The organism is Myceligenerans cantabricum (assembly GCF_054777735.1).
In genome coordinates this window covers 453,455-511,125 of record NZ_BAAHAJ010000004.1, presented here as the reverse complement: position 1 = coordinate 511,125, position 57,671 = coordinate 453,455, and the positions used below count along the sequence as shown (strand labels likewise).

Below are 57,671 nucleotides of genomic sequence, written 5' to 3'. Positions count from 1 at the left end.
CACCGCCTCCAGGCGGCGCCAGATCTCCGGGACGCTCTCGACCTCGATCCAGTGCAGCTGGATGTTCTGCCGGTCGGTGATGTCGGCGGAGTCGCGGCCGAAGTCCTTGCTGATCTGCGCGATCGTGCGCAGCTGGTGCGTGCTCAGCGCGCCGCCGTCGACGCGGACCCGCAGCATGAAGTAGCGGTCCTCGAGCTCGTGCGGCTCCAGCGTGGCCGTCTTGCCGCCGTCGATCCCTGGCTTGCGCTGCGTGTAGAGGCCCCACCACCGGAAGCGGCCGTGCAGGTCGTCGTCGGTGATGGCGTCGAAACCCTCACGGGAGTAGACCTGCTCGATGCGCTCGCGCACCTGGAGCGGAGCCGACTCCTGCTTGAACTCCTCGTTGTGGTTCAAGGGGGTCGTGCCGTCGATCTTCCACTGGCCGTGGGGGCGGGCCTTGCGGGCCGGGCGGGCGGTCGCGGGCTGTGCAGGCTGGTCGGTGGCTGCGGGCTCGGGGGCCGCGTCCGAGGTGTTCGGGCGCGCGGAGGCGTGCTCGGGTGCCTGAGTCATGAGATGTGATCCTCGTCCGTCGTTCGCTGGTCGGTCGGGGCGGCGTACGACGGCTGGGGATCAGCCGCCCTGAAGGGTGCGTCGATCGCCGGCGTACGCCCGAGGACACGGGCACATTCGCATGCCACGCATCGTCTCGGGGCGCATCGACCGGATCACGTCAACGACACTAACCACCCCGGGCGGTGTTGGTAATCCCCTTCTCACATCGTGGATGCCGATGCGAACTATCGACGGCGTCGATGTCTCGTGGCCATGCCCGGGGGCGCCGTCGTCGCGGGCGAGGGGGCGCCGTCACGGATCGTGATGCAGCGGCAACCGTCCCGGCCTCGGGCGACGTTCTCGCGGGGATAGGCTGCCGGGTATGGAGATCCTTTACGACGTCTTCGTGTTCGTGCACTTCGCGAGCTGGGCCCTCGTCTTCGGGGGGACCATCGCGTCCCTGCGCAGCACGTCGCTCTACAAGGCGGTGTCCCACGGCGCCTGGGGCGCGCTGGTGGCCGGCGTCATCATGGTCGGCATCGACGAGATGGCGGACCTCGGCCACACCGAGGGGCTGATGGCCAAGATCGGTGTCAAGCTCGTGATCGCGCTCGCGGTGGCGGTCGTCGCCCAGATCGCGGTGCGGAAGGGTGAGAACGTCTCCCAGGGCCTCAAGGGCGCTGTCCTGGGGCTGACGCTGGTGAACATCCTCGTCGCGGTGTTCTGGCACTGAGCTCTGGCGTCTGTCCCCGGCACTGATGCGGCGGGAGGCGCCCCGCGGCTGCCCTGCGCAGGGCAGCCGCGGGGCGCCTCCCGGGAGATCCGGCCGGCACTCCTACGTCAGCAGGTGGCCAGCAGCATCGGGGCCAGGAGCGTGCTCAGGTCGTACAGCGGGGTCTCGCTGCCGCTGAGGTCGCGGGCGGTGACGCCCGCGGTGACCTGGCGCTCGCCGTCCAGTGCGGACAGGTTGATGCTGACCGTGCCGAAGGCGCCGCCGTCGTGCCCGTACAGGTACTCGCCCTCGCGGCACGGGTCCGGCACCCGGTAGACGCCCAGCCCGTACTCGAGGGTGCCGTCGAACAGGGTGCCGCGCGGCGTGAGCATGTCCTCGGCGGTCTCCGGCGAGACCAGCCGGCCCGAGAACAGCGCCTCGTTCAGCCGGTTCAGGTCGCGCGTGGTGGTCGTGGCCGCGCCCGCCCCGGCGAACATGTCCGGGTCCCACTCGTCGAGCGACTCCCAGGCGTCGCCGCCGCCGTACGCCGCGCCCACCAGGAACGGGCCACGGACACCGGGCTTCGTCGCGTAGTCGGCGTGCCACATCCCGGCCGGCAGGAAGACCCGGAACTTCAGCAGCTTGTCGAGCGGCCACCCGGTCTGCTCCTCGAGCATGAGGCCGAGCAGGACGTAGCCGGCGTTGGAGTAGGTCCCGTCGGTACCGGGCTCGAACTCCCACGGGAGGGCGTCGATCATGGCCAGATGGTCGTCGATCGGGTACCGCTGCTCGAGCGCGTCCGCGAACTGCTCCCACGACGCAGGGTCGGTCATGCGGTCGACGATCATCTGCTGGACGTGCAGCGACGGCGCTCCGGAGCGATGGCTCATGAGCTGCTCGATGGTCACCGTGCGGCCGATCTCGGCCGGCAGCACGCCGGGCAGCACCTCCTCCACGGTGGTGTCGAGCGTCCACCTGCCGCGCTCGACCTCCTGCATCGCCAGCGTCGCCACCATCGTCTTGGTGTTGCTCGCCACGCGGAACCGGTCGTGGGTGGTGGCGGGGCGGTCCCCGCCGAGCTCGCGGAGCCCGGCGGCTCCCGCCCAGTCCAGCCCCGGTGCCTCGACCCGGGCCGTGGCGCCCAGGGCGCCGTCGGCGACCACGGCCTCCACCGCGTCGTCGAGCCCGTCCGAGACGTCGTCCGACGGCGGGCCGCCGGGCCAGGTGCTCCGGGTCTGCGGCCCGGCGTCACGGGCCTCCTGGATCCGCTGCGCGTCGGCGACCGCCTCGCGGATCTCGGCGACGAGCAGGGCGTCCGCGTCCGCGGGCCCCACCGGGTCCGCCGCCGTGCTCGTGGCTCCTGCTGTCCCCGTCGTCGCGTCCCCCGGGAACGGGGCCGACGACGCCGGGGCTGCCGCCGCGACGCCTGCGGCGGGGATCGCCACGGCGAGCAGTGCCCCCGCGAGGACTCGCGCGCTTCGTCGTGCGCGGAGCGTCTTTGCTGATCGGGTCATGTTTTTCTCCTTCGCTCGCGACCATCGTCACGGCGCGGGGCGGGGGGACGCATCCGCCCTTCGGAGGACATCGCCGGGGGAGATCCACGTGACCGGACTACGTCCTGGGGAGGAGAACGCCGGCGACGCGCGGCCGCACGCAGCACACCCTGCGGCCGATGGTGTCGGTGCAGGCTGCTCGCCTGGACGAGCACAACCGGCCCGAGCCGGACGTGCCCGCGACGACGTCCGAGTGCGACCCGGAGCGCACCTGGTACGCGCCCGAGAACGTCGCCCTGGCCCTGGCCCTGGCCCTGGCCCTGGCCCTCGCCCTCGTGGTCGTCTCGCCGGAGCCCGCTCACCGTGACCGCACGTCAAGCAGACCAGGTACGCGCAGGCCGGGATCCGCCACTACTGGCGCGTCCCCAGCCTGGTCGGCTGACCTGCCGCCACCGCGAGCAGGACCCGGCGAGGACCCGGGCCGTCGCTCAGGCGTGGCGGGTCAGGACCACGCGGGCCATCTCCGTGCGGTAGCGCTCCACACCGAAGCGCTCGGCAGCGTCCTTCCGGCCGGCCGCGGCGAGCGCGGCCGCGCGGTCCGGGTCGTCCAGCAGCTCCGCGACCGCGTCGGCCAGGGCGGCGGGGTCGCCGGGCGGGACGCTCAGCCCGGTCTCGCCGTCGCGCACGATCTCGGCCAGGCCCTGGGTGCGGCTCGCGACGAGCGGGCGCTGGGCGCGCAGCGCCTGGACGGCGACGTTCCCGAACGGCTCGACGCGCGAGGGCACGACGACGACGTCGGCCCGGGCGAACCACTCCCACGGGTCGGCGTACCCGGCGAAGTCGACGGCGCCGTCGAGGTCGGGCCGGGCCGCTCGCGCCCGGAGCTCCTCCTCGAACCACTCGTAGCCGGCGAAGACCGACCCGCACAGCGTCAGCCGGACGTCGCGCCCACCCTGCCGCAGCCGGGCGACCGCTTCGAGAGCCACGTCGGTGCCCTTGCGCGGAGACAGCCGCCCGACCAGGACGAGGCGCGCCGTGGCCGGGTCGTCCCCGGCGCCGGCTGCCGTGCCGGCCGCGCTGCGATCCGACGTCGGTCCCGGAGCCGGCCCCGGGGCAGCGTCGGGCACGGAGACCCCATCCGGCCCCGGGACGCCGTTGTAGACGATCCGTGTCCGCCGCCGGAGGAGCGGGACGGCGCCGACGACGACGTCGCGCGCCGTCGCGGAGTTCACCACCACGTCCCGGGCGAGCAGCAGGGGTGCGTGGAGACCGATGCGCACGGGGAGCGCGGCGTCCGCCTCGGCCTCGTGCACGTGGCACACGGGCGCGATCCCGGCCAAGCGGGAGATACCGAGCCACGCGGGAATCGTGACCGTGTTTACCACGACCACCTGTGGCCGGAGCCGACGGACGAGGCCTACCATGCGCGGGGCCGCACGCAGGGTGTGCAGGGCGAGCGCGGCGATCCCGCGTGGGGTCAGGTGGGCCTTGCGGAGCACGGGCATGTCGACGATCTCGACGTCGGCGCCCGCGTTGCGCAGCTCCCGCACGAGCGCCCCGTCCTCCGGAAGGGCGACGACGACCTGTGCTCCGGCCTCCCCGAGCGCCGTGGCGGTCTCGACGAGCTGGAGGTCGGACCCGTACAGCTCGGCGGACGCGTGGGTGAGCAGGACAGTCGTCATGGCTGAACTGTGCCACCCCGCACCGTTGTGTGCCGCTTGTCATGACGTATACGTCAGATCGGATCCGACACGCCAAAGATGAAACGCAGGATATCGGATGAAGTTGAGGGTGAACTTGCGATGAACGGCAGGCAAGGGCGCACTATCCGATTTACCGTGATGTATGGGCCCCGGCGATCGCTGGGGCCCGCACTTCGCCCGGGGAACCGTGACAGGCACCGATCACAGATGAATCTTAGGGGGGATCGCGCGTGACTCCAGAGGCCGTGATGACCAAGGCCCCAGCCGTTTCCGGCGGCAGCACTGCGCCCCACGACGAGACCGCACCCGGCACCACCTCCGCCAGACGCACCGCGGACAGCGCCCGGTCCGGCCCGGCGAGGTGGCAGTCGCGGTATCGCGGGCTGGTCAGGACGACCGACGTGCTCGTCCTGACCGGAGCGGCCGGGGTGGCGCTCACCGTGCAGGCCGTGCGCTCGGACGGCGGTGCCGACGCGCCGGCGATGCTCGTTCTTCTGCTGGCGGTGGTCGCCTGGCTGACTGCCCTCCGACTGACCAAGGCCTATGACTGGCACCTCTTCGGGGGTGGGCAGTCCGAGTACCGGCGTGTGCTCGACGCCACCTGGAAGACGGTCAGCGTCGTGGCGATCATCGCCTGGCTCGCGCCGCTCACGGAAGCCGGCGACATGCTGTTCGTGGCCTTCCCGCTGGGAGCCGTCGGCCTCCTCGCGGGGCGGTTCGCCTGGCGCCGCCGCATCCTTCGCCTGCGCGAGCGGCACGCGGCCTGCATGACCGAGGTCGTCGCCGTCGGTCATCCGGTCCAGGTGTCCCGGCTCGTCGAGACGGTGGCCGGCGACCCCGACCACGGGATCCGCGTGGTCGGCGCGTGCGTCCCCGCAGGAGAGGCCGGGATCGGCGAGACCATCGGCGGTGTGCCGGTGCTCGGCGTACCGGACGACGCCGGAGAGATCGCCGAGCGGGTCGGCGCGAGCGCCGTGGCCGTGAGCAGCTCCCACGAGATCACCGCCGACGTCATCCGCCGCCTGGGCTGGACCCTTGAGGAGCGCGGCATCGACCTGATGCTGACCGCCGAGCTCGCCGACGTCGACCTGCCGCGCATCAGCGTCTCACCGGCCTCGGGGATGTCGCTGCTGCATGTCGCCCTGCCGCGGTTCAGCGGACCCAAGTACGTCGTGAAGCAGGTGATGGACCGGTCGGTGGCACTGGTGCTGACCTTGCTGGCGGCACCGCTGATCGGGGTCCTCGCCCTGGCGGTCGTGCTCACGAGCCGTGGTTCGGCGTTCTACGTCTCCCACCGGGTGGGGCGCGGCGGTCGTGTCTTCCCCATGGTCAAGCTCCGCACCATGCGCCGGGGCGCCGACCGGCTCGTCCCGGCGCTGTCCGCGGTCGAAGACGGTGCGGGCCTGCTGTTCAAGCTGCGCGACGACCCACGCGTGACGCCGATCGGGCGGGTGCTGCGCCGGTACTCGCTCGACGAGCTGCCGCAGCTCTTCAACGTCCTCGCCGGGCACATGAGCCTCGTCGGTCCGCGTCCTCCGCTGCCCCACGAGGCTGCCGAGTACGAGGACCGGATGCGGCGTCGTCTGCTGGTCAAGCCAGGGATGACCGGCCTGTGGCAGGTCCGGGGCCGGTCCGACCTGTCCTGGGACGAGACCGTGCGCTTCGACGTGTACTACGCGGAGAACTGGACGCCGCAGCTCGACCTGCTCATCCTTGCCGACACCGTCCGCGCCGTGATCACTGCGAAGGGCGCTTACTGACCGTGGTCGGCGGCGCCGGCCGGCCACGGTTCGGACCGCCGCAGCCGCATCGGCGTGTGCGGGATGTCGTCCTCCAGGAAGTCGTCGCCGTCGGGCGCGAAGCCGAACGTGCCGTACCAGCCCGTGAGCGGGGACTGCGCGTCGAGCACCACGTCGTGGTCGTCGCCCGCCGCGTCGATGTGCGCCAGCGCGGCACGCATGACGTCGTCGGCGAGGCGCTTGCCACGGGCCGTGCGGTCCAGACAGACGCGGCCGATCCGCCAGAGGTCGCCGTCGTCCAGCACGCGTGCGGTGCCGAGGACACGGTGGCCGGCGGTGTCCGCAGGGCCGAGCAGCACCACGTGCACCGTCGTCGGCTCCAGGTCCCGGCCGTCCAGGTCCAGGTACGGGCAGTTCTGCTCGACGACGAACACGTCCTGGCGCAACCGCCAGAGGTCGTAGGCGACAGCGGGCGCCAGCTTGTCGAACGACGCGACGAGAATCTCCACCGCCCTATTGTCACCGCTTCCTAGACCAGGAAGAGACCGACGATCCAGGTGGTGGCCGCGGCCAGGGCGCCCAGAAGCTGGATGCCGATGGTCATGGCGCTGGCCTGCAGTGCCGCGATCGTCGCGCGCCAGGCGGCCGTCCGTTCCCGGCGCCGGATCAGCTCGACCACGAACACCGCGGCGGCGAAGAACAGGAACAGCCCCACCACGGGCACCACGAAGAACCCGACCACGCCGGCGATGCCGCCGATGACGATCGTCGACGTGGCCACCTCGGACCGCTTCATGTGGCCCCCGGCCACGACGTACTGCAGCACCTCGGCGATGACGAGAAGTGTCGCCGCGATCGCGAAGACGGTCCAGGCCACGGGGCCGCCCGTGAGGAACGCCCAGACCAGGATCGAGGCGCCGACCAGGATGCTGCCGGGCAGCACGGGCACGACGATCCCGATGACCCCCACGAAGATCGCGAGCCCGACGAGGCTCTCGGTGATGCCGTCGAAGTTGACGATCACAGTTCGCTACTTCCCGTCCATCGGAGTGTGTGACGGGCCCGAGCGTACCGGCGTGGTGTCCGGACCAGGAAAAAGGCCCGACTACGAGATCACGCGGGTAGGCACGACCGCGAGGTAGGGGCGAGTGCTCACGTAGGGGCGTGGGGAGCACCCCCTGGCGCCTACCTGAGCACTCGCCCCTACCTCACCGTCGTCCCCTACGCGTCGTCGTGGGCGGGCGGCGCCGCAGTGGGAGTGTCGTCCACCTGGAGCCGGACGCTTCGTGATGCCGCAGGGTCCGTCAGGCTTGCGCGCCGGTCGCGTGGTGCGGGCCGTCTGCCAACTACAACCTCGCGCCGGATTCACCCGCTTTTGTGATACGCCGCCCCGGCCCGAGTCTCTACTCTGGACATCATGTCCGTGGAACCTCTACGCATCGCGATGGTCGGCACCCGTGGCGTGCCCGCGCGCTACGGCGGCTTCGAGACCGCCGTGGAAGAAGTGGGATCGCGTCTCGCCGCGCGCGGTCATCGCGTGCGCGTCTACTGCCGGAGGCCCCCCGGGGACGTCGCAGAGGATCCGGCCGAGGATCCCGCCACCCATCTGGGCATGGAGCGCGTGGTGCTGCCCGCGATGCGCCGGCGCTCGCTCGAGACGCTGAGCCACACCGCCCTGTCGGTCGGGCACCTCGTCACTCGGCGGACCGACGTCGCGCTCATGTTCAACGCCGCCAACTCGCCCCTGCTCCCCGTCCTGCGCGCCGCCCGGATCCCGGTCGCCACCCACGTCGACGGGCTGGAGTGGCGCCGGGCCAAGTGGGGGCGCACCGGGCAGCGGTACTACCGGGCGGCCGAGACGGCGTCCGTGCGCATGTCCGACGCCCTGATCGCCGACGCGCAGGGCATCGCCGACTACTACCGCCACGAGTACGGCGTCGGCAGCAGCCTCATCGCCTACGGCGCGCCGGACCTCTCCGCGACGGGCAGCGACCGGCTCGCGGAGCTCGGGCTGGCCACGGACGGCTACCACCTCGTCGTGGCTCGCTTCGAACCGGAGAACCACGTGGACGTCGTCGTGGAGGGCTACGTGGCGAGCGCCGCCGAGCGCCCGCTCGTCGTCGTCGGCTCCGCCCCGTACGCGCACGAGTACACGCGGCGCATCCAGACCCTCGCCGACGGCGACCCGCGGGTGCGGCTGCTCGGCGGCGTGTGGGACCAGGAGCTGCTCGACCAGCTCTACGCCAACGCGCACACCTACCTGCACGGCCACTCGGTCGGCGGCACCAACCCGTCGCTGCTGCGGGCGATCGGCGGCGGCACCGACACCATCGCCTACGACGTGCCCTTCAACCGCGAGGTGCTGCGCGACGCCGGCCGGTACTTCCGGGACGCGGCCGACGTGTCGGAGCACGTGGTCCGGTCCGAGACCGACCCCGCGGACAGCGCGGCCCGCGGCGTGGACCTGTCCCTGCGGTCCAAGGACTACGACTGGGACGTTGTCACCGACGGCTACGAACAGCTCGCCCACGACCTCGCCGCGCGGCGCACGCCCGGCCCGCACCCGTTCGCCCGACGACGGAATGCACGGGCGGACGGGCGATGAACCCGACCAGGAGACCGAGCCGACCATGCGACTGAACAGCGCCTCCCTCCCCGCACCGGTCATCAGCGCCGGACGCGCGACGATCCGCGGCTACGGCGTGGCGACCGCCTGGCTGCGCGGAGGCCCCGACTTCCTGCTCGTCGGCGGCAAGCGCTGCGGCTCCACGTCGCTCTACTACGCGCTGCTGGAGCACCCGCGGGTCATGCCCCTGTTCCCCAGCGCGAAGCTGCTGCCCAAGGACAACCACACCAAGGGCGTGCACTACTTCGACACCCACCACGACCGGGGGAGCGCCTGGTACCGCTCACACTTCCCGGCATCAGTGCGGCGCAGCGGCGGAAGCATCGTGGGCGAGGGATCCCCGTACTACCTCTTCCACCCTCTGGCCGCCGCCCGCGCCGCCCGCGAGGTCCCGGACGCCCGGATCGTGGTGGTCCTGCGTGACCCGGTGCAGCGCGCGTTCTCGCACTACCGGGAACGACGCCGGGAGGGCGCCGAGCCGCTCGCGACCTTCGAGGAGGCGCTCGCGGCCGAGGCCGACCGGACCGCGGGCGAGGAGGAGCGGATCGTCGCGGAGCCGGGGTACCGGAGCTATGCGCACGAGCAGGAGTCGTACCGGGCGCAGGGGGAGTATGCGCCGCACCTGCGCCGCTGGCTGGAGCACTTCCCGGCCGAGCGGGTGCACGTGCTCGTCGCCGAGGAGTTCTACGCGGCCCCGCAGCGGGCCTGCGACGGCGTCGCGGAGTTCCTGGGCCTGGCCCCGGCGCCGCTGCCGGACACGGCGGCTCGCCCGTGGAACGCGGCCCCGAGCCTCGACCTGCGCCCCGCCTTGCGGGAGGAGCTCGCCCGCCACTACGCCCCCTTCAACGAGGACCTGAAGGCTCTCCTGAACCGTGACCTCCCGTGGTGATCCTCCGCTCAGCGGGTCGCGGCGTGGAGTACCTGGGTCAGCCGGTTCGTGAACGGGGCGTCGTGGTCGGCGGCGTCCGAGCGGGCGGTGACACGGTCCAGCCAGAAAGCGACGGTCTCCGTGCTGTCGCCGTCGTCCGGCTGTCTGCCCCGCAGGGCGGCGGTCGCGGGGAGGCGCCCAAAGGCGGCCATGTTCGTGGCGCGGTAGTAGACGAGGTCCGCGCCCGGCGGCGCCCAGGCGGCGTCCTCCCAGTCGATCAGCCACGGCAGGCCACGTCCGTTGCGACGCAGGTTCCAGGCAGTGAGGTCGCCGTGCATCGGCTGCCAGTGGGCGGGCATCCCGTCGGGCCGGTCGAGCACGGTCTCGAGGTGGCTCCGTACGTCGGCCAGCACCCGGTCGACCGGGGTGCGCCAGGCCGGCCCGGCCGGTCGCGGCGGCATGGCGGTCAGGAGCATCCAGTGCAGGTCGGCGGTCGTGCCCCGGTCGAGCACCTGGGGGACGCGGAACGACGACGCGCGCCCTTCGCCGAACGCCGACAGGGCGCGTTCCTCCCGGTCCAGCTCGTGCGGCGCGTCGCGCAGCTTGAGGAACCCGACCGGCGCGGAACCGCGCAGCAGGAGCGCCGCCAGCCCGGTGCGCGACGCTTGCGGGCGCAGGTAGACCGCGAGCTCGTCGAACGCGGGCAGGCGAGCCCGCAGGTCCGTCCAGACCTCCGCCCCGCCCGGCGGTTCCCAGGTGACCCGCTCGCCCGGCACTGCGCGCGGCCCGAGCGTCGCGGCCACACCCCAGAGCGCCCACTGGCTCGCTAGGGCGTACCACCGTGATCGCGTGATCAGTGAGATCCCGGCGGCTGTCCCCTGTCGTGACCCGGTGGGCACCAGCACGTTCCGCGTCCCCATGGCGGGGCGCAGGAGCGTGGTGCGGCCGGTCGTCGTCGTCCCCGTCATCGGCTGCGGTCCTTGACTGCGCGGAGCACGTCCAGCAGGAGCGCAGAGTCGCGCCGCAGCGCCGGGACGATCAGGCAGAGCCCCCACACGAGCAGACCGCTCGCGACCGCGAGCCCCAGCCCGGCGACGTCCGACGCCGTCGTCCCGGCGCCTGTGCGCGCCACCCCGTCGGTCGTCCATTCGGCGCCGCCGACGACCCGCACGGCGCACCACGCCGCGAGCCCGACCAGGACCGCCTGGGCCAGGATCCGCAGCCCGCCCAGCGCGAGCCGCCCGCCCGGGTACGCGGTGACGCGGGACAGCCACCAGAACGACAGCGGCCACTCCAGGAGGGCGGAGGCCGCGAAACCTGCCGCGATGCCGTTCACCCCCCAGAGGCTTCCGACCAGCACGCCCGCGACCTTCAGCACGGCGGTGACCATGGAGTAGGCCAGGAGCGCGCCGCTCAGGCCGCGGGCCAGGTACGTCCAGTACCCGACGTAGGCGAGCGTCTGGCAGCCGCCGGCCACGGCGAAGAACGCGAGGAGCGGGGCGGCGGACTCCCAGCCCGGCCCGAGGAAGACGCCCACCACGGCGTCGGACGCCCCGACGACGACGGCGAGCACCAGCACCACCGGCAGGGCCAGCACCTGCTGCCCGCGCAGCAGCATGCGGTCGAACCGCGCGGGGTCGTCCGAGAGCCGGGCGAGCACCGGCAGCGCGACCGTCGTCGAGGGCTGGCGCAGCTGGCTGAGCGGGCGCATGAGGAGCTGGTACGCCCGGTTGTACAGGCCCAGCGGGCCGGGCCCGAGCGAGAGGCCGATGACGAACGTCGCCAGGTTGTCGGCCCCGTAGCCGACCAGCTGGGAGCCGAGCAGCCCGCCGCCGAACCGGAAGAAGCCGCGCGTCCCGGCGCCCCGCCGCGGACGCCCGGGCAGCCAGCGGCCCGCGAGCCATACGCCGACGAGGGTCGCGCCCGTCGTCGCCACCTGCTGGACGACGACGGCCCGGTGGTCGTGCGTCGCGAGGCCGACACCGATCGCCGCGCCCAGCGCGACCACGGGCGCCGCGACCTCCACGACGGCGAGAGTGCGGAACCGCATGTCCCGGACGAGCCCTGCCTTGTGCTGTGTGGCCAGCCCGTTGATGAGGAACACGAACGCGAGCGCACGGCAGATCCCGACCAGGGCCGGCTCGTCGAAGAGCCCCGCGATGAGCGGTGCCGCCGCGAAGCAGGTGACGCACAGCGCGGCGCCGATCGCGACGTTCGTCCAGAAGAGGTTGTCGCGCTGCTGCCGGGTCAGGTCCGGCGCCCGCATCGCCGCCGAGGACAGCCCGGCATCACGCAGGATCTCCCCGACACCGACGACGGCGGCGACCATCGCGACCAGTCCGTACTCGGCCGGGGGCACCAGCCGGGCGAGCGCCGCCACCGCGGCGACCTGGAGCAGGATGCGGGCGCCCTGCGCGGCGGCCGTCACGGTGGCGCCGCGGGCCGCACGGTGCCCCAGGCCTGGCTGTGTCCCGGGTGTCGTCACGCCCTCGGCCACCGGCGGTGGGACTCGCGGAGGTCGCCGTCGCCGTACCGGGCGTACCCGTCGAACTCGTGGTCCTTGCGGGAGACCCCGGTGGCGATCAGGCCGAGGCAGGGTGCGCCGATCGCGTCGAGGGAGGCGAGGGCGTCCTGCAGCTGGGCACGGCGGACCTTCCGGGCCCGCGCGACGACGACGGCGCCCTGGGTGCGCCGTGCGAGCAGCGCGCCGTCGGTCACGGGGAGCAGCGGCGGGACGTCGAAGATGACGATGTCGTAGTCGGTGCGTGCCTGGCGGACGAGCCGCTCCATCGAGTCGGCCTCGATGAGCCGGCCGGGGTTGGGCGGCTGGCTCCCGGCGGTCACCACGTGGAAGCGTGGCGGCCCGGCAGGCTGGACCACGTCCCCGAGGTCGGCCCGGCCGATGAGGATCGTGGACAGCCCGGCGGCGCCCTCCAGGCCGAGCCGGTCGGCGAGCGAGGGGCGGCGCAGGTCGGCGTCGACGAGCAGGACCCGGGAGCCGCGCTCGGCGAGCGCGTGCGCCAGGCCGATCGCCGTCGTCGTCTTGCCCTCGTCCGGCACGGACGACGTGACGACGAACGACCGCACGGGCGCTCCGACGTCCAGGAACTGCAGGTTCGTGCGGACCCGGCGGTAGGACTCCGCGAGCAGCTGCGGGTCCTCGGCGCCCTTGCGGGACTGGGGCACGGTGCCGAGCACGGCCAGGTCGTCCCCGGCGGGCAGGTCCTTCGCCGTGCGGATCCGGGTGTCGAACAGGGCCAGCCCGACGGCGACCAGGAGGCCGACGGCGAGCCCGGCCGCCGCGCCCCCGGCCGTCAGGAGCCGGGTGTCGGGTGCGAACGCGTACTCGGGCGGCTGGGCCGTGGCGACGACCGTCAGCCGGACGGCGCTGGTCCCGTTCGCGTTCTTCGGCGACACCGCGGACACGGTCGTCGACAGGTGCCGGGCGACGGAGTTGGCCACGCGTGCCGCGAGCTGGGGGTCGTCCGCCTCGGCGGAGATCTCGATGATCGCGGTGTCGAGCGGCACCATGGCGGTGACCTGCTCGGACAGGTCGTCGGGCGTGTTGTCCAGCCGCAGCTCCTCGATCACCGGGTTGAGCACCGCGGGCATGGTGGCGAGGGACGCGTAGGAGGTCACGAGGTTCTGCGTGAAGTCCGCGCCCTGCATGAGCTCGGAGGCGGTGTCGCTGCGCTCCAGGCTCACGAACACGTTCGTGTTCGCCTTGTACTCGGGCGCGACGGTCTGTGCGTACCCGAGCCCGGCGAGGCCTCCGGCGACGACGGCGACGACGAGCACCACCCAGCGTTTGCGCAGTGCGGCGACGTAGTCAGCGAGCTCCATCCATCAAGCCTTTCCGATCGGTGGCGGCCGGTGCCCTGCGGCGGGCGGCCACGAGATGTCCCAGCCCGTCCGCGGTGCCGCGCAGTGCGGGCCACAGCGTACGCAGTGGGTGCCGTACGACGGCGCGCCGTCCACCGCGGAGCAGGACCTCCCGGGCGTGCGCGGGCGTGGCTCGTAGCCACCCGCCCCAGCGCTCCGGCGGCAGGTTGCGGGATGCGAACAGCAGCCGGTTGCGGGTGTTGTAGTAGTGGTAGAGCGCCGACTTGCCCCGGCCCGTGGTGCGTGCGTGACCGTCCTGCGTGCCACCGGCGTCGTGCACGCACGTGAGGTCGTCGCGGAGCGCGAGCCGCCCGCCGGCGCGTGTCCAGCGCACACTGAGCTCGACGTCCTCCCAGTACAGGAAGTACTTCTCGCCGAAGCCGCCGACGTCGAGCAGCCGCGCGGTCCGCGCCGCGAAGCAGGCACCGGAGACCCAGGGGACGTCGTCGGGCCCGGCGGGCGCTCCGCGCCGCGTGCGGCCGCTGCGCAGGTCGAGCACCGCCCCGGTGAACCAGTCCTTGCCCTGCGGGGTGCGGATCGCGGGGGCGACGAGCAGGCCGGGGTCGGCGGCGACGTCGGCCACGAGGGCGTCCGCGGCGGCGACGCCGATGGTGGCGTCCGGGTTGAGCACGAGGCCGATGTCGCACCCGGCCTCGTGCGCGGCGCGGAGGCCGGCGTCGGCGCCCCCGCCGAAGCCGAGGTTCCGGTCCGGGAGCACGAGCGTCCACCCCTCGGCCGCACCGGCGGCGACCACGCGGTCGCGCTCGGCCGCGGAGCTCCAGCAGTCGACCAGGACCCGGGTCCACCGGGTGTCGGCGAAGGGCCGCAGGGCGTCGGCGGCGAGATCTGCCGAGCCGTAGTTCACCACGACGACTGCAGGTGAGGGGGTGGTGGGCACCCGTGCATCCTGCCGGAACGCCACGATGAGAGCGAGTGGTAGAAGGGGTGAAATGTGCAGGAACAGCGAGAAGATTTACGCCATTTGCCAATAAGATTGTCCAGATGAACCGCAGCAGCCGCGCGACGGGGTCGCACACGAGAAATCGGACCGGGGTGACCAGAAAAGCAGCCGCTGCTTTCGTGGCGCCATTCTTGCTGGCCGCAGCGTTGTCGGCGTGCGGAACAGCGCAGGACGCGGAGGATTCCGCACTGCCCGTGGCCGAGAGCACCGCGCCTTCCTCGCCCGCGCCCGAGGGTTCCGGCGAGCCGGAGCCCGAGAAGCCCGCCGCGCCGAAGGACACGGGGAAGCAGGCCGACGACGCCGCGACGTCCGACCAGGCGGAGGGCATCGTTCCCGCGGGCCGCACCACCACCGACGTCGTTCCCCTGGACTCCGGGGCCGTCCCCGTCGACGACGACGCGCGCCACGGACTCGCCGTCGAGCTCTCCGCGATCGAGCCCACCGAGGCCGCCGCGTCCATGCCGGGGGAGATCGCGGGCTCGGCCGTCCGGGTCGAGGTATCGGTGAAGAACTCCGGTAAGGCAAACCACGATCTGAGTGCGAGCGTCGTGAACCTGTACTACGGTCCCGATCGCACCCCGGCGAGCTCGCTGTCCGGCTCCGGGGAGACGAACCTGCCGGATTCCGTACCGGCGGGTGGGACCGCGTCCGGGGCCTACGCCTTCGCCGTCCCGCAGGACCAGATGAACCGGGTGCTCGTCGAGATCGACGTCGACCCGACGTTGCACGTCGCACTGTTCGAGGGAGAGGTACGCCCATGAGATTTGCCCCCGCCGCGGTCGCCGCGCTCGCGGCCGGAGTCCTGCTCGCCGGATCGGCAGGCGCTGCCGCCGCTGCGTCCGCGGACACGGATCCTGGCCTGCTCGACGGCCTGGCACCGGTCACCCGGGCGCTGGGCCCGGACGATGCCGGGACGCTCGCGGACACGACGACGGCGTCGCCGGTCAGCAGCGACGCGCTGCCCACCGTGCAGATCGACGGGGTCGTGTGGACGCAGGCCGTCGTGGGGGACACCGTCTACGTGGGCGGGGACTTCAGCGCCGCGCGTCCGGCCGGTGCCGCGCCCGGCACGCAGGAGGTGCCGCGGCGCAACCTCCTGGCCTACGACCTGACCACGGGCGAGCTGGTGCAGGGCTGGGCGCCGCAGGTGAACGGGCAGGTCAAGGATCTTGCCGTGTCGGCGGACGGCAGCAGGCTGTACGTCGCGGGACAGTTCACGTCGGTCGACGGGACGACCCGCTACCGCGCGGCCGCCTTCAACACCCGGACCGGCGCGCTGACAGCGTTCCGGCCCTCGGTGAACGCGGTGGTCAACGCCGTCGCGACGGTCGGCGGCGACGTCTTCCTCGGTGGCGCCTTCACGTCGGTGAACAACCGGACGCGCGCCCGCGTGGCCGCCGTCGACGCCGCGACCGGGGCGAAGACACGCTCGTTCGCGGCGAGGGTCGCCGACCGCTCGGTGCAGGACATCGCCATCTCGCCCGACGGCGGCCAGGTGGTCCTGGCCGGGAACTTCACGTCGGTGGACGGCTCGCAGCAGCCCGGGTACGGGCTGGCCCGCCTCGACTCGACGACGGGCGACTCGCTGCCGCTGCCGGCGAACGAGGTGGTCCGGAACGCCGGCGCGAACGCGGCGATCCTGTCGCTGAACAGCGACGACGACTACTTCTACGGAACCGGCTACCTCTGGAACAAGAAGGGCTCCACGGAGGGCTCGTTCGCGGCGAGCTGGGAGACGGGTCGGCTGGTGTGGCTCGAGGACTGCCACGGGGACACCTACTCGATCGAGCCGTTCGCGGGCGTGCTGTTCTCGGCGAGCCACAAGCACAACTGCAGCACGAGCGGCGGCTTCCCGGGGACGAAGCCGCGCACCTACCACCACGGCACGGCCGCGACACGGACGGTCGAGGGCAAGAACATCGCGGACGACAGCGGCTACCCCGACAGCCCCGGAACCCCGCGCCCGGAGCTCCTGAACTGGTACCCGGACTTCCAGCCGGGCACCTACACCGGTCTGGGCCAGGGCCCGTGGCACGTCACGTCGGCCGGCAACTACCTGCTGTACGGCGGCGAGTTCCGCAAGGTCAACAACCGGCCCCAGCAGGGCCTCGTCCGGTTCGCCGTGCGTGACGTCGCGGCCAACGCCGACGGACCCCGGCTCGGCGGCGCGAACTTCGCGCTGCGGCTCACCGTCACGCCGAGAGGCGCGGTCAAGGCCACCTGGCCGTCCAACTACGACCGGGACGACCTGACGCTCACCTACTCGCTGTACCGCGGGACCACGTCCGACGGCCCCATCGAGGTCCAGGAGCGCGCGGGAGGCTTCTGGGAGAAGACGACGATGTCCTACACCGACCAGGAGGCCGAGCCGGGCTCCACCCAGCGATACGCCGTCGTGGCACGCGACCCGTGGGGGAACGCGGCCTGGTCGGACTGGGTCACCGTCACGGTCGACGAAAGGTGACCGCGTCGCGGGTGACGGTCGCGGTGCTCACGTACCGGCGGCCGGACCGGCTCGCCACGGCGATCGAGGGGCTCCTCCCGCACACGACGGCGGCAGGTGCGAGTCTCCTGGTGGTCGACAACGACCTCACGGAGTCCGCGCGGCCGGTGTTCGAGCGCAGCACCGCGGGCCGGGCCGGCGTGCAGTACGTGCACGAGCCCAGACCCGGCATCGCGGCCGCGCGGAACCGCGCGCTCGACGAGGTCGCGGCGTCGGACGCGGATCTCGTCGTGTTCGTCGACGACGACGAGACCCCGGGTCCCCACTGGCTCACGACCCTGCTCGCCGCCCACGAACGTCACGGCGGGGTCGGGGTCGCCGGACCGGCGGTCGCCCGGCTGCCCGGCCGCGACCGGTGGATCGAGGCCGGCGGTTTCTTCATCCGCCCGCGGTACCCCAGCGGCACGCGCGTCGACGTGGCCGCCAGCAACAACCTGCTGCTCGACGTGCGCTGGCTCGCCGCGCACGGGATCCGGTTCGACGAGGAGTTCGGACTCACCGGAGGGTCGGACACCATGCTGACCCTGGAGGTCACCACCCGCGGCGGCGCGCTGTACTGGTGCGACGAGGCACAGGTGGTCGACCCCGTCACGGCCGGGCGGTTCACCCGCCGGTGGGTGGTGCGCAGGGCGTACCGCGTCGGGAACTGCACGGTCCGGGCACGGGTCCAGGTCGCCGGCACGGCACGAGGGCGCCTCGCCGCACGGGTGCGCGGCGCCGTGGCCGGCGCGGTGCGGGTGGTCGGCGGGCTGGCCAGGGCCGCTGCCGGCCTCGTCGCCGGCCGCAGCTCCGCGCGCGGGGTCCGCACGGCCGCGCGGGGCGCGGGGATGTTCCTGGGTGCCTTCGGCCTCGTCTACACCGAGTACGCCCGCACCGCCCCGGCAGCCCGCGCCGCCGTGGAGGTGGGGACATGATCGTCGTCCCGGTGCAGACGCCGGGCGGCGCCCGGACCGGCGCCGCCCCCGGGCGACCCGTCGGGGCGGCAGCATGAGCGCCGCCGTCCCCCGGCGGACCGTCGTCATGCTCTCCGCCGAGAAGGTCCGGCCGACCACCAACCCGTACCTCACCGAGCTCATCGCGGCGGCACCCGACGACGTCGAGCTCGTGACCTTCTCCCGGCGCCGCGCCCTGACCGGGCGGGTGGACGTGCTGCACGTGCACTGGCCGGAGACGCTGTTCCGGCGGCGGAACAGGCTCCGGACCACCGTCGCCTCGACGCTGCTCGTCGGCACGCTCGCCGCGCTGCGGCTGCGCGGCGTCCGGACCGTGCGCACCGTGCACAACGAGTCCCCGCACGAGGCACCGGCCGGCGTCGAGGGTCGCCTGCTGCGGCTCATGGACCGGTGGACCGACGAGCTGATCCTGCTCAACCGGCACACCCGGCCGCCCCGCGAGCTCCCCGCCACCGTGATCCCGCTCGGCGAGCACGCCTCGACGTACGGCGGCTTCGACGTGCCCGCCAGCAAGTCCGGGCGCGTGCTCCACTTCGGCCTCATCCGGCCGTACAAGGGGATCGACACCCTGGTCCGGGCATTCCGCGGGCTCGCCGACGACGGCGCCGCGCTGCACGTCGTCGGCCCCGTGAAGGACGACACCGTGCTGAGCGAGGTCCGCGGCCTGGCCGACGGCGACGACCGCATCGCGCTGCGCACCGGATTCGCCCCCGACGACGCCCTGGTGCGCGAGATCGGCGAGTCCCACCTCGTCGTGCTGCCCTACCGGCGGATGCACAACTCGGGTGCGGCACTCCTCGCGCTCTCGCTCGGACGGCCCGTGCTCGTGCCCGACAACGCCGTCAACCGCGACCTCGCCGAGGAGACCGGGCCCGGCTGGGTGCGGACGTACACCGGCGAGCTCGACACCGCGGCGCTCGCCGCGGCGCTGCGGGAACCGGTCCCGGCGGACCCGGTGCGCTTCGTGGGCCGGACGTGGCCGGAGGTCGGCGCCGCCCACGCCGCCGTGTACCGCAGGACGGCGGACCGGAGGGCCGAGGAGTGACAGAGCACACCGACGCCGCGTCCTCGCACGGTCCACGGAAGGCTGCGTCCCCGCCCGATCCACGTGCCGAGACCTCCCCGGCCGGCCGCCCCGGCGCCGTGGCCTCGGCGGCCGGCGGGCCGGGCGTCGAGGCCTCCTCGGTCGGCGGTCCTGCCGAGGCCGCTTCCGGCAGCGCTCCGCGTGCCGACGTCACCTCCCTGCGCGGCCTGCGGGACGCCGCCGCCGACCGGAGCCGGGAGGGCGCGGCCACCATCGTCGCGCTGCTGCTCACCGTGGCCGTCGGCGCGCGGGTCGGCGTCGCGGCCGACGTGACGATCGGCATGCTGCTCGCCGTCCCGCTGCTGCCCGTGTGGCTCGCGGCGGCGACCAGGTACCGCTGGGCCGGAACCTTCCTGACCCTGGGGGTGCTGTGCGCGATGACCGCGCCGGTCCTGACCGCGCTGGCCGCCCCCGACCACGCCGTCGACCCCCTGCTGGAACGTGAGAACTACGTGCGGCTGGCCGAGCTCGTGCTCGGCGTCGGCGCGCTGCTGTGGGCGCGGCTGCACCTGGGGCTCCGGTGGCTCGCGCTCGCGTACGGCGTCGGGATGCTGATCGACGTCGCACAGCGCGCCGAGCCGAGCTTCAAGTTCGGCGCCGGCCTCGCGGTGTCCGTCATCGTGCTGGGCTGGCTGACCCCTGGCCTGCGGCACGGCCAGGGTGCGTGGCGCCGCGTGCCGCGCGGCGTGCAGGCGCTCGCGTGCGTGCTGCTGGGCGTCCTGTTCGCGGCCGACGACGGGCGGTCCGCCTTCGCGATGTTGCTGCTCACCGCCGCGGTGGTGCTCTGGCAGGTGCGGATCGGCGAGCGGTCGCTGCGGCGGTCGGTGTGGGTCACGGTAGGTGCGGTCGTCGCCGCCGGGCTCGCCGCCTACGGCGGTGGGCAGGCCTTGATCCTCGACGGGGCGTTCGGGACCGCGACGGCGCAGCGTACCGCCGAGCAGATCGAGGTGAGCGGAAACCTGCTGGCGGCCGGGCGGCCGGAGATGGGGGCGACGGCGGCGCTGCTCGGGCACCGGCCGCTCGGCTTCGGCCCCGGCGTGCCGGTGAACGGCGAGGACCTGGCCGTCGCCAAGCACGGGATGTCCCTGCTCGGGTACGACCCCGACAACAACTACGTCTACCACTACATGTTCGGGAGCGGGATCGAGCTGCACTCCCTGTTCGGCGACCTGTGGGCGGTGTACGGCCCGGCCGGCGCGGCGCTGTGGCTCTTCGTCGTGCTGCTCGTGGTGATCTCGCTGGTGCGGCGGACGGTCCGGGGGGTGGCGGACGCGCTCGTGGTGTACGTCGCCATCCTGACCCTGTGGAACCTGTTCTTCAGCCCGGTCTACTCCTCGGTCCCGATGCTGATCCTGGCGGTGGTGGTGCTCCTGCCCAGGTGGGCGGACGCGGTGGAGACACCGGAACCCGCTCCGGTCCCGGCACCGGCCCCTCCTCCCGCCCGCTGACACCCGCCCGCCCGCGGTCCGGTGCCTGGGACAACCCGGCGCCCGGGTGCTGCGTTAGGGGAGCATGAGCTCAGCACACGCCGGTCCTCGCGCCGGGTCCGTCCGCGGGGAGGGGGTCGGATGATGCCGACCGCACACGTGGGCGTCGGGACGGGCAGCGTTCCCGTCGTCGTCCCGGGTGACCGCACCCGCGAGGCACAGTTCACCGCGTTCGCGCAGGCCAGGACACCTGACCTGGTGCGCATCGCCTACTTTCTCTGCGGTGACGCGCACCGTGCCCACGATCTCGCCCAGACGGCCCTCGAACGCACCTTCCGGCACTGGCACAAGGTGGCGGACGGTGACCCGTTCGCCTACGCGCGCAAGGTCGTCGCCACGGCGCGGATCGACGCCTGGCGCCGGACGCGCAAGGAGGTCCTCGCCGAGGACGACGCGATGGTGTGGCGCACGTCGGACGCGTCCCCGGCGTCGGACGACGAGGTCGCCGACCGGGACCGCCTCGTGCGGGCGCTGGCGCGGCTCACGGTCAAGCAGCGTCGGGTCGTCGTGCTGCGCTACCTGCTGGACCGGTCGGAGGCGGACACGGCGGTGACGCTGGGAGTCACGACGGGCACGGTGAAGTCGACGGCGTCACGTGCCCTCTCGCTCCTGCGGGCGGAGCTGGGTGCGGACGATCTCGGGGGACACGGAGAGGAGGGCCGGTCATGAACACACCGGAGCACAGGCAGGATCCGTTCGTGCGGGACCTGGCCCGGGTGGCGGGCGAGCTGACGCCCGTCGTCGACGGTCGCTTGATGGCCGGCACCGCGATCCGCAAGGAGAAGCAGCGCAGGGCACTGATCGCCGTGGCCGCCTGCGTGGCGGCGCTGACCGCGGTCAGCGCCGCGATCGGTGCGGCCGGGACCGTTCGTGCGGACAAGCAGAATCCGCTGCCCGCGTCGACGGTCTCGCAGCGCGCGGTATCGGACGGCCCGTCTGCCGGCGCACGCCCGTCGTCGGACCCGTCGTCGCCGCCGGACGGCGGGCCCGACCAGCCGGACACCGTGCACTACCTGAGGACCGGTGGCGGTGAGTTGCCGGAGCTGCCCGGCGTGGAGCACGGGGTCACCGGGGAGGGCCAGGGTGGCGCGGCTCCGTACCTCTTCGGCGGGCTCTGGTACGAGGTGCCCCCGGGTGGCTGGTCGGCGATCGGCGACGTCACCGCCGGCGGGAAGATCGGGTGGGCCCGGCCCGACAGCGAGGACGCCTGGGCCGGTTCCGCGGGCGGGACGGACGGTGCGCTCTCGATGTCGATCGACGACGTCGTGGTCGACCTCGAGCTGCGCAAGGTGACCGAGGTCGCGGGGTGGAGCGTGCCGCCCAAGGACTCCGGTGCCACGACGCTGGAGATCGAGGGGGCCGACCTCGTCGTCATCGAGCAGGGGAAGGTCGTCACCGAGCAGCGCGCGGGAGAGGAGATCGACGTGCGGCCGGTCGAGACCCGGATCCGCAGCGGCGGCGAGGGATGGATCATCGAGTCCCGGTTCACCGCCGACGACGCGGGCGACGAGATGCTCCGCAACTTCCTGGGGAACCTCTGGCTCCAGGACCACGGCGAGCCGGACTGGTACCGTCCGGCGTTCACCAACCCCGAGATCGGGGAGATCACGCACGAGACACCGGACGGCTGGGACGAGGCAGCGATCGGCGGACTCTCCTACGCGTACCCCGCCGACTGGTCCGCGGGCGACCCCGAGCCGGGGACCTTCGCTGACCTGGTGGAGATCAGCTCGGACGAGGTGGTCGCCGGGGAGCCGGGGCTCGAGGACCCGGAGGTGCGCTGGAACGGATACGTGGAGTCGGGCGACCCCGGGCCGAACTTCTGGCCGGGCTGGGTCGACATGAGCCTGAAGGGGATGCACGAGATCGAGGTGCCCGGCGCCGACTACGCCGTCGTGCAGGTGACGGAGGGCCCGTTCTACGGGGACAAGAGCCTCCGGTCGCTCTCCGGCGAGGTGAACCTGCACCAGGCGGGGGACGGCAACCACGCGAGCATCGACTTCAACTTCCCTGGGGGCGACGACGGCCTCCGGCTCCTGCGGCAGTTCCTGGGCGGCCTGAGCTACGAACGCTGAAACATGGAACGCCCTGCCGGTGGCGCTGCGTCTATAGGGTATGAGACCGAAGAGGCGATGGGCCGGATGAGCGGGACAGCGACGGCCGCGGAGAACGGCGGCACGGGACGCGACGTCGAGGTGGTGCGCTCGCACGCCGACCCGGTGGCGGCGTTCACCGCGTTCGCCCGGGACAGCACCCCGGCCCTGTATCGCATCGCGTACCTCCTGTGCGGGGACCCGCACCGGGCGCACGACCTGGTGCAGCTCGCGCTGGAACGCACCTACAAGGCCTGGCGGAGGGTCAAGGACGGCGACCCGTTCGCCTACGCCCGTCGCGCCGTCGCGACAGCGCGGATCGACACCTGGCGCAGGACCCGCCGGGAGGTGGTCAGTGACGACCCCGCCGGTGGCGGCGGTCCCACCGCGCCGTCGTCGGAACTGGAGATCGCCGAGCGGGACCGGCTCGTGCGCGCCCTCATGGCGCTCCCGGTCAAGCAGCGTCGCGTCGTCGTGCTGCGCTTCCTGCTGGACCGGTCGGAGAAGGAGACCGCGGCCGAGCTCGGCCTGTCCGCGGGAACAGTGAAGTCCACCGCGTCGCGCGCCCTCGCGCGGCTCCGCACCCTCGTCGCACCCGAGCCAGGACAGGAGGGCCGGTCATGACTTCTCACGACGACAACCAGGACGGCGCCATGCTGCGCAGGATGCGCGCGGTGAGCGGGGCGATCACGCTGCCACCCGTACTCGACGGCGCCACGATGGCAGCGGCGGCAGTGCGGAAGGTCCGACGGCGGCGTGTGGTGGCCGCCGTGGGCGGCGGCGTGGCCGGCGTGCTCGTGCTGGCGGCGCTGGCGCTCGCAGTCACGGGGGACCCGCTGGCGGGTACGCGGGTGCTGCCGGGAGGCGACGACAAGACCACCGCGCCGCCGTCCACGCCGTCGACGGAGCCGAGTGCCGCGAGCGCGGCAGAGCCGGTACAGCCGCCGAAGGGGTGGACGCCGGTGCAGTTCTACGGCTTGTCGTACGCGATGCCGCAGGGCTGGGAGGCGACCGACCCGCTGGACAGCTGGATGTACTACGGGGAGCAGTACTGGGTCGGGCCGGGAGACGCCCAGAGGAGCTTCACCGTGCAGATCTCGGAGACCATCGAGGCGGAACCGCTGGACGAGACGGTCCACCGGGAATTCCTCGACATCCCCGGCGCAGTGACCGGGGAGCTGGTGGTGGGGTTCCCACCTCTTCCGGAAGGTCTCCCGGAGAATGCTCCTCCGGAGCGTTTCCGGCAGGAGGTCGCGGTGCTGACCTTTCAGCAGTCAGGAGGCCTCTGGTACACGGCACGATTCGGTGTCGATGCCCAGAGCGAGGTGGATGTCCTGGCGCTCGCGCACGAGTTCGCCGGCTCGCTCGCCCTGACGACCTCGGTCCAGGACGTGCGTGCCTCGCTCGGGGAGTACTCCGACGCGTTGCCGGTGCGCGAGGTGCGGCGGAACACCCCGGAGGCGTGGGAGGTGGTGGAGGCCGAAGGCCTGCGCTTCGCGCTGCCGCCCGAGGTGGCCGAGGACGACTCGTGGGACGAGCTGGGCCCCGAGCAGGCCGCGCAGGTGCCGGACGGGGCGCGAGGTTGGACCACGCCGGACGGTACCGCCGCGGGCCGGCATGCGCGGGTGCGCTTCTTCCCGGTGCCGGGGTCGTCGCTCGTCGCCCCCGAGTCGGGGGCGGAGACCGTCGACATCGACGGCGCGGGCAGGGTCGACGTCAGGGTGTACGAGGAGCCGACGTCCTTGACGGGGACCGTGGACGTCTGGGACCGGGAGCTCCGGCACGGCTGGTCGCTGACGTTCTCATGGCCCGCGACGCCGGAGGGGAGGCAGGACCTGGCGATCTTCCTCGGGTCGGTCCGCATCGTGTCCTGACCCGACCGATGATCCCGGCTCGCGCCGTACCGGGAATCTGATCGGTGGTACGGCTGCGGCCGTACCGTCGTCGATGTCAGTGACCCCGCATAGGCTTGCTCCCGATGACCTCCCTCTTCGACTCCTTGCACCTTCCTGGTTTTCCCGGCGGCTCCGAGGCCGAGCCGGGGCAGACGTCACGCCTGCCGAGCGTGGCTCCCCGATGGGACGACGACGGTGCGGGGGGCTCGGAGGTCCCGGCGGAGCCCGAGTGGCTGGCAGGGCTGCCGCACGAGGCGGAGACGCCCCGGGCGAAGGGCCCGTACTCCCACCTGGACCCGGACGAGCTGCTGGACGGGCTCAACCCGCAGCAGCGTGCGGCGGTGGTGCACGAGGGCGGGCAGCTCCTCATCGTGGCGGGAGCGGGCTCGGGCAAGACCCGCGTGCTCACCCACCGCATCGCATACCTGCTGGCCACGGGCCGCGCGCGGGCGGGGGAGATCCTGGCGATCACCTTCACCAACAAGGCCGCGGCGGAGATGCGCGAGCGTGTCGAGAGCCTGGTGGGCCCGGCCGCGGGCCGGATGTGGGTCTCCACGTTCCACAGCGCCTGCGTCCGCATCCTGCGGCGCGAGGCCAGGACGCTCGGGCTCAAGTCGTCGTTCTCGATCTACGACGCCGCGGACAGCCGCCGGCTCGTCGAGCTCGTGGCGCGCGAGCAGGACCTCGACCTGAAGAAGTACCCGGCGCGCTCGCTCGCGAACAAGATCAGCGACCTGAAGAACGAGCTGATCGACCCGGACACGTACGCGCGCCAGGCGGGCTCCGAGGAGGAGGCGCCGGCGGGGGTCGGCTGGGCGCAGGCCCGGGACAAGCAGCGGTTCGACCAGGTCCTCGCCGAGGTCTACACGCGGTACCAGGAGCGGCTGTCCCAGGCGCACGCCCTGGACTTCGACGACATCATCATGACGACGGTGAACCTGCTCCAGGCGTTCCCGAACGTCGCCGAGCACTACCGCCGCCGGTTCCGACACGTCCTCGTGGACGAGTACCAGGACACGAACCACGCGCAGTACGTGCTGGTGCGTGAGCTGGCAGGAGTGCCGGAGGAGGGGCCCGGCGCACCCGGCGGCGACGCGCGGGACGCCGGCGCCGGCCTCGACCCGGCCGAGCTCACGGTGGTGGGCGACGCCGACCAGTCGATCTACGCCTTCCGCGGCGCCACCATCCGCAACATCGAGGAGTTCGAGGCGGACTACCCGGACGCCACCACGCTGCTGCTGGAGCAGAACTACCGCTCGACGCAGCACATCCTCAGCGCGGCGAACGCCGTCATCTCTCGCAACGCCGGCCGCAAGCCGAAGCGGCTGTGGACGGACGCGGGCAACGGCGCCAAGATCACCGGCTACGTGGCCGACGACGAGCATGCCGAGGCGCGGTACGTCGCCCAGGAGATCGACCGGCTGGGCGACGAGGACGATGTCCGCCCGGGCGATGTCGCGATCTTCTACCGCACCAACGCCCAGTCGCGCGCGCTGGAGGAGGTGCTGATCCGTGTCGGCCTGCCCTACAAGGTCGTCGGCGGCACGCGCTTCTACGAGCGCAAGGAGGTCAAGGACGCGGTCGCCTACCTGCGCGCCCTGGCCAACGTGGACGACGACGTGAACCTGCGCCGCATCGTCAACGTCCCCAAGCGCGGGCTGGGCGCCCGCGCCGAGTCGCTCGTGGCCGACTTCGCCGAGCGGGAGCGGATATCGTTCGGGGCGGCGCTGGCACGGCTCGACGAGATCCCGGGCATGACGACCCGCTCCCTGAAGCCGCTGCGCGTGTTCGCGGACCTGATGGCCGGCCTGCGCGAGCTGGTCGACGACGCCGTCGGCCCGGCCGAGATCCTGTCCGCCGTGCTCGACCGTACCGGCTACCTGGCGGAGCTCCGCGCCTCGGACGACCCGCAGGACGCGTCGCGCGTGGAGAACCTCGCCGAGCTGCACGCCGTCGCCGCGGAGTTCGGCGAGCTCGAGCCCGAGGGCGACCTGTCGGACTTCCTGGAGCGGGTCTCCCTGGTCGCGGACGCGGACCAGATCCCGGACGAGGACGTCGCCGACGGCGAGGACGAGCAGGCACCGAAGGAGGATCCGGGCGTCGTCACCCTGATGACCCTGCACACCGCGAAGGGCCTGGAGTTCCCGGTCGTGTTCCTCACGGGCATGGAGGACGGCACGTTCCCGCACATGCGCTCCATGAACGACGACGGCGAGCTGGCGGAGGAACGCCGGCTCGCCTACGTGGGCATCACGCGGGCGCGCGAGCGGCTGTACATCTCGCGCTCGGCGGTCCGGGCGGCGTTCGGCATGTCGAACGAGTTCCCGCCGAGCCGTTTCCTCGACGAGATCCCCGAGGAGCTCTGGGACTGGAAGCGCCGCGAGTCCTCGACCCAGGCGATCCGCGGCGGCTACGGCGGCTGGGGGCCGGGCGGCTACGGCTCGGGCCAGGGGCGGCGGGGCGGCGGAGGTTCCGGTTCCCGGGTCGACACCTCGTGGAGCGGATCCGGCTCCCGCGCGGGAGGCGGATCCAGCCGGGGCGGGCCCGGGACGCCGTCGGGCAACGGTTCGAGGTTCGGCTCGGTCAACGTCCAGAAGTCCGTCCCGGCTCTGGACGTCGGTGACAAGGTCACCCACGACACCTACGGTCTCGGCACGGTCGTCGACGTCGAGAAGAACGACGTGGTCAAGATCGACTTCGGCACCGACGGCACCAAGCGCATCGCCCTGAGGTACACGAAGATCACCAAGCTCTGAGCCTGGCACCACCGTGCGAGGGCCGACGTGGTCGTCCTTCCGCGACGGACCGGGCCGCCAAGGAGCGGGCGGCGGCGAGCCGACGGGCCGAGGAGCGGGGCCGACCGCTACGCTGCCCGCTCCTCCAGCTCGTCGAAGGCTGCCTGGAGGTGGTCCGCGTAGACCGCGATGCCCTCCATGTTCGGGTGGGTCTCGTCCGCGTGCAGCAGCTCCGGCCGCTCGGCGCAGACCGCGTTCCAGTCCACGACGACGACGTTGTCCCGCCCCGCGGCGATCTTCTCGAGGCGCTCGTTCGCGTCGGGCACCCAGTAGGAGATGCCGACCGTGTTCACCAGGACCACCTGCCGGTCCGGCCCGATCAGCTCCAGCGTCCGCAGCGCCGCGTCGACGGACCCGTTCTCCTGGAACCCGGCGTTGGTGCCGAAGTTGAGGACGACGACGTCGCGCAGCGTGCCCTTCTTCTTCGCCGTCCGCACGAGCTGCGGCGCGTGGGACCACTGGCGGTTGGGCTCGGCGTCGACGACGGCCCGGGGCCACCGGGCGAGGACGGCGGGCACGGCGGCGGCGAGCACCGAGTCCCCGAACCCGGAGACGTGCTTCCCCTTTCCGGCCCCCGGCGCCGTCGGTCCGGCGGCGGAGTCCTTGCCGCCTTCCGGGTCGGGCTCCGCGGGGTGCTCCGGCTCCGTGCCGGCCTGCACGGCGGTGGCCTGCGCGGCCATGCCCGCCTCGACGGCCTCCTGCGCGCCGGACATCTGCGGCGCCGTCGCGACCGCCGTCGTCGTCCCCGCGATGGCCAGCACGGCGACGCCGGCGGCGATCCGCGCCGGCCACGGACGTGCGTCCGGCATCCGGGCCGCGAGCCGCGCCGACAGCGCCCGGGCCGCGCCGCGGAAGCCGAGCCGCCGCACGGGCGTCTCCACGAACCGGTACGACGCGGCGGACACGGCCAGCGTCACGGCGACGGTGACGGCGTCGCCCGCCCACTGCTGCCAGGTGCCGGGCCGGACCGCGACGCCCGCGTTCGCGACGGCGGCCTCGAGCACCAGCAGGACCGGCCAGTGCCACAGGTAGATCCCGTACGAACGCTCCCCGATCCAGCGCAGGGGTGCCAGCTCCATCAGCGCCGTCAGCCACTGCACGCCCGACGCGCACGCCAGCACGAGCACCAGCGACAGCAGCGAGGCGAGCAGGAGTCCGCCCGGGTAGGTCAGCGGGTTGTCGCTGCGCAGCAGCGCGCAGAGTGCGAGCAGACCGGCGAGCGCGAGCGGCGGGAGCACCCGGGCCCACATCCCGTGCAGCAACGGGCGGGCGCGTGCCCAGCGCAGGGTGACGGCCGCGCCGAGGAGCAGCCCGAACGCGTGGGTGTCGGTGCCGTAGTAGACGCGGGTGGGGTCGTCGCCGGCGGAGTAGAGCAGCACCATGCCGCCGGCGGAGACCGCCGCTGCTGCGAGCAGGATCCGCAGCCGTCGGCGCCCGGACCGCACGGCGAGCAGCAGGACCATCAGGAGCACGGGCCAGAGCAGGTAGAACTGTTCCTCGATGGCCAGGGACCACAGGGGGCGCAGCAGCTCGGGGGCGGTCTCGTCGAAGTAGGTGGTCCCGGCGGAGATCTCCAGCCAGTTGGTGCTGAACGTGACCGCGCCGAGCACCTGCCGGCCGATACCGACCGTGAGGTCAGGCTCCACCAGCCGGGCCGCGGGGATGGACACGAGCAGCACCAGCAGCAGCGCGGGCAGGAGTCGCCGGGCGCGCCGGGCCCAGAAGCGCGGTAGCTGGACCCAGCTCGTGGAGCTGATCTCGCGCAGCAGCAGGGTGGTGATCAGGAACCCGCTGACGACGAAGAAGACGTCCACCCCGAGAAACCCACCCGGAACCCACCCCGGTTCGAGGTGGTATCCGACGACGGCGAGCACGGCGAGCGCACGCAGCCCGTCGAGCCCCGGGATGCGTGGCCCGAAGGCGGGACCGCGCGCGCGGCCCGCCCGGGGCTCCGCCGGGTCCGGGCGTACGTGGTCCCGCGCCGGTCGTGAGACGGCGGTCCCGGTGTCGGCGGTCACATGGGGCACACGTGGACGCTACCGGATGCACCTACCCAACTGGGATTACTCGCTCACGACGCGTCAGACCGCCGTCACGTGCAGGGTCAGGGCCTGCAGCGGCCACAGGTGCGGGAGCTGCAGCCCCACGCGGGTCAGAACCGTCCCGGGGAGTTCCGCCTCGTCCTTGCTGCCCAGCCACGTCGGCGTGCCGGCGCCGGAGTTCCACCGCGCCGGCCCGGCCTCGTCGCGGACCCGGATGGTGTAGCGCCGGCCCGGGTCGAGGCCGGGCAGCGTGACCCGCTCCGGGCGGGCGTCGACCAGGGACCCGACGGTCGCCACGGTGAACACCGCCTCCGAGAGGTCCTGCGCGACGACGCCCCGCACCCGCAGCGCGGGGTCCACGGGGTCGCCGTGCACCACGGTCCCCGAGTGCAGCAGCCCGCGCAGCTCCCTGTACAGCGCCGCGTACGCGGTGATGGCCTCGGTCTCGTCGGGCGTGCACTCCAGGATGTCCCACTCGAACCCGGAGTGTCCCTGCAGCGCCGTCGCCACGCGGTACGACAGGTCGGTCGCCCGCCCCGACGAGTGCGCCGGCGACGGGCCGACGTGCGCCCCGATCAGCTCCGGTGGGAGCACCAGCTCGGTCCAGCGCTGGATGTCCTGCCGTTCGGCCGGGTCGTTCGAGTCGGACGCCCACACCCGGTCCGTCCGGGCGAGGATCCCGAGGTCGGTCCGGGCCCCGCCGGACGAGCAGGACTCGATCTCCAGGCCGGGGTGGTCGGCCTTGAGCCGGTCGATCAGCCGGTACGCGGCCAGGGTCTGCTCGTGCGTCCCGTGCCGCAGGGTGCCGGGGGCCGCCCCGGTGCCGCCGCCCCCGTGCACCGCCTCCACGAGGTCCCGGTTGTGGTCCCACTTCACGAAGTCGATCCCGAGCCCGCCGATCAGCGCCGACATCTGGCCTCGTACGTGGTCCCACGCCCCGGGGTGCGCCAGGTCGAGCACGTACTGCTGCCGGAACGACAGCCCGTCCGGCGACGGCACCGACGCGGGGTTCCCCAGGATCCACTCCGGGTGTGCCCGTGCGACGTCCGAGTCCAGGTTCACCATCTCCGGCTCGAACCACAGCCCGAACTGCATGCCGAGCCCGTGCACCACGTCCGCGAGGGGCTCGAGCCCCTCCGGCCACACGGCCGGGTCCACCACCCAGTCGCCGAGCCCGCGGGTGTCGTCCCGCCGGTCGTGGAACCAGCCGTCGTCGAGCACGAACCGTTCGACGCCGACGGCGGCCGCGGCGCGCGCCAGCGCGGTGACCCGCTCCGGGTCGTGCTCGAAGTACACCGCCTCCCAGGTGTTCAGCACGAGCGGCCGCGCGCCGGCCGGATGCTGCTCGCGGGCCCGCAGCCAGTCGTGAAAGCGGCCGGACAGACCGTCCAGGCCTGCGTCGGACCAGGCGAAGTAGGCGACCGGCGCCTCGTAGGTCTCGCCGTCCGCCAGGCGCACCTCGGCCGGCCGGAGCAGCTCGCCGGCACCGAGGAGGGTGGTGTGCTCGGACATCCGGTCCGTGCGGTGCACGACGTCGGCCGACCATCCCAGGTGGACCGCCCACGCCTGGCCGGTCCGGTTCCGGGGCTCGCCGGCCGAGGCGATGCTCACCCACGGCGCGTCGTGCCCGCCGCGCCCCCGACGGCTCACCTGGGTCGTCGCGCCGGTCGGCATCGGGGCCGTGACCGGCGACTTCTCGCGCGCCCAGCGGCCGGTGAAGCCGGTCAGGCGGTCGGCGTCCCGGGGCACGGGGAGCGTCGCGTCGAGGTGGTCCACGCTCACGATGCCCTCGCCCGTGTTCGTGAGCGTGTGTGCGACGGTCACGAGGCCGCCGTGCCCGACGGCCACGGTGGTGCGCAGCTCGAGGCCGTCCGACGTCGCGGTGAGGCGGAGCGAGACGTCGTCGTCGGCCCGGTCGGTCACGGTCCAGCGCGGGAACAGCGGCGCGCCGTCGCGCAGCAGCAGCGTGCCGGGCCTGCCCGACCAGCCGTCCGCGTCCTGCGGCAGCAGTGGGACGCGGCGACCGGCGTCGAGCGTGCCGGGCGCGGTCTGCGGGTTCGTCGCCGCGTCCAGGGCGGCGCAGTCCGCGGTGGAGAGCGGCCCGAGGTCGGCGCCCCAGTGCAGCACGGACGGCAGGCCTTCGCCCGGGTGGGTGAGGACGATCGCCACGCCGTCGTGACGGAGGACTGTCCAGGACGGGGGCTCCGAGGAGAAGATTCGAGTCATCGCATCCATTCTCCCTATGACAGCGGTGTCGTGTAGCGTTTAATATCGTAGTAGGTTCGTCCTCGTGACCCCGTGGATCGAATTGCCCTCACATCGCGCCTGGCTCGACGCGGAGTCCCGGCGCCTCCTCTCGTTCGGCCTGCGTACCGGCCTGCCCGACGGCGGTGCCGCCTACCTGGACGACGACGGTCGCCCCGACCACGCCCACGGCGTCCAGACGTGGATCACCTGCCGGACCGTGCACGTCTACTCCCTGGGCGCGCTGCTGGGCGTCCCGGGGTGCGGCCCCGTGGCGGACGCCGCGCTCGCCGGTCTCACCGGGCCCCTCCGGGACGCCGACCACGGCGGCTGGTTCCACGCGCTGGGCCCGGACGGCGTCCCGGACGCCGCCGCCGGCAAGTCCTGCTACGACCACGCCTTCGTCATGCTCGCCGCGTCCTCCGCGGCGCTCGCCGGGCGGACCGGGGGAGCGGAGCTGCTCGCCGAGGCGGCACGCGTCTACGTCGAGAAGTTCTGGGACGACGACGCCGGCCGCCCCGTCGACACCTGGGACGTGGCGTTCGCGACCCGCGACGACTACCGCGGGCTCAACGCGACCATGCACTCGGTGGAGGCGATGCTCGCCGTCGCCGACGCGGTGGACGCGCTCAGCGCGCCCGGCGGGTCCGGGACCGGCGTCGTCCCGGCGTTCCACGGGGACGGCGCGGCGTGGCGGGCGCGTGCCGCGCGGTGCGTCGCCTTCGTGGCCGACCTCGCAGAGGGGTACGACGGGCGGCTGCCCGAGCACTTCGGGCCGGACTGGACGCCGGACCTCGAGCTGAACCGCGACCAGCCGGACGACCAGTTCAAGCCCTACGGCGCGACGCCCGGCCACGGCCTGGAGTGGTCGCGGCTCATCCTGCACCTGGAGGCCGCGACCGGCGAGGACGCCGGGCTGGTGCGGACCGCGACCCGGCTGTTCGACCGCGCCGTCGAGGACGCCTGGGCGGCCGACGGCGCCGACGGCCTCGTCTACACCACGGACTGGGACGGCAAGCCGGTGGTGCGCACGCGGATGCACTGGGTGATCGCCGAGGGGATCGGCGCGGCCGCGGCGCTGCACGCACGGACCGGCGAGGCGCGCTTCGCCGAGTGGTACGCGCGCTGGTGGGACTACGCGGAGCAGTACCTCATCGACCGCCGGCGGGGCTCGTGGCGCCACGAGCTCGACCCGGAGAACCGCGCGGCGGCCACGGTCTGGCCGGGCAAGCCGGACCTCTACCACGCGTTCCAGGTCACGCTCCTGCCGATCCTCCCGCTGGCACCGAGCCTGGCGGCGACCCTCCACGCCACAGGGCATGATCGCGGTGCGGGCGTGTGACGCGATCCGCACGTTGTGAACTTATGTAGGCGAGCCAACAGGGCTACCCTGTAGCGGGATGTCTTGACGTCGAGACACTGGCCGGAACCGATGAGCGGCCCTCGACCGTGAGGCACACGCCGTCGGTCATCCGCTGCGTTTCCACTCGACCAGGGACATCTGCCTAGCAGGCCCCTGCGATCGTGCCGCGTGACGGGGGCGAGACCGATGGAAGGACGCAGCAGGGTGGACCTGTTCGAATATCAGGCGCGCGACATCTTCGAGAAGCACGGTGTCCCCGTGCTGGGCGGAGTCGTCGCGACGACTCCGCAGGAGGCTCGCGAAGGCGCCGAGAAGCTCGGCGGGGGAACCGTCGTCGTCAAGGCCCAGGTGAAGGTCGGAGGCCGCGGTAAGGCCGGCGGCGTGAAGCTGGCCCACTCGCCCGAGGAGGCGGAGGCCCGGGCCACCGACATCCTCGGTATGGACATCAAGGGGCACGAGGTCCACCGCGTGATGATCGCGCAGGGCGCGAAGATCGCCGAGGAGTTCTACTTCTCGATCCTCCTGGACCGCGCGAACCGCAACTATCTTGCGATGTGCTCGGTCGAGGGCGGCGTGGAGATCGAGCAGCTCGCCGTCGAGCGTCCCGAGGCCCTCGCCAAGATCGCCATCGACCCGCTGACCGGCATCGACGAGGTCAAGGCCGCTGAGATCGTGGAAGCCGCAGGCTTCCCCGAGGAGATCAGGGGCGCCGTCGCGGAGACCATCCAGACGCTGTGGACGGTCTTCGAGAAGGAGGACGCCACGCTCGTCGAGGTGAACCCGCTCGTCAAGACCGAGGACGGCGCGATCATCGCGCTGGACGGCAAGGTCACCCTCGACGAGAACGCCTCCGAGGTGCGCCACCCCGAGCACGCGGAGCTCGAGGACAAGGCCGCCACGGACCCGCTGGAGGCCAAGGCCAAGGCGAACAACCTGAACTACGTCAAGCTCGACGGCGAGGTCGGCATCATCGGCAACGGCGCGGGCCTGGTCATGTCGACGCTCGACGTCGTCGCGTACGCCGGCGAGAAGCACGGCGCCGTGAAGCCCGCCAACTTCCTCGACATCGGCGGTGGCGCCAACGCCGAGGTCATGGCGAACGGTCTGGACGTCATCCTCGGCGACGAGCAGGTCAAGGCCGTGTTCGTGAACGTGTTCGGTGGCATCACCGCGTGCGACGAGGTCGCCAAGGGCATCGTCGGTGCGCTGGACCTGCTGGGCGACCACGCGACGAAGCCGCTCGTGGTGCGCCTCGACGGCAACAACGTGGACCTGGGCCGCGAGATCCTCGCCACGCGCAACCACCCGCTGGTCACCCTGGCCGACACCATGGACGGCGGCGCCGACAAGGCTGCCGAGCTGGCCAACGCCTGAGCACCCCCGCCGACGCCACAGAGAGCAGAGACTGAACTGACATGTCCATCTACCTGAACAAGGACAGCAAGATCATCGTCCAGGGCATCACCGGCGGCATGGGTGCCAAGCACACCGCCCTGATGCTCGACTCCGGCGCCTCGATCGTGGGCGGCGTGAACGCCCGCAAGGCCGGCACGACGGTGCAGCACACGGACCACGAGGGCAACGACGTCACCCTCCCGGTGTTCGGCACGGTCAAGGAGGCCATCGCCGAGACCGGCGCCGACGTGTCGGTGCTGTTCGTGCCGCCGGCGTTCACCAAGGACGCCGCCATCGAGGCCATCGACGCGGGCATGCCGCTGATCGTCGTCATCACCGAGGGCGTGCCCGTGCAGGACTCGGCGGAGGTCTTCGCCTACCTGCAGGGCAAGGAGACCCGGATGATCGGCCCGAACTGCCCGGGCATCATCACGCCGGGCGAGTCGCTCGCCGGCATCACGCCGCACACCATCACGGGCAAGGGGCCGATCGGTCTCGTGTCGAAGTCCGGCACGCTGACCTACCAGATGATGTACGAGCTGGGTGACCTCGGCTTCTCGACCGCCATCGGCATCGGCGGCGACCCGGTCATCGGCACCACGCACATCGACGCGCTCGAGGCCTTCGAGAACGACCCGGAGACCAAGGCGATCGTGATGATCGGCGAGATCGGCGGCGACGCCGAGGAGCGTGCCGCCGCGTACATCAAGGAGCACGTCACCAAGCCGGTGGTCGGCTACGTCGCGGGCTTCACCGCCCCCGAGGGCAAGACCATGGGCCACGCGGGCGCCATCGTGTCCGGCTCCGCCGGCACCGCGGCCGCCAAGAAGGAGGCCCTGGAGGCCGTGGGCGTCAAGGTCGGCAAGACCCCGTCCGAGACCGCTGACCTCATGCGAGGAATCCTCGGCGCCCTCTGAGGCCCGTTCGGCGATCCTGACGCCGGGCCGGCCGGTCACTCGCGGCCGGCCGGCCCGGCGTTCGGTCTCTTCGTGAGTGATCGGCAGTTCAAACTGCCGATCACTCACGAAGAGACCGAACGCTCACGGGACGACCGATCGCTCAACGGGCGCCTACCGTCCGGGTTCGGGGTCGGTGGGTGGTTTGTTCTTGGCGTCCGAGCGCACGGCCGCCGACGCGCCGGGGCGGTTGGTCCGGGGGACGCACCGGGGCGAGCGAGTATGGGGCGGTGAGTGCACCAACCCGGGGCCGTGCCGGTGCCCGCCCCCGCCCGGCTCTCCGGTCTCGTTCGGACGTCCGTCCTGTTCCCGACGCACGCTCGCGCGCGTCCGGCCGCCCGCGCACGGTCGACGACGAAGTCGGTCCCGCCTCCCCGGTCGCCGGGCCCGCGGCCGACACCATCGCCGGAGTCCTCGCCGCCGTCCAGGCGTTCCTGCTGTCCATGGCCGTGGTGGTGCTTCCCGCGCTCGTCGCGTACCTCGTCGCCACGGCGTCCGCCACCGGGGCCGACGACGGCGTGCGCTGGCGCACGCCCATCGAGGTGGCCCTGGGGATCTGGCTGCTGGGTCACGGCGTGCCGGTGACGGCGTCGGGCATGACGTTCACGCTCGTGCCGCTCGGCCTCACCCTCCTCGCGCTGTTCGCTTGCTACGTCACCGCCCGGCACGCCGCGCGGGCGTCCCTGCGCACGTGGGCGGCGGCGACCTGCAGCTACGCCGCGGGAGCGACAGCGGTGGCCGTCGTCGCCCCGAGCATCGCCGCGTGGTCCGTCCTCGCGGCCCCGGTGGCGGGCACGCTGGTGGGCGGCGTGGGGTTCGGGCTCGGCGTGCTCGCGCGCCAGGACGGGCCCGCCCCGGCCGAGCTGGGCGAGCGGTTCGACGGTCTCGTCCGCGGCTGGTGCCCGCCCACGCTACGGCTCGGGGCGCGGGCCGGGCTGGTCGCGACGGCGTCGCTCGGTGGCCTCGCCGCGCTCATGGTGGGCGTGTGGGGAGTGGCCGGCCGGGCGACGTCGTCGGACATCATCCGTGCGCTCGACCCGGGCTGGGGCGGCGGGATCGCGCTCGCGATCGCGCAGCTCGTGCTGCTGCCCGACCTCGTCCTGTGGGCGGTGGCGTGGTTCAGCGGCGCGGGGTTCGCCGTCGGGACCGGGACCAGCTTCACACCCGGCGGCGTGGACTCCGGGCCGCTGCCCGCCCTGCCGCTGCTCGCGGCGCTGCCGGGTCAGGACTGGACGGGCGATCTCGGCTGGCTGGTACCGCTGGCCGTGGTGGGCTGCGGTGCTGTGGCGGGCTGGTTCGCATGGCGGCGGCTGGAGCCCAGCCTGCTGCGGTGGCGCGATGTCGCGCTCGTGCTGGGCGGGCTCGCCGGTACGGCCGGGCTGGTGGTGGGGGTGCTCCAGGAGGCGGCGTCGGGGGCCGTGGGCACCTCGCGCATGTCCGACGTCGGCGCGACCGCATGGCTGGTCGGCCTCCTCGTCGCGGGCGAGGTGCTGCTGGGCGCGGTGCTCGTCGTGCTGCCGCCGTACCTCCGGACGCGGGAGGTCCGCTCGGGTGAGAGCGGTTCGCGTGCCACGGGCTCGCGTGCCACCGGTCTGGCCGAGCTCCTGATGCCGGGACGGCGGAACGGTCCGGCAACCGATGATCCCGGCCCTGACGACCCCGCTCGCGAGGATCTCGCCCGCGACGATCCTGGCCGCGACGATCCTGGCCGCGACCGCCCCGCCCGGGGCGACGCCTTAGGGGCCGCGGAATCGTAGGCTCTTGCCGTGCAGACTCCGTCCGGCCACTCCGTCGAATCCAGCTCCGCGAAGCGTCTCGTCGTGCTCGCCTCGGGTGGGGGGTCCAACCTCGCCGCGCTCCTCGCCGCCCACGACGACCCCGCCTACGGCGCCAGGGTGGTGGGCGTGGTCACCGACCGCCCCGGCGCCGGCGCGCTCGATCTCGCGCACGACGCCGGGGTCCCGTCCGCCGTCGTCACCATGAAGGACTTCGACGACCGCGCCGCCTGGAACGAGGGTGTCGCCGAGGCGGTGCGCGTCTTCCGGCCGGACTGGCTGGTGCTTGCCGGGTTCATGAAGATCCTCGCGCCCGAGTTCCTGCGCCGCTTCGAGGGGCGGACCGTGAACACGCACCCGGCGCTGCTGCCGTCGTTCCCCGGCGCGCACGGGGTGCGCGACGCTCTCGCGCACGGGGTCAAGGTCACCGGCTGCACGGTGCACCTCGTGGACGACGGCGTCGACACCGGCCCGATCCTGGCCCAGGTGGCCGTGCCGGTGCACGACGGCGACGACGAGCCCACCCTGCACGAGCGCATCAAGGTCGCCGAGCGGTCCCTGCTGGTCGAGACCGTGGGACGGATCGCGCGCGAGGGCCTGTTCGTGGCCGGGCGCCACGCGACGATCGGGAGATGACCTCGGGGTCCCCGGATGACCCCTCTGGGACCAGGGACCTGTCCGGGTGCCGTCGTTCGGTAAGGAGGTGCGCCGACAGGGTCGGATCGGGTCACGTCTTGATCAAGATTGCCTCGGGCGGTGTGCGGAGAAGTCGTGAAAGAAGATCTTCTCGTTACGGTGAGGACCGATTGGTCAGAGTGATTCTCGAGAGCTAGGAAAGGTCGTAATGTCAGTCGACCAGCAGGTGTCCGACACCGATGCGCCCAAGGTGCCTGATCGGAAGAGGCTGATCACCGCCCCCAGAGTCTTCTACCCGGCGGCCGGACTGCTGGTGCTGTTCGTCGTGGCCACGGCGCTCTTCCCGGAGTGGATGGGGAGCTGGATCAGCGCTGCCAACGACAGCGTCGTCGCCGAGCTCGGCTGGTGGTACATCGGTGTCGTCGCGTTCTTCGTCTTCTTCTCGCTCTGGCTCGCGGTCTCGCCGATGGGCGCCATCGTGCTCGCCAAGGACGACGACGACGAGCCAGACTTCGCGCTCGGCTCCTGGTTCGCGATGCTCTTCGCGGCCGGCATGGGCATCGGTCTCGTCTACTGGGGCGTGGCCGAGCCGCTGAGCCACTACGCGTCGGTGCCCCCGGGCGAACCGGGTGCGACGGCGGACCTGGCGGCGAAGTCCGCCATGAACGTCACATTCCTGCACTGGGGCCTGCACGCCTGGGCGATCTACGTCGTCGTCGGCCTCGCCATCGCGTACTCGGTGCACCGCCGGGGCAACCCGATCTCCATCCGCTGGGCGCTCTACCCGCTGCTGGGTGACCGGATCAAGGGCTTCTGGGGCGATGTCATCGACGTCATCGCCATCCTCGGCACGCTGTTCGGTGTGGCGACGTCGCTCGGTATCGGGGTCAGCCAGATCGGTGCCGGTCTGGGCTACCTCGGAGTCGTCCCGCTCGACGAGGCGGGGAACCCCGCCACGTGGCTGCTCGTCGGCCTGATCATCGTCATCACGGCGATCGCGCTGGTCTCGGTCGTGACGGGCGTGGACAAGGGCATCAAGTGGCTGTCGAACCTCAACATGGGGCTCGCGATCGCACTGGTCGTCTTCATCCTCGTGGTGGGTCCGACGGTGTTCATCTTCAGCGACTTCCTCACGCAGATCGGCTCGTACCTGACGAACTTCTTCGCCCTGACCTTCAACGCCCGTCCGTTCACCGCGGAGGGCAAGGAGTGGCTCGGGGGCTGGACCACCTACTACTGGGGCTGGTGGATGAGCTGGGCGCCCTTCGTGGGCGTGTTCATCGCGCGCATCTCCAAGGGCCGCACGGTCCGGGAGTTCGTCTTCGGCGTGCTGCTGGTGCCGACCATCGTCACGTTCCTGTGGTTCTCCGTGCTGGGCGGCAGCGGTCTGTACCGCGAGCTGTTCGGCGAGGGCGGCATCGTCGACGCCGACGGCGTGGTGAACACCAACACCGCGCTGTTCCAGCTCCTCGACGGCTTCCCGCTCTCCGCGGTGACGAGCACCATCGCCGTGATCCTCATCGTGGTGTTCTTCGTGACGAGCTCCGACTCGGGGTCGTTCGTGGTCGACATGCTCGCCTCCGGCGGCGACCCGAACCCGCCGGTGTGGAGCCGCGCGTTCTGGGCCGCGATGGAGGGCACGATCGCCGCCGTGCTGCTGTGGGTCGGGCTCCGGGCCGCGGAGGCCGGACTGGACGTCAGTCCGCTGGGCGCGTTGCAGACCATGGCGATCCTGCTGGCGCTGCCGTTCAGCATCGTGATGCTCATGATGTGCTTCGCCACGGCGAGAGCCCTCCTGCGGGAGAACCGGCTCCGCGAGCGCGAGCAGCGCCGCTGGTACGCCGGCCAGATCGCGAAGGACATCTACGACATGGAGAACGACCGGAGCAAGACCAAGGGCAGGGGCAGGGGCAGGTAGCCCGTCACCCCGCCCGGCACCGCCGTCGAACCGCGCAGCTCCGTGGTTCGACGGCGGTCCGGCGTGCGGGGGGGCGGTAGGGTTCAGGGTGGTCGTGACTGGCGAGGGTGGGGCATACCACCGGGGAGCGGCCCTGGTCCGCTGAGCGGGCCCTGACCCGCTGATGCGCGCCGCCCGCCTGGGTGCCAGGGTTGTGCCGATCCCCGTTCGGATGAGGAGACCCGTTATGTCCGGCGCCCCGACCGCCCCCGATGCCCAGCTCGCCGACGACGCGCAGCACCCCGTGCGCCGCGCCCTGCTGAGCGTGTACGACAAGACCGGCCTGGTGGAGCTCGCCACCGCGCTCCACGGCGCGGGCGTCGAGCTGGTCTCCACCGGCTCCACCGCCCAGCGCGTCGCCGACGCCGGCGTGCCGGTCACCCGAGTCGAGGAGCTCACCGGCTTCCCCGAGTGCCTGGAGGGCCGGGTCAAGACGCTGCACCCGCGCGTGCACGCCGGCATCCTCGCCGACACCCGCAAGCAGGACCACCTCGACCAGCTCGCCGACCTGGACATCGCGCCGTTCGAGCTCGTCGTCGTCAACCTCTACCCGTTCGCCCGGACCGTGGACTCGGGCGCCGAGCCGGACGCCGTCGTCGAGCAGATCGACATCGGCGGGCCGTCGATGGTGCGCGCCGCCGCGAAGAACCACCCCAGCGTCGCCGTCGTCGTCGACCCCTCGCGGTACGGCGACGTCGCCGCCGCGGTCGCCGCCGGCGGCTTCACCCTCGCCCAGCGCAAGGCGCTCGCGGCCGCGGCGTTCGCGCACACCGCGGACTACGACGTCGCCGTGGCGGAGTGGTTCGCCCGGAGCGACGACGCTCCCGGAGCCGACGCCGGGTGGCCCGCCTTCGCGGGACGTACCTGGACGCTGACCACGCCGCTGCGGTACGGCGAGAACCCGCACCAGAACGCCGCGCTCTACGGCGACGGGACCGGTGGCCTGGCGGGTGCGGAGCAGCTGGGCGGCAAGGAGATGTCGTACAACAACTACCAGGACACGGATGCCGCCTGGCGTGCTGCCTGGGACCACGCCGAGCCCGCGGTGGCGATCATCAAGCACGCGAACCCGTGCGGGATCGCGGTGGGATCGGACGTGGCCGAGGCGCACCGCAGGGCGCACGCGACAGACCCCGTCTCCGCGTTCGGCGGTGTGATCGCGGCGAACCGTCCGGTCTCGGTCGCTCTGGCGGAGCAGGTCGTCGAGGTGTTCACCGAGGTGATCATCGCCCCCGGCTACGAGGACGGCGCGGCTGACGTGCTGCGGCGCAAGAAGAACCTGCGGATCCTGGCGTGCGCGCAGCCCGGTGAGCGCGAGCGCGGAGCGGGGCCGGCGCCGATGGAGCTGCGGCCGGTGAGCGGCGGAGTGCTGGTGCAGGAGCGGGACGTGTTCCAGGCCGACGGCGACGACGTGGCGTCCTGGAGCCTGGCGGTCGGCGAGGCCGCGGACGAGGCGACCCTCGCCGACCTCGCGTTCGCGTGGCGGGCCGTGCGGGCCGCGAAGTCGAACGCGATCCTGCTCGCTGCCGGCGGAGCGGCCGTCGGGATCGGGATGGGGCAGGTGAACCGGGTGGACTCCTGCCGGCTCGCGGTGGAGCGGGCCAACACGCTCAGCGAGGGCGCGGAGCGGGCCCGGGGCGCCGTGGCGGCGTCGGACGCGTTCTTCCCGTTCGCCGACGGGCTGCAGGTGCTGCTCGACGCGGGCGTGCGGGCCGTGGTGCAGCCCGGCGGGTCGATCCGGGACGAGGAGGTCGTCGAAGCGGCCCGGGCCGCGGGGATCACCATGTACTTCACGGGGACGCGGCACTTCGCGCACTGACCAGGGGGTGGCCGCCGGGCCGCGGGGGCGGCGGCCACCCCGGCGGGATGGGCCGGGCTGCGCCGGAGCGCAGGGCTCAGTCGATCGGTGCGACCACGGCCAGCACGCCGATCAGCACGGCGGTGGTCATGTACATGACGACGTCGAGGCTCCGGGTGCGGACTGCCAGCCCGGCCGGGCCCGGGCCACGCAGCACGGCGCGGAACGTCCCGGCCACTGCGAGCGTCACGGCGATCCCGAGGGAGCCCGCGCGTCCCCCGACCACGAGGCCGAGGAGCAGCGAGAGCGCGACCCCGCCGAGCAGCCACCAGACCGCGCGGGTTCTCCGGCGCGACGGGTGCTCCGCATCCAAGGGATCCTCCTGCGCGAGACGACTCTCGGCACGCTCGGGTGAGGACGTGCTGTCGTTCCAGCCTGCCTCGTCCGCGGGCTGTCGCCAGTCAGGCACGTCGAGCGTCGCCGTGCCGGTCCCGGTGCGCCCGGTCCGGGAACCGCCGTCGATAGAGGTCCTGCTGAGATTCACGCGCCGAAGCCTACCGGCGAACCGGAGTGCTCCGGTCCCCTCCGTGACCATCCTGCAACCACCTGTGTGGCCGGTGCCGATACCGTGGGGGCATGCCAGGCTTGTCGATGCCCGCGAGCATCGTGATCATCGGTGCGGGGCTGGCCGGCGCGCAGACCGCCGCCGCCCTCCGCTCGCACGGGTTCGCCGGGCACCTGACCGTGCTCGGCGCGGAGGGCGTCCCTCCGTACGACCGACCGCCGCTGTCCAAGGAGCTGTTCAGCCGTACGGAACCGCTCTGGATCTCGGAGGACCTCGGCGTCGACCTGGACGTCCTGGCCGACGACGTGCGCCTCGACGACCCGGCCACCCGCCTGACCGTGACGCGGGAGGGCGTGTCCACCCGTGCGGCGTCGTCGGACACCATCGCCTCCGACGCCGTCGTACTGGCCTGCGGTGCCGAACCCGTGCAGCCGCCGGGCTGGGAGGCGGCCGCCGTGCTGCACACCCGCCGCGACGCCGAGGCGCTGCGGGCGCGGATCCGGCCCGGGGAACGGGTGGTGATCGTCGGTGCCGGCTGGATCGGTGCCGAGGTCGCGGGCGTCGCCGCCGGGGCGGGGGCGGACGTGACGGTTCTCGAGGCGGGTGCGTCGCCGCTCGAGCGGCAGCTCGGCGGGACGGTCGGGGCGCACCTCGCGCCGTGGTTCGCGGACGCGGGTGTCCGCCTGCTGACGCGCACCCCGGTCGAGAAGGTCTCCGACGACGGCGTGCGCACGGCCGCGGGCGAGCATCTCGGTGCGGACCTCGTGCTCGCCGCGGTGGGTGCACGGCCGGCGTCGGGCTGGCTGCGGGGCTCGCTCCCGCTCGATGCCCGCGGTGGCCTGCGCGTGAATCGCGCGGGCCGGCTGCTGGGGGTGTCCGTGCCGGGCGACCCCGCCGGGCGGCTGCATGCCGATGCGCTGAACCGGGTCTGGGCGGTGGGCGACATCGCCACCCGCGACCATCCCGTGTTCGGTGCGGTACCCGGTGGCCACTGGTCGGCGGCGCTGCACGACCCGGAGCGGACGGCACGTGCCCTGCTCGGCGTCGACGAGCGGCCCGCCGACACGGAGGGGGTGCGCGCCCGGCTCGGCCTGGCGCCGCTGCCCGCTCACGCGCCGTACGTGTTCAGCCGGCAGCTCGGACACGACCTCGCCCTCTTCGGGGTGCCGTCGCCGTTCGAGGTGGTCGCGTTCCGGGGGGACCCGGCCGACGACGGGCGGTGGGCGGCGTTCTACGTCGAGCACTCGATGGACCGGAACCCGAAGGTGACGGAGCAGGGCCACCATGTCGCGCGCGTCCGCGCCGCGCTGCTGGCGGACTCGCCGCGGGAGGTCGGTCAGGTGCGCAAGCTGATGAACCGCGCCGAACCGCTCGTCGTGGACCTGGAGAAGGTGATCGACCCGGGGGTCCGGCTGCGCGACGCGGTGCTCTGAACAGCCGCGCGGGACAGAACGGCCGAGGTGGTGCGTCCCGCCGGGACGCACCACCTCGGCCGTGTGCTGCGGAGCCGTCAGTCGTCGGACGTGGACCCGGACGTCTTCTTGGCGGAGGCGTCGTCGCCGGCCGTGTCGTCATCCACGTCGTCCACGTCGTCCTCGTCGTCGTCCTCGTCGTCGGACGCGTCGGCGGCGGGCTGCGCGCCGTACACGTCGACCTCGACGGGGGCGCCCTGCGAACCGAACGCGACGGCGAAGAGCGCCGCGATGCCCGCGCCCACCAGCGGCGCGAGCCAGAACATCCAGACCTGGCCGCTCACGCCGCCCCAGTCCTGGGCGAAGACCGCGGCGACGCTCGAGCGGACCGGGTTCATGCCGGCGCCGGCCACCGGGTAGGCCGTGATCGTGAGCGCGGCCAGGCCGAAGCCGCCGCCGGCGGCCATCATGGCGCGGTTCCGCGTGCCGACCGCCAGGGCGATACCGGCGAGCACGGCCGACACGACGACCTCGACGATGCCGGTCTGGAGCATGTTGAACGTCGCGCCGCCCTGCGAGAGCGTGTAGAGCGGGGAGTGGTCGCCCCAGCCGTTCGCGGCGTCGACGAACAGCCCGGCGGCGTTGTCCTTGCCGATCAGCTCGTGGAGCTTGTCGGGGAGCGTCGCGAAGACGACGGCGCCCGCGGCGAAGCCGCCGACGAGCTGGGCGATCCAGTACAGGGGGACCTCGGCCCAGGTCACGCGGCCCGCGATCGCCTGGGCGAGCGTGATGGCCGGGTTGAACCAGCCGCCGGACACGTGGCCCACGGCGATCAGCGCGGCCGCGTACGCGAAGCCGGCGGTCAGGGCGACACCGACGGCGCCCGTCGCGTTGAGGAAGTTGTACACGCTGATGCTCAGCACGCCGAGCACGAGGACGAAGGTCCCGAACGCCTCGGCGAGCAGGCGGGACAGCACGCCTGAGCCGGCGGGAGGGGAGGGGGCGTCGAGCGCGCCGTCGGACACGGCGTACGCGTTGGCCATGAGAAATGATCCTTTCGAGTGGCGCACGCGGGGTGCGTGCCGGGTCTCGGGGAGCATCTTGCCAGTAATGACCTGAACGAGACCTGAATGCGGCGAGGTGTGGCGCGCTGGTCACGGGCGGGGAACCGCCGGTCACGACTTGGTGAAAGATCTCGCGAGAGCACTGGGCACGGCCCCCGGATCGATGCAAGAGTGTGGCCATGACTGAACCCGTGAACGTCACCGTCACCGGAGCCGCTGGCCAGATCGGGTACGCGCTGCTCTTCCGCATCGCCGCGGGAGAGATGCTCGGCGCGGACGTGCCGGTACGGCTCCGACTGCTCGAGATCCCCCCGGCCGTCAGGGCCGCCGAGGGCACGGCCATGGAGCTGGACGACTGCGCCTTCGGCACGCTGGCGGGCATCGACATCTTCGACGATCCGGTCAAGGCGTTCGAGGGGGCCAGCGTCGGCCTCCTCGTCGGGGCGCGGCCGCGCGGCGCCGGCATGGAGCGGGCCGACCTGCTCGAGGCGAACGGCGGGATCTTCGGGCCGCAGGGCAAGGCGATCAACGACGGTGCGGCCTCGGACGTCAAGGTGCTCGTCGTCGGCAACCCGGCGAACACGAACGCGCTCATCGCGTCGGCCAACGCGCCGGACGTGCCCCGGGAGCGGTTCACGGCGATGACCCGGCTGGACCACAACCGCGCGCTGTCGCAGGTCTCGGCCCGGACCGGGACGCCGGTGAACCGGATCAGCGGCCTGACGATCTGGGGCAACCACTCCGCGACCCAGTACCCGGACCTGTTCCACGCGACGGTGGGAGACACCCCGGGTGCGCAGGTGGCTGCGGACCGCGAGTGGCTGACCGACACCTTCATCCCGACCGTCGCCAAGCGTGGCGCCGCGATCATCGACGCGCGCGGGGCGTCGTCGGCGGCATCGGCGGCGAACGCGGCGATCGAGCACGTGCGGGACTGGACGCGCGGCACCCGCGAGGGCGACTGGACCAGCGCCGGCGTGTACAGCCGCGGCGAGTACGGCGTGCCGGAGGGCCTGGTCTCCTCGTTCCCGGTGACGTCCGCCGGAGGGGACTGGCAGGTCGTGGAGGGTCTGGAGATCGACGCGTTCTCCCGCGAGCGGATCGACGCCTCCGTGGCGGAGCTGGTCGCGGAGCGCGATGCCGTGAAGGGGCTCGGGCTGATCTGAACCGGCGTCCACCGTCGCCGCCAGGACGGGGGACGACGCCGGCGGGCGGGCTTGTGAGTCTCGTTACCCGATGCCTCGATCCAGGTTTCGGCACGGTATCTTGATATCAAGAAATCGTCTGCCAACTGATCCAGGAGCCTGTTCTGCCCATGGCCAAGATCATCTACACCCACACGGACGAGGCGCCGATGCTGGCGACCTACTCCTTTCTCCCGATCGTCTCGGCCTACGCGGCCAAGGCGGGCGTGGAAGTCGAGACCCGCGACATCTCGCTGGCCGGCCGCATCGTCGCGCAGTTCCCGGACCGACTCACCGCGGAGCAGGCTCAGCCCGACGCGCTCGCCGAGCTCGGCGAGCTGGCGACGCAGCCGGACGCCAACATCATCAAGCTGCCCAACATCTCAGCCTCCGTGCCGCAGCTCAAGGCCGCGATCGCCGAGCTCCAGGGTCAGGGGTACGACCTCCCTGACTACCCGGAGGAGCCCGCCACGGACGAGGAGCGGGAGAACCGCGCCCGCTACGACCGGGTCAAGGGCTCGGCCGTGAACCCGGTGCTGCGCGAGGGCAACTCGGACCGCCGGGCCCCGGCGTCGGTCAAGAACTACGCCAAGGCGCACCCGCACCGCATGGGTGCCTGGTCGCCCGAGTCCCGGACCGCCGTCGCCACCATGGGCCAGGACGACTTCTTCTCGAACGAGAAGTCCGTGGTGATCCCCGCGGACGACACGCTGCGGATCGAGCACGTCGCCGCTGACGGCACCGTGACGGTGCTGCGCGAACGGCTCACGGTCGACGCGGGCGAGGTCTTCGACGGCACCTTCATGTCGGCGGCCGCGCTGGACGCGTTCCTGAGCGACGCGATCGCCAGGGCGAAGGCGGACGGCGTCCTCTTCTCCGCGCATCTCAAGGCCACGATGATGAAGGTCTCCGACCCGATCATCTTCGGCCACGTGGTCAAGACCTTCTTCAAGCCCGTCTTCGACGCGTACGAGGGCGACCTCGCCGCCGCCGGCCTGTCCGCCGACGACGGCCTCGGCACGATCCTCCCCGGCCTCGGGAACCTGCCGAACGGCGCCGAGATCCGCGCCGCGTTCGACGCCGCGCTCGCCGACGGCCCGGCGCTCGCCATGGTGAACTCCGACAAGGGCATCACCGGTCTGCACGTCCCGTCCGACGTCATCATCGACGCCTCCATGCCCGCGATGATCCGCAGCGGCGGCCACATGTGGGGCCCCGACGGCAACGAGGCCGACACGCTCGCCGTCATCCCCGACTCGTCCTACGCCGGCGTCTACCAGGCCGTCATCGACGACTGCAAGGCCAACGGCGCGCTCGACCCGGCCACCATGGGCTCCGTCCCGAACGTGGGCCTCATGGCCAAGAAGGCCGAGGAGTACGGCTCCCACGACAAGACCTTCGAGATCGCGGCCGCCGGCGTCGTGCGCGTCCTCGACAGCGCGGGCGGGACCGTCATGGAGCACCACGTCCAGCCCGGCGACATCTGGCGCGCCTGCCAGGCCAAGGACGTCGCGATCCGCGACTGGGTCAGGCTGGCCGTCACCCGTGCCCGCGCCACCGGCGTGCCCGCCGTGTTCTGGCTCGACGAGAACCGTGCGCACGACGCCCGCCTCATCGAGAAGGTCCGCGAGTACCTCGACGACGGCTCGTCCGGCGAGACCGGCGGTCTGACCCTCGAGATCATGGCGCCCGCCGAGGCCACCACCTACTCCCTGGAGCGCATCCGCAAGGGCGAGGACACCATCTCCGTCACCGGCAACGTGCTGCGCGACTACAACACCGACCTGTTCCCGATCCTCGAGGTCGGCACGTCGGCGAAGATGCTCTCCGTCGTCCCGCTGATGAACGGCGGCGGCCTCTTCGAGACGGGCGCCGGCGGCTCCGCGCCGAAGCACGTGCAGCAGCTCGTCGAGGAGGACTACCTGCGATGGGACTCGCTCGGCGAGTTCTTCGCCCTGGCCGCGTCCTTCGAGCACCTCGCGAAGTACACGGGTGACGCCCGCGCGCAGGTGCTCGCCGACACGCTCGACAAGGCGACCGGCACGTTCCTCGACCAGGACCGTTCCCCGGGACGCAAGCTCGGCACCGTCGACAACCGCGGCTCCCACTTCTACCTCGCCCTGTACTGGGCGAAGGAGCTCAGCGCCCAGTCCGACGACGCCGAGCTCGCCGCGGCGTTCACGCCCCTCGCGGAGAAGCTGAGCGCCGACGAGGAGACGATCGTCGCCGAGCTCGTCGCCGTCCAGGGCAAGCCCGCCGACATCGGCGGCTACTACCAGCCCGAGGACGAGAAGGCCTCGGCGGTCATGCGCCCCAGCGCGACCTTCAACGAGGCGCTCGCGGCGCTCTGACGGCCCGTGCCCTCCGCCCGCGCCGCCGGGACTCGGCGGCGCGGGCCGGGCAAAGAGAGGTCATCGATGTGACGTCCGTCTGCCTGTGGAAAAAGAGGCGGGGGATGTCGGTGTCCCGACGTAGCGTGAGCGGTGATGGCTCAGGCAACGATCACCCCACCGCAGCGCGCGTCCGAGACCCGGACCCCGCGTGTCGCTGACGACCCCGCGCGGCGGCTCGACTGGCGCAGGCTGAGCGGTCCTGTCGCGCTCGTCTCGCTGCTCGCGCTGGTGGTCGCGGTCACTGCTCAGGCCTACGGATCGGTCATCGCGGGCCGGCTCGCGGACGATGCGACGCTCGCCGGCGTCCTGCTGCTCGCCGTGTGCCTGGTCGGTGGCGCGTTCCTGGACAGCGCGGGGCAGGTGGCGTGGGCCGGGGTCACCGACCGTGCCGAGGGCAAGCTGCGCGGCGACCTGCTGCGCGCCGCCATGCACCAGCCGCTGAGCACGCTCAACGAGCAGGCGGTCGGCGAGATCCTGGACCGCGTCGACGACGACACGCACGCCGTCGGGCAGCTCGTGCGGCGCCAGCTGTGGGGTGCCGCGCGCTCCGTGATCGGGTCGGTGCCGATGTGGATCATCGCCGGCCTGACCTGGTGGCCCGCCTGGTTCCTGTTCCCGGTGCTCGTCGCGCTGACCGTGCTGCTCATCCGCGGCCTGCTGGGCCGGATCGTCGAGCTCAAGGTCGTCGAGGAGATCGCGTGGACCGACCACGCCGCCGCCTTCGAAGAGGCCGTCGCCGCCCGCGATGACCTGCGCACCAGTCTGGGCCGCGCCTTCGCGATCCGGCGCCTGGCGGGCCTGTCCGCCGAGGTGCATCGCAGGCTGGAGGCGGTCGTGAAGGTCGAGTCGGTGATGCTCCGGCGCGCCGGCGTGGTGCTGCACGCGATGCTCGCCGGCATCGCGGTGATCGGCGCGGCCCTGGCCGCCGACGGTGACCTGGGGACCGCCCGGCTCGTCACGCTGTTCTTGGTCACGGCCGGGTTCGTAGCCCAGACCGACATGCTGATCCATCACCTCCCGGACATCCAGGAAGGGCTGGGCGCGCTCACGCGGATCCGGCAGATGCTCGGCGTCGCGCCGGAGCCCGCGGGTGGCAGGTCCGTTCCCGAGCCGCCGCTGGACCTCGAGCTGCGCGACCTGAACTTCTCCTACGCCGAGGGGACGTTCGCCCTGCAGGACGTGGCCCTGACGGTACCCGCGGGCGAGACGATCGCCCTCGTGGGCCGTACCGGGTCCGGGAAGTCGACGCTGGCCGCGCTGCTGTCGCGGGCCGTGGAACCGCCGCGTGGCGCCGTGTTCCTGGGCGGCGTGGACGTGCGCGACCTCGACCTGCAGGAGCTGCGTGGTGCGGTCGGTGTGGTGACGCAGCGGACCGAGATCCTGGCCGGGACGCTCGCGGAGAACATCGCCCTCTTCGCCGACGTGCCCCGGGCGCAGATCGAGGCGGCCGTCGTCGAGCTCGGGCTGACCGACTGGACGGACGGCCTGCCCGACGGCCTGGACACCCTGCTCGGGCCGGGCGGTACCCGCCTCTCGGCGGGCGAGGAACAGCTCGTCGCGTTCGCCCGGCTGCTGGTGCGGCACGTCCAGGTGGTCGTGCTCGACGAGGCGACCGCGCGGATGGACCCGCTGACCGAGGCCCGCGTCGTGGCCGCTTCGGACCGCCTGCTCAGCGGGCGTACGGGCGTGCTGGTCGCGCACCGGCTCACCACCATCGAGCGTGCCGGTCACGTGGCCGTGCTGGACCATGGCAGGGTCGTGCAGCAGGGCCGGCGGGCCGAGCTCGTCAGCGCTCCCGGCCCGTTCCGCGACCTGCTGGCGGCGAGCGTCTCGCACGCCGCCGAGGACGGGCTGCTGGAGGAGGGCCCCGGTGAGGTCTCCCCGCAGGCTGTCGCGCCCGAGGCGGCCGGTGCGGCGTCGGCCGCGGGCATCGTGTCCGAGACCGTCCCCGGACCGGGCGCCACGGACCCGGACGACGTCCCTCCGGTCGCCGGCTCGGAGCGGGCTGCGGCGGGATCCGCCGCGTCGCCGTCGTCGGGCGACGTCGCCCTGGCCACGGCCGCAGGGACCGCGGTGACCGGGGCTGTCGGGACCAAGCGGCGCCGCGGGGCCCCGCCGAAGGTCCACGATCCTGGTGACGGGCCCAGCCTCGCGCGCACGGTCCTGCACGCGGTCTTCATCCGCCCGGCCTGGGGCGTCTTCGGTGTCGTGCTGTTCCTGACGTTCAGCATGATCAACGCCGCCGGAGTGCTCACCACCTTCCTGTGGGGCCGCATCGTGGAGGGCATCGACTCCGGCGGGGGCATCCCGCTGGCCGAGTTCATCGGACTGCCGGTGCTGCTCGTCGCGTCACCGATCATGCTCGCCCACGCCATCTACGTGTACCCGAAGTGGTGGATCGACATCCTGCTCCGCGTGCGGATGTCCGTCATGGCCGGGCAGACCAAGCAGCGGCGGCTGCCTGCCGCGCCGCCCGGAGAGATCGTCGCCCGCGCGATGGACGCCGACCGGTTCGTGAACTACACGGACCGCTGGATCGACTTCGTCAACGGCCTCATCGTGGTCGCGGTCGCGACCCTGGTCGGCGGCTCCTGGCTGGTCGGCGCGGTGCTGCTGAGCGTCATGGCGATCTCGGCCGCGGCCTCGGCGATCGGACGGCCCATCGCCGGGCGGTCCGCGACGAAGTCCTCGGCGGCCCGCGCCCGGTTCGGCCGCGCGCTCGTCTCCGCGCTCGACTCGGCACGGACGGTCAAGCTCGCCGCCCGGACCCCCGAGGTGCACGCGCACCTGCGGCAGGTCGACGGCGGGCGGGTCAAGGCGGCCGTCTTCGAGCACCGCGTCCAGGCGGTGCTGGAAGGCGTCCCCGGCATCGTGCTGCAGAGCGGCGTCGTCGTCGCGTGGGCCCTGCTCCTGCAAGGTACCTGGGGCCTGGCGACCACCCTGATGGTGGCCGGTGCCGTCGCCGGGTTCGGCTGGTTCGGCATGGTCGCGGGCATGGTGATCACCGAGGCGCCCGGCACGCGGAACTGGCAGAAGGCGACCAGCCGGTTCGCCGGCGGCGTCGACCTGATCGACCAGCCCGACGGTGTCGACCTTCCCACCGGCACCGCGCCCGATCCGGCGCCGGGGCCGCGTGCGCCCCTGGAGCACATCGAGCTGCGCGGCCTCACCGCCGTGCACGACGACGGGACGATCGGCGTGTCCGACGTCGACCTCACCGTCCGGCGCGGCGAGCTCGTGCTGCTGCTCGGCCAGGTCGGCGCGGGCAAGTCCAGCCTGCTCTCCTCCATGGCCGGCCTCATGGAGCACACCGGCGAGATCCGCTGGAACGACACCGAGGTGACGGACGCGCAGACGTTCCTGCGGCCCGGTCAGGTCGCCTACGTCGCCCAGGTCCCGCGTGTGCTCTCGGGGACGTTCGCGGACAACGTGCGGCTCGACCACGAGCGCGAGCTCGACGGCCCGGTCGAGGCCGCCCGGCTCACCCCGGACATCGCCGATGCCGGCGGCGCCCACTCCCTGGTGGGCCACCGCGGCGTGCGGCTGTCCGGCGGTCAGGTGCAGCGCCTCGCGCTCGCCCGGGCGCTCGCGGCCGACGCCGAGCTGCTGCTCGCCGACGACGTGTCGTCCGCCCTGGACGCAGCGACGGAGATCGAGCTGTGGGCGGCGCTCCGCGAGCGTGGCACCACCGTCATCGGCGCGACGTCGAAGCGAGCCGCACTGGCCCGCGCCGACCGTGTCGTCGTCCTGGACGCGGGCGGGGTGGCCGCGGTCGGCCCGTGGCGCGACCTGGCCCCCCGGTGGAGCCACCTGGCGGGCTGATCGTCCGGGCGCTATACCGTTGCGCTGTGGACATCGGCTTCCGGGACGCGCTCCGTGAGGATCTGCCGCGCATCGTCGAGCTGATCGCCGACGACGCCGTAGCGGCTCGGCGGACCGGCGCGTCCGGCGACGCGCACCTGCGCGGATTCGAGGCGATCCAGGCCAGCCCGGACAACGAGCTGGTCGTCGCCGTGCGGGACGGCGACGCCCCGCACGGCGACGAGGACGTGGCAGTCCGGGGCGGCGAGGTGGTCGGGTGCATGCAGCTCACCTACGTCCCGGGCATCTCGCGCAACGGCGCGGTCCGGCTGCTCGTCGAGGCGGTCCGCGTCGACGCCGCCCTCCGCGGTCAGGGCGTCGGCCGCCTCCTGATGGAGCACGCCCACGACCGCGGCCGTGCTCGCGGCTGCGTCCTCGCCCAGCTCACGAGCGACAAGCGGCGTCCGGAGGCGCACCGCTTCTACCGCTCTCTCGGCTACGCCCCGTCGCACGAGGGGTTCAAGCTCCCGCTGTCCCCCGAGCGGTGAGTTCCCGACGGCGGCATCGTCTGTACCGATGACCCGCCGCCCGGCGGGTCCGGGCAGCACACAGGAGGACTTCACGATGGCCAAGATCATCTCCAGCATGTTCATCGCGCTCGACGGCGTGGTCGAGGTCGGCGAGGGCGAGTGGCACTTCCCCTACTTCGACGAGCACCTCGGCGCCGCCGTCACCAAGACGCACGAGGCGCCGCGCATGATCTTCGGCCGCGTCACCTACGAGAGCTTCGCGGGCGCGTGGCCTGAGCGGGAGCTGGCCGGGGAGGACGACGCCCAGATGGCCAAGGACCTCGGCGACAAGCGGAAGTACGTGGTCTCCCACCAGAAGCTCGACTTCACGTGGCGCAACTCCGAGCAGCTCGGGGGCGAGCTCGTCGAGGCGGTCACCCGGCTCAAGGAAGAGCCCGGTGACATCTTCCTGTCGGGCTCGCCGTCGGTGGTGCGTCAGCTGATCGCCGCCGGTCTGCTCGACGAGCTCCACCTGTTCGTGCACCCTGTCCTCGCAGGTGGCGGCCTGGGGCGGCTGTTCCCCGAGGACGGTCCCACCGTCCCGCTCGCGCTCACGCACTCGGAGGCGTTCCCGACCGGCATGCTCTACCTGGTCTACGAGCCCCGGTCGGAGCTCCCCGGCGGCACGTTCGGCGACGCCAAGGAGCACATCGCGCACTGACCGGCCCGGCGGCGGGCGTTCCGCTCCGGCGGCCCTCGGCCAGGCCTCCGTGATCGTCGCGACGCTTGCTGCAAATTCTTGCAAGCGTTACAGTCGCGGAGGTCCTCGAGGACGACGAAGGAGTCTCCATGCCTGCCGCACCCCCTGCCCGCACGCCCCGACCAGGGCCGGAACACCTACGCCCACACCGCCCGGCGACGCCCGGTGCGCTCCGTCGTCCGACGGCGCTCGCTGCGGCCGCGTCCCTGCTCGCCGTCACCGGTCTCGGCGCCGTGTCGGCCACCGCGGGCACGGCGGCCGCGGCCGAGACCGCGGCCGGTTCCGCGACCCTCGTCGGCGACCTGCAGACCGCGCTCGGCTGCGCCGAGAACTGGGACCCCACCTGCCAGGACTCCACCCTGACGCCCGTCGGCGACGGCACGTTCACCGCGGAGGTCGATCTCCCGGCCGGCACCTACGAGTACAAGGTCGCCCTCGACGGCTCCTGGGACGAGTCGTACGGTCCGGGTGGCGGCGACGACAACGGGCCGCTCCACCTCGACGGCCCGGCCACGGTCCGCGTCACCTACGACGACACCACCCGCCGCACGTCCCTCACCCCGCTGGACCTCGCGGGCGACTACTCCGGGGCCGACGACGCCCTCGTCGCCCCGCCGGTCCGCCAGCCCGGCTCCGACGAGCGCTTCTACTTCGTCATGACCGACCGGTTCGCCAACGGCGACCCCACGAACGACACGGGCGACCTCGACGGCGACCGCCTCGAGACCGGCTTCGACCCCACGGACAAGGGCTTCTACCAGGGTGGCGACCTCGCGGGCCTGGCCGAGAACCTCGACTACGTCGAGGGCCTGGGCACGACGGCGATCTGGCTCACCCCCAGCTTCCTCAACCGCCCCGTCCAGGGCTCGGGAGACGACGTCAGCGCCGGCTACCACGGCTACTGGATCACCGACTTCACGCGGATCGACCCGCACCTGGGCACCAACGCGGAGCTGGCGGCCCTGATCGACGACGCCCACGCGCGCGGCATCAAGGTCTACTTCGACATCATCACGAACCACACCGCCGACGTCGTCGACTACGAGGAGGGCACCTACGACTACGTCGACCAGGCGACCAGCCCGTACCTCGACGCCGACGGCAACGTCTTCGACCCGGCCGACCACGCCGGCACCGGTGACTTCCCGGCTCTCGACGCCGCCACGAGCTTCCCGTACACCCCGGTGGTCGCGGACGAGGACGCGGACCTCAAGGTCCCGGCCTGGCTCAACGACCCGACGCTGTACCACAACCGGGGCAACTCGACGTGGGAGGGCGAGTCCGTCACCTACGGCGACTTCTCCGGCCTGGACGACCTCATGACGGAGCACCCGACGGTCGTGAACGGCATGGAGGAGATCTACGAGGCGTGGGTCGACCTCGGCATCGACGGGTTCCGCATCGACACGGCGAAGCACGTCAACCCGGAGTTCTGGGAGGAGTGGTCCACCGCGATCCAGGACTACGCGCACGCCCGGGGCAAGGACGAGTTCTTCACTTTCGGCGAGGTCTACGACGCCGACGCCGCCAAGACGTCCCCGTACGTGCGGGACACCGACATGTCCTCGGTGCTGGACTTCTCGTTCCAGGCCGCGGCCACGAGCTACGCCGGCGGCAACAGCGCCCGGCGCCTCGCGGACCTCTTCGCGAGCGACGACCGCTACACGACGCCGGACTCCTCGTCCACGGCACTGCCGACGTTCCTCGGCAACCACGACATGGGGCGCGTCGGGTACCTGCTCGCCGGCTCCGACGAGCCGCTGCAGCGCGACGAGCTCGCCCACGAGCTGATGTACCTGACCCGCGGCCAGCCCGTGGTCTACTACGGCGACGAGCAGGGGTTCGCCGGCTCCGGCGGCGACAAGGACGCGCGCCAGACGCTCTTCGCCACGCAGGTCGACGAGTACGCGGACCAGCCGCTCGTCACCGGCGAGCAGGCAGGCAGCCAGGACCGCTACGACACGACGGCCCCGCTCTACGAGCACATCGCGGCCCTCGCCACGCTCCGCGAGGAGCACACGGCCCTCGCGACGGGCGCGCAGGTCGAGCGCCACGCGGCCGACGGCGCGGGCGTCTACGCCTTCTCCCGCGTGGACCGCCAGGAGAAGATCGAGCACCTGGTCGGGCTGAACAACGCGGCCCAGGAGGCGACGGCGTCGTTCACGACCCTGACGCCGGGCGCCTCCTACGAGGTGCTCTACGACGGCGGCGCGGGCGCCGAACCGGTCACGGCGGACGAGTCCGGCGAGGTCACCCTCACCGTCGCGGCCCGCTCGGCCGTCGTCCTCGTCGCCGACCGGCAGGTCGCCGCGGACACCAGCGGGGAGATCGTCGTCGTCCCCGGCACGGGTTCCCGTGCAGGCGCCGCCATGACCGGCACGGCGCCGGTCGCCGCGTCGATCGACGACTCCTGGGCGGAGACCTCGTTCGCGTGGCGCGCCGTCGGCACCGAGGAGTGGACCGCGCTCGGCACCGCCGAGAGCACCAGCCCGCGCGTCTTCCACGACACGTCCGGTCTCCCCGACGGCACGCTCGTCGAGTACCGCGCCGTCACGCAGGACGCCGACGGCGACCGCGCTGCCGCGAGCTCGTTCGGGTCCGTGGGCGTGGACGTGAGCGGCGTCGCGGACGACGGCGGCACCGACCCGGGGGACCTGATGGTCACCGTGCCCGGCAGCCACAATTCCGAGATGGGCTGCGCCGGCGACTGGACGCCGGACTGCGAGGCCGCCCGCCTCGTCCTGCAGGACGACGGCACCTACGCCGGGACCTTCGAGATCCCGGCCGGCAGCTACGAGTTCAAGGTCGCGGTCGGCGGGTCCTGGGCCGAGAACTACGGGGTCGACGGCGAGCGCGACGGCGCCGACGTCCCGTACACGACGGGCGGCGGCGAGGTCACCTTCACCTGGGACCCGGAGACGAAGGTCCCGGCGGTCGAGAGCGGGGAGCCGGGCACGCCCGGCGAGGGGCAGCAGGCCGCCCACTGGGTGCGCGAGGACGTCGTGCTGGTGCCCGCCGACGGCTTCGGCGCGGGCGACGACTGGCGTCTGGTCGCCGGTGACGAGGCCGGCGCCGCCGCGTCGTCGTACACCCTGCGTCCGGGCGACATGCCCGCCGACGTCGCCGAGGACTTCCCGCACCTGGCCGGCCACCAGGCCCTGGTGGCCGACGGCATGGACCGTAGGTCGGCGGCGGCGGCCTTGCGGGGGCCGGTGCGGGTGGAGCGGTACGACGCCGACGGCGAGACGCCCGGCACGCCCACCGCCACGACGGGCGTCCAGCTCCCGGGCGTGCTCGACGACCTGTTCGCCACGGACCGCGAGCTGGGCGTGACCTGGCGTGGGCCGAAGAAGGCGGCCTTCGCGCTGTGGGCGCCGACGGCGCGCTCGGTCACGTTGCAGGCGTGGCCCCGGGGCGCTGCGCTCGACGACGAGCCGAGCCGGTTCGAGATGCGGAGGCAGCGGGACGGCGCCTGGACGTTCGACCCGTCGGGTCCCGGGCACCACGGCGGCAAGGCCGCCAGGAAGCTCGGCTGGTCCGGCGCGCACTACCGGTTCGAGGTCGAGGTCTACGTGCCGTCGACGGGCCAGGTCGAGACCAACGTGGTCACCGACCCGTACTCGGTGGGGCTCGCGCTCGACTCGACGCACTCGGTCGCGGTGAACCTGGACGACCGGCGCTGGCGTCCGGCGCAGTGGCGCCGCACCCCGGCGCCGGTGGTGGAGCGCCCCGTGGACCAGACGATCTACGAGCTGCACGTGCGCGACTTCTCGATCGCGGACGAGACGGTGCCGGCCGCGCTGCGCGGCACCTACGGGGCGTTCGGCGTCGCGGGCTCGGACGGCATGACGCACCTGCGCGACCTGGCCGACGCCGGGCTGACCGGTGTGCACCTGCTGCCGACGTTCGACATCGCCACGATCCCCGAGGACCGGGACGCGCAGGCGACGACGGGCGACCTGTCCGGCTTCGCGCCGGACGGCACCGAGCAGCAGGCGGCGGTCGCGGAGATCCAGGCCGACGACGGCTTCAACTGGGGCTACGACCCGTACCACTTCACGACGCCCGAGGGCTCGTACGCGCGGCACGCCGACGGCGGCGCGCGGGTCGCGGAGTTCCGCGGCATGGTCGGGTCGCTGCACGACGCCGGGCTCCAGGTGATCCTGGACCAGGTGTTCAACCACACGACGGCGTCGGGTCAGGCGGACACGTCCGTGCTGGACCGCGTGGTGCCGGGCTACTACCACCGGCAGAACGCGGTGACGGGCGACGTCGAGACGTCGACCTGCTGCCAGAACCTGGCCACCGAGCACGCGATGGGCGAGCGGCTCATGGTCGACTCCGTGGTGACCTGGGCGGGCGACTACCGCGTGGACGGTTTCCGCTTCGACCTCATGGGCCACCACTCGAAGGAGAACCTGCTCGCGGTCCGCGAGGCGCTGGACGCCCTGACGCCCGAGGACGACGGCGTCGACGGGTCGGCCGTCTACCT

The 57,671-nt window shown here is 72.8% G+C and carries 41 protein-coding genes (2 of these 41 running past the window's edge); 28 read left to right on the top strand and 13 right to left on the bottom strand.

Annotated features, from left to right (window positions below):
- Positions 1-549, bottom strand: the 5' portion of a protein-coding gene (locus ACYU96_RS04620) for a nitrite/sulfite reductase (RefSeq protein ID WP_460749522.1). 1,221 nt of this gene lie to the left of the window's left edge; only the first 549 of its 1,770 coding nucleotides appear in the window; the start codon lies at positions 547-549; the stop codon falls past the left edge of the window.
- Positions 550-913: 364 nt separating this feature from the next.
- Here ACYU96_RS04620 and ACYU96_RS04615 point away from each other — a divergent pair, with 364 nt between their 5' ends.
- On the top strand, positions 914-1,264 hold the full coding sequence (locus tag ACYU96_RS04615) for a hypothetical protein (protein ID WP_460749519.1): 351 nt from the start codon (positions 914-916) through the stop codon (positions 1,262-1,264).
- Positions 1,265-1,371: 107 nt separating this feature from the next.
- Here ACYU96_RS04615 and ACYU96_RS04610 read toward each other — a convergent pair whose 3' ends face one another.
- Both ACYU96_RS04610 and ACYU96_RS04605 read right to left on the bottom strand, forming a co-directional pair.
- On the bottom strand, positions 1,372-2,757 hold the full coding sequence (locus ACYU96_RS04610) for a serine hydrolase domain-containing protein (RefSeq protein WP_460749517.1): 1,386 nt from the start codon (positions 2,755-2,757) through the stop codon (positions 1,372-1,374).
- Positions 2,758-3,224: 467 nt separating this feature from the next.
- Positions 3,225-4,418, bottom strand: a complete 1,194-nt coding sequence (locus ACYU96_RS04605) for a glycosyltransferase family 4 protein (protein ID WP_460749514.1) — start codon at positions 4,416-4,418, stop codon at positions 3,225-3,227.
- Between the two features lie 269 nt (positions 4,419-4,687).
- On the opposite strand from ACYU96_RS04605, the gene ACYU96_RS04600 reads away from it, so the two are divergent.
- The gene (locus ACYU96_RS04600; RefSeq protein WP_460749511.1) at positions 4,688-6,199 is read left to right on the top strand and encodes a sugar transferase; all 1,512 of its coding nucleotides are present in this window, start codon (positions 4,688-4,690) and stop codon (positions 6,197-6,199) included.
- On the opposite strand, the gene ACYU96_RS04595 is transcribed toward ACYU96_RS04600, so the two are convergent.
- On the bottom strand, positions 6,193-6,687 hold the full coding sequence (locus ACYU96_RS04595; RefSeq protein WP_460749508.1) for a GNAT family N-acetyltransferase: 495 nt from the start codon (positions 6,685-6,687) through the stop codon (positions 6,193-6,195). The genes ACYU96_RS04600 and ACYU96_RS04595 overlap by 7 nt on opposite strands.
- Before the next feature lie 20 nt (positions 6,688-6,707).
- The gene (locus ACYU96_RS04590) at positions 6,708-7,202 is read right to left on the bottom strand and encodes a DUF456 domain-containing protein (RefSeq protein WP_460749506.1); all 495 of its coding nucleotides are present in this window, start codon (positions 7,200-7,202) and stop codon (positions 6,708-6,710) included.
- Positions 7,203-7,595: 393 nt separating this feature from the next.
- Here ACYU96_RS04590 and ACYU96_RS04585 point away from each other — a divergent pair, with 393 nt between their 5' ends.
- Positions 7,596-8,783, top strand: coding sequence for a DUF1972 domain-containing protein (locus tag ACYU96_RS04585; RefSeq protein WP_460749503.1), 1,188 nt, complete (start codon positions 7,596-7,598; stop codon positions 8,781-8,783).
- A 25-nt stretch (positions 8,784-8,808) separates the two neighbouring features.
- Entirely contained in the window at positions 8,809-9,693 is an 885-nt protein-coding gene (locus ACYU96_RS04580; protein WP_460749500.1) for a sulfotransferase, read from the top strand.
- An 8-nt stretch (positions 9,694-9,701) separates the two neighbouring features.
- Here the strand turns inward: ACYU96_RS04580 and ACYU96_RS04575 are convergent, their stop codons facing one another.
- Genes ACYU96_RS04575 through ACYU96_RS04560 form a run of 4 tightly spaced genes read right to left on the bottom strand, consistent with a single transcriptional unit; the run spans position 9,702 to position 14,452 of the window.
- A complete protein-coding gene (locus ACYU96_RS04575; protein ID WP_460749497.1) occupies positions 9,702-10,640 on the bottom strand; it encodes a phosphotransferase in 939 nt (312 codons plus the stop codon).
- Entirely contained in the window at positions 10,637-12,157 is a 1,521-nt protein-coding gene (locus tag ACYU96_RS04570) for a lipopolysaccharide biosynthesis protein (RefSeq protein ID WP_460749494.1), read from the bottom strand. Before ACYU96_RS04570 ends, ACYU96_RS04575 begins: the two co-directional genes overlap by 4 nt.
- Complete coding sequence (locus tag ACYU96_RS04565; protein WP_460749491.1) at positions 12,154-13,515, bottom strand: tyrosine-protein kinase domain-containing protein; 1,362 nt, start codon at positions 13,513-13,515, stop codon at positions 12,154-12,156. The genes ACYU96_RS04570 and ACYU96_RS04565 overlap by 4 nt, the downstream gene beginning before the upstream one ends.
- Positions 13,502-14,452 carry a glycosyltransferase family 2 protein gene (locus ACYU96_RS04560; RefSeq protein ID WP_460749489.1) on the bottom strand — a complete coding sequence of 317 codons (951 nt, stop codon included), beginning with the start codon at positions 14,450-14,452 and terminating at the stop codon, positions 13,502-13,504. The genes ACYU96_RS04565 and ACYU96_RS04560 overlap by 14 nt, the downstream gene beginning before the upstream one ends.
- Positions 14,453-14,709: 257 nt before the next feature.
- On the opposite strand from ACYU96_RS04560, the gene ACYU96_RS04555 reads away from it, so the two are divergent.
- The 10 genes from ACYU96_RS04555 (at position 14,710) to pcrA (ending at position 27,286) form a co-directional block, all read left to right on the top strand.
- Positions 14,710-15,276, top strand: coding sequence for a hypothetical protein (locus ACYU96_RS04555; protein WP_460749486.1), 567 nt, complete (start codon positions 14,710-14,712; stop codon positions 15,274-15,276).
- Entirely contained in the window at positions 15,273-16,979 is a 1,707-nt protein-coding gene (locus ACYU96_RS04550) for a hypothetical protein (protein ID WP_460749483.1), read from the top strand. The genes ACYU96_RS04555 and ACYU96_RS04550 overlap by 4 nt, the downstream gene beginning before the upstream one ends.
- Positions 16,976-17,932 (top strand): glycosyltransferase family 2 protein, encoded by a 957-nt coding sequence (locus ACYU96_RS04545; protein WP_460749480.1) that lies wholly within the window; start codon positions 16,976-16,978, stop codon positions 17,930-17,932. The genes ACYU96_RS04550 and ACYU96_RS04545 overlap by 4 nt, the downstream gene beginning before the upstream one ends.
- 73 nt (positions 17,933-18,005) lie before the next feature.
- Positions 18,006-19,016 (top strand): glycosyltransferase, encoded by a 1,011-nt coding sequence (locus tag ACYU96_RS04540; RefSeq protein WP_460749477.1) that lies wholly within the window; start codon positions 18,006-18,008, stop codon positions 19,014-19,016.
- The gene (locus ACYU96_RS04535) at positions 19,013-20,503 is read left to right on the top strand and encodes a hypothetical protein (protein ID WP_460749475.1); all 1,491 of its coding nucleotides are present in this window, start codon (positions 19,013-19,015) and stop codon (positions 20,501-20,503) included. Before ACYU96_RS04540 ends, ACYU96_RS04535 begins: the two co-directional genes overlap by 4 nt.
- Positions 20,504-20,626: 123 nt before the next feature.
- On the top strand, positions 20,627-21,211 hold the full coding sequence (locus tag ACYU96_RS04530) for a SigE family RNA polymerase sigma factor (protein ID WP_460749472.1): 585 nt from the start codon (positions 20,627-20,629) through the stop codon (positions 21,209-21,211).
- A complete protein-coding gene (locus tag ACYU96_RS04525; protein WP_460749470.1) occupies positions 21,208-22,617 on the top strand; it encodes a hypothetical protein in 1,410 nt (469 codons plus the stop codon). The genes ACYU96_RS04530 and ACYU96_RS04525 overlap by 4 nt, the downstream gene beginning before the upstream one ends.
- 66 nt (positions 22,618-22,683) lie before the next feature.
- Entirely contained in the window at positions 22,684-23,259 is a 576-nt protein-coding gene (locus ACYU96_RS04520) for a SigE family RNA polymerase sigma factor (protein WP_460749467.1), read from the top strand.
- Positions 23,256-24,509 (top strand): hypothetical protein, encoded by a 1,254-nt coding sequence (locus ACYU96_RS04515; protein WP_460749464.1) that lies wholly within the window; start codon positions 23,256-23,258, stop codon positions 24,507-24,509. Before ACYU96_RS04520 ends, ACYU96_RS04515 begins: the two co-directional genes overlap by 4 nt.
- A 104-nt stretch (positions 24,510-24,613) precedes the next feature.
- Positions 24,614-27,286, top strand: coding sequence for a DNA helicase PcrA (gene pcrA, locus ACYU96_RS04510; protein ID WP_460749462.1), 2,673 nt, complete (start codon positions 24,614-24,616; stop codon positions 27,284-27,286).
- 107 nt (positions 27,287-27,393) lie between these two features.
- Here pcrA and ACYU96_RS04505 read toward each other — a convergent pair whose 3' ends face one another.
- Together ACYU96_RS04505 and ACYU96_RS04500 are read right to left on the bottom strand one after the other, a co-directional pair.
- On the bottom strand, positions 27,394-29,352 hold the full coding sequence (locus tag ACYU96_RS04505) for an acyltransferase family protein (protein ID WP_460749459.1): 1,959 nt from the start codon (positions 29,350-29,352) through the stop codon (positions 27,394-27,396).
- A 54-nt stretch (positions 29,353-29,406) separates the two neighbouring features.
- Positions 29,407-31,593 (bottom strand): alpha-galactosidase, encoded by a 2,187-nt coding sequence (locus tag ACYU96_RS04500; RefSeq protein WP_460749456.1) that lies wholly within the window; start codon positions 31,591-31,593, stop codon positions 29,407-29,409.
- Positions 31,594-31,675: 82 nt separating this feature from the next.
- On the opposite strand from ACYU96_RS04500, the gene ACYU96_RS04495 reads away from it, so the two are divergent.
- From ACYU96_RS04495 to purH, 7 genes are all read left to right on the top strand, one after another.
- On the top strand, positions 31,676-32,953 hold the full coding sequence (locus tag ACYU96_RS04495) for an AGE family epimerase/isomerase (protein WP_460749454.1): 1,278 nt from the start codon (positions 31,676-31,678) through the stop codon (positions 32,951-32,953).
- Positions 32,954-33,178: 225 nt separating this feature from the next.
- Entirely contained in the window at positions 33,179-34,348 is a 1,170-nt protein-coding gene (gene sucC / locus ACYU96_RS04490) for an ADP-forming succinate--CoA ligase subunit beta (RefSeq protein ID WP_460749451.1), read from the top strand.
- Positions 34,349-34,389: 41 nt separating this feature from the next.
- A complete protein-coding gene (sucD, locus tag ACYU96_RS04485; protein WP_460749448.1) occupies positions 34,390-35,286 on the top strand; it encodes a succinate--CoA ligase subunit alpha in 897 nt (298 codons plus the stop codon).
- A 269-nt stretch (positions 35,287-35,555) separates the two neighbouring features.
- Positions 35,556-37,082: a cell division protein PerM gene (locus ACYU96_RS04480; protein WP_460749445.1), complete on the top strand. Its 1,527-nt coding sequence runs from the start codon at positions 35,556-35,558 to the stop codon at positions 37,080-37,082.
- Positions 37,083-37,091: 9 nt separating this feature from the next.
- Positions 37,092-37,736: a phosphoribosylglycinamide formyltransferase gene (purN, locus tag ACYU96_RS04475; protein WP_460749443.1), complete on the top strand. Its 645-nt coding sequence runs from the start codon at positions 37,092-37,094 to the stop codon at positions 37,734-37,736.
- A gap of 208 nt (positions 37,737-37,944) precedes the next feature.
- Entirely contained in the window at positions 37,945-39,654 is a 1,710-nt protein-coding gene (locus ACYU96_RS04470) for a BCCT family transporter (protein ID WP_460749440.1), read from the top strand.
- Between the two features lie 226 nt (positions 39,655-39,880).
- The gene (gene purH, locus ACYU96_RS04465) at positions 39,881-41,512 is read left to right on the top strand and encodes a bifunctional phosphoribosylaminoimidazolecarboxamide formyltransferase/IMP cyclohydrolase (protein WP_460749438.1); all 1,632 of its coding nucleotides are present in this window, start codon (positions 39,881-39,883) and stop codon (positions 41,510-41,512) included.
- 76 nt (positions 41,513-41,588) lie between these two features.
- Here the strand turns inward: purH and ACYU96_RS04460 are convergent, their stop codons facing one another.
- Entirely contained in the window at positions 41,589-42,035 is a 447-nt protein-coding gene (locus ACYU96_RS04460; protein WP_460749435.1) for a DUF3017 domain-containing protein, read from the bottom strand.
- A gap of 92 nt (positions 42,036-42,127) precedes the next feature.
- Between ACYU96_RS04460 and ACYU96_RS04455 the strand changes: the two genes are divergently transcribed.
- Positions 42,128-43,489 (top strand): NAD(P)/FAD-dependent oxidoreductase, encoded by a 1,362-nt coding sequence (locus ACYU96_RS04455; protein WP_460749432.1) that lies wholly within the window; start codon positions 42,128-42,130, stop codon positions 43,487-43,489.
- Positions 43,490-43,566: 77 nt separating this feature from the next.
- Here the strand turns inward: ACYU96_RS04455 and ACYU96_RS04450 are convergent, their stop codons facing one another.
- Positions 43,567-44,511: an MIP/aquaporin family protein gene (locus tag ACYU96_RS04450; protein WP_460749430.1), complete on the bottom strand. Its 945-nt coding sequence runs from the start codon at positions 44,509-44,511 to the stop codon at positions 43,567-43,569.
- Between the two features lie 200 nt (positions 44,512-44,711).
- Between ACYU96_RS04450 and ACYU96_RS04445 the strand changes: the two genes are divergently transcribed.
- From ACYU96_RS04445 to pulA, 6 genes are all read left to right on the top strand, one after another.
- A complete protein-coding gene (locus ACYU96_RS04445) occupies positions 44,712-45,698 on the top strand; it encodes a malate dehydrogenase (protein ID WP_460749427.1) in 987 nt (328 codons plus the stop codon).
- A 149-nt stretch (positions 45,699-45,847) separates the two neighbouring features.
- Positions 45,848-48,067 (top strand): NADP-dependent isocitrate dehydrogenase, encoded by a 2,220-nt coding sequence (locus ACYU96_RS04440; protein ID WP_460749424.1) that lies wholly within the window; start codon positions 45,848-45,850, stop codon positions 48,065-48,067.
- A 135-nt stretch (positions 48,068-48,202) separates the two neighbouring features.
- Positions 48,203-51,931 carry an ATP-binding cassette domain-containing protein gene (locus ACYU96_RS04435; protein ID WP_460749421.1) on the top strand — a complete coding sequence of 1,243 codons (3,729 nt, stop codon included), beginning with the start codon at positions 48,203-48,205 and terminating at the stop codon, positions 51,929-51,931.
- Positions 51,932-51,957: 26 nt separating this feature from the next.
- The gene (locus ACYU96_RS04430; protein WP_460749419.1) at positions 51,958-52,458 is read left to right on the top strand and encodes a GNAT family N-acetyltransferase; all 501 of its coding nucleotides are present in this window, start codon (positions 51,958-51,960) and stop codon (positions 52,456-52,458) included.
- Between the two features lie 28 nt (positions 52,459-52,486).
- Complete coding sequence (locus tag ACYU96_RS04425; protein ID WP_460749416.1) at positions 52,487-53,140, top strand: dihydrofolate reductase family protein; 654 nt, start codon at positions 52,487-52,489, stop codon at positions 53,138-53,140.
- A gap of 128 nt (positions 53,141-53,268) precedes the next feature.
- Positions 53,269-57,671: the 5' portion of a pullulanase-type alpha-1,6-glucosidase gene (pulA, locus tag ACYU96_RS04420; RefSeq protein WP_460749414.1), read on the top strand. Its footprint extends 1,168 nt past the window's final position; only the first 4,403 of its 5,571 coding nucleotides appear in the window; its start codon is at positions 53,269-53,271; its stop codon lies off the right edge, out of view.

What these genes read in the sequence shown, in the direction of transcription:
- ACYU96_RS04615 (WP_460749519.1), top strand. Translation starts at nt 914, where the DNA reads ATGGAGATCCTTTACGACGTCTTCGTGTTCGTGCACTTCGCGAGCTGG.
- ACYU96_RS04610 (WP_460749517.1), bottom strand. Translation starts at nt 2,757, where the DNA reads ATGACCCGATCAGCAAAGACGCTCCGCGCACGACGAAGCGCGCGAGTC.
- ACYU96_RS04605 (WP_460749514.1), bottom strand. Translation starts at nt 4,418, where the DNA reads ATGACGACTGTCCTGCTCACCCACGCGTCCGCCGAGCTGTACGGGTCC.
- ACYU96_RS04600 (WP_460749511.1), top strand. Translation starts at nt 4,688, where the DNA reads ATGACCAAGGCCCCAGCCGTTTCCGGCGGCAGCACTGCGCCCCACGAC.
- ACYU96_RS04585 (WP_460749503.1), top strand. Translation starts at nt 7,596, where the DNA reads ATGTCCGTGGAACCTCTACGCATCGCGATGGTCGGCACCCGTGGCGTG.
- ACYU96_RS04580 (WP_460749500.1), top strand. Translation starts at nt 8,809, where the DNA reads ATGCGACTGAACAGCGCCTCCCTCCCCGCACCGGTCATCAGCGCCGGA.
- ACYU96_RS04575 (WP_460749497.1), bottom strand. Translation starts at nt 10,640, where the DNA reads ATGACGGGGACGACGACGACCGGCCGCACCACGCTCCTGCGCCCCGCC.
- ACYU96_RS04565 (WP_460749491.1), bottom strand. Translation starts at nt 13,515, where the DNA reads ATGGAGCTCGCTGACTACGTCGCCGCACTGCGCAAACGCTGGGTGGTG.
- ACYU96_RS04550 (WP_460749483.1), top strand. Translation starts at nt 15,273, where the DNA reads ATGAGATTTGCCCCCGCCGCGGTCGCCGCGCTCGCGGCCGGAGTCCTG.
- ACYU96_RS04540 (WP_460749477.1), top strand. Translation starts at nt 18,006, where the DNA reads ATGAGCGCCGCCGTCCCCCGGCGGACCGTCGTCATGCTCTCCGCCGAG.
- ACYU96_RS04530 (WP_460749472.1), top strand. Translation starts at nt 20,627, where the DNA reads ATGCCGACCGCACACGTGGGCGTCGGGACGGGCAGCGTTCCCGTCGTC.
- ACYU96_RS04525 (WP_460749470.1), top strand. Translation starts at nt 21,208, where the DNA reads ATGAACACACCGGAGCACAGGCAGGATCCGTTCGTGCGGGACCTGGCC.
- ACYU96_RS04520 (WP_460749467.1), top strand. Translation starts at nt 22,684, where the DNA reads ATGAGCGGGACAGCGACGGCCGCGGAGAACGGCGGCACGGGACGCGAC.
- ACYU96_RS04515 (WP_460749464.1), top strand. Translation starts at nt 23,256, where the DNA reads ATGACTTCTCACGACGACAACCAGGACGGCGCCATGCTGCGCAGGATG.
- pcrA (WP_460749462.1), top strand. Translation starts at nt 24,614, where the DNA reads ATGACCTCCCTCTTCGACTCCTTGCACCTTCCTGGTTTTCCCGGCGGC.
- ACYU96_RS04500 (WP_460749456.1), bottom strand. Translation starts at nt 31,593, where the DNA reads ATGACTCGAATCTTCTCCTCGGAGCCCCCGTCCTGGACAGTCCTCCGT.
- sucD (WP_460749448.1), top strand. Translation starts at nt 34,390, where the DNA reads ATGTCCATCTACCTGAACAAGGACAGCAAGATCATCGTCCAGGGCATC.
- ACYU96_RS04470 (WP_460749440.1), top strand. Translation starts at nt 37,945, where the DNA reads ATGTCAGTCGACCAGCAGGTGTCCGACACCGATGCGCCCAAGGTGCCT.
- purH (WP_460749438.1), top strand. Translation starts at nt 39,881, where the DNA reads ATGTCCGGCGCCCCGACCGCCCCCGATGCCCAGCTCGCCGACGACGCG.
- ACYU96_RS04455 (WP_460749432.1), top strand. Translation starts at nt 42,128, where the DNA reads ATGCCAGGCTTGTCGATGCCCGCGAGCATCGTGATCATCGGTGCGGGG.
- ACYU96_RS04450 (WP_460749430.1), bottom strand. Translation starts at nt 44,511, where the DNA reads ATGGCCAACGCGTACGCCGTGTCCGACGGCGCGCTCGACGCCCCCTCC.
- ACYU96_RS04445 (WP_460749427.1), top strand. Translation starts at nt 44,712, where the DNA reads ATGACTGAACCCGTGAACGTCACCGTCACCGGAGCCGCTGGCCAGATC.
- ACYU96_RS04440 (WP_460749424.1), top strand. Translation starts at nt 45,848, where the DNA reads ATGGCCAAGATCATCTACACCCACACGGACGAGGCGCCGATGCTGGCG.
- ACYU96_RS04435 (WP_460749421.1), top strand. Translation starts at nt 48,203, where the DNA reads ATGGCTCAGGCAACGATCACCCCACCGCAGCGCGCGTCCGAGACCCGG.
- ACYU96_RS04425 (WP_460749416.1), top strand. Translation starts at nt 52,487, where the DNA reads ATGACCCGCCGCCCGGCGGGTCCGGGCAGCACACAGGAGGACTTCACG.